Genomic DNA, 53,405 nt, shown 5'->3' on the forward strand with positions numbered 1-53,405 from the left:
TAGAATGCGCGCATGCCTGGCGCACAAAACGATCAAAAGAGTTTCGCCTCTTTTGATCGGAAAAATTAAAAATATGAAATCAGACTTTCTCGACTTCTTCCATGATGATTTTGTTAACAACTTGAGGATTGGCTTTCCCTTTAGAAGCTTTCATAATCTGACCAACGAGGAAGCCAAGCGCCCGGTCTTTCCCATTTTTGTAGTCAATCATGGATTGTTTATTTGCTTCTAAGATCGGATCCATGATTTCATGAAGTTTGCCTTCATCTGAAATTTGAACAAGTCCTTTAGCTTCAACGATTTTCTGTGGATCGCCGCCTTTTTCGATAAGTTCTTTAAAGACTTTCTTGGCGATTTTACTTGAAATCGTTCCCTTTTGAATGAGTTGAACCATTTTAGCAAGGGATTCTGGAGTTAAAGCCACATCTTCAATGTCTTTACTTTGTGAATTGAGGTAAGCTGAAACTTCACCCATGAGCCAGTTCGAAACAAGTTTTGCGTCTGCATCATGTTTGATGGTGTCTTCAAAAAAGTCGGACATGGATTTAGATTGCGTGAGAACCATGGCATCATATTCAGGAAGACCAAGCTCGTTAATATAACGTGCTCTTCTTGCATCAGGAAGTTCAGGAATTTCGGCTTTAACTTCTTCAAGCCAAGCATCGTCAATATGAAGATCAACGAGGTCAGGTTCTGGGAAGTAGCGATAATCATCTGATCCTTCTTTAACCCGCATCAAGGTTGTTGTTTTTGTCGCTTCATTATAACGACGCGTTTCTTGTTCGATTTTGCCGCCTGATAATAAAACTTGAGCTTGACGTTCTTGTTCATGTTCAAGTCCTTTTTGAACATACGTAAAGGAGTTCAAGTTTTTAAGCTCTGTTTTCGTACCAAATTCCTCTTGACCGTACGGACGAAGGGAAATATTCGCATCACAACGAAGAGAGCCTTCCTCCATTTTACAGTCTGATACGCCTGTATATTGCATGATTGCTTTTAATTTTTCTAAATAAGCATATGCTTCTTCCGGTGTACGGATATCTGGCTCAGATACGATTTCAATTAGCGGTGTTCCGACACGGTTAAAGTCAACGAGTGATCCGTGTGCTGCGTGAGAAAGTTTACCCGCATCTTCTTCTAAGTGAAGACGTGTGATACCGATTTTCTTTTTCTTTCCGCCTACTTCTATCTCAATGTAACCATGTTGTCCGATTGGTTTATCAAATTGAGAGATTTGATAAGCTTTTGGATTGTCAGGGTAGAAGTAGTTTTTACGGTCAAATTTTGTTTCTCTTGTAATTTCACAATTCAAGGCAAGCGCCGCACGCAAGGCATAGTCCACGGCTTGACGGTTTAAAACAGGGAGGACACCTGGATGACCGAGACAGATGGGGCATGTGTGTGTGTTTGGAGCCGCTCCAAATTCATTTGCGCAGCCACAGAATATTTTGGTATTTGTTTTTAATTCAACGTGAACTTCAAGACCAATAATTGTTTCAAAGTTACTCATTACGCGTTCACCCCTTTAAGTGCAGGCTTCAATCCAAGGTTCGCCGCTTGTTCATAAGCATGCGCTGTCCGATAAATCGTACCTTCATCAAATGGTTTACCAATGATTTGTAATCCAACAGGAAGACCATCAGAAAGGCCACATGGCAAGCTGATCGCAGGAACACCGGCAAGGTTGACTGGAATCGTTAAAATGTCATTGGCATACATCGTTAATGGATCATCGACTTTTTCACCAATTTTGAAAGCCGTTGTTGGTGTGGTTGGGCCTACGATCACGTCATATTCTTCAAAAACTTTTTCAAAGTCTTGTTTAATCAATGTACGAACTTGTTGTGCTTTTTTATAATACGCATCATAATAACCTGAGCTTAAAGCAAATGTACCAAGCATAATCCGGCGTTTGACTTCGTCCCCAAAGCCTTCGTTACGGGATTTTTTATACATTTCAATAAGATCATTTGATTCAGCACGGACGCCATAACGAACGCCATCAAAACGAGCGAGGTTCGCTGATGCTTCAGATGATGCAATGATGTAGTAAGCTGGTACTGCATATTTTGTATGTGGAAGGGAAACTTCTTCACATACAGCTCCTAAACTTTCAAGTTGCTTAATGGCTTCTTGAATTTTTGCTTTAACATCGCTATTAACACCTTCTGCAAAATATTCTTTTGGAACAGCGACTTTTAGCCCTTTAATATCACCTGTTAATTGAGAAGCATAGTGCGGTACATCGACATCAGCAGACGTCGAATCATAAGCATCATGACCTGAGATCGCTTCGAGTAAATAGGCGTTATCTTCAACTGAACGTGTAAGTGGGCCAATTTGGTCTAAAGAAGAAGCAAAGGCAACAAGACCAAAACGTGACACGCGGCCATACGTTGGTTTCATCCCAACTACACCGCAGAAGGAGGCTGGTTGACGAATCGAACCACCAGTATCAGAACCAAGTGAGAAAAGAACTTCTCCAGCAGCGACTGACGCTGCAGAACCACCACTTGATCCACCAGGAACACGATCGAGATCCCATGGATTACACGTTTTTTGATAGCTTGAGTTTTCTGTTGAAGAACCCATCGCAAACTCATCCATGTTTAATTTACCAATCATAATACCTTTTTCTGAATAAATTTTTTCAAGAGCCGTCGCATTATGAAGAGGGATAAAATTATCTAGAAATTGACTCGAACAGGTCGTTTTAAGTCCTTTTGTGACGATATTATCTTTAATTCCAATCGGCATACCAAATAATAACGATGAATCTGCATCCACAGCTTCATCTATTGCCTTTGCAGCTTCGCGGGCTGCATCTTCATTTAATGTAAGAAACGCTTTGACTTGACCGTCAACTTCTTGGATCCGTTTAAAGGATTCATCTATGAGTTCAGAACTCTTAATTTCTTTGTTATGTAGCTTTTTCTTAAGTTCAACTAAACCTTGATCAAATAATGCCATAAAATTTCAACCTCCTTTATTCCATGATTTGCGGAACGAGTACTTGTCCTTCTTCTTGTTCTGGTGCATTTTTCAATGCTTCTTCGCGTGGAAGAGAGGCACGTTTAACGTCATCACGTAAAACGTTTACTAAATCTAATACGTGAGTGGTTGGTTCAATTCCTTCTGTATCTAAACCATTTAATTCTTCAGCAAAGCCAATAATATCTCCTAATTGCGTTGTGAGGGTCGCAATTTCTTCATCTTCGAATGATAGTCTTGCTAAGTGCGCGACGTGTTTAACTTGTTCTTCTGTAATTCGACTCAAATTCTGTCACCTCCGTATCGGTCTATGCAATGCTTCTATCATATCAAATTGTGCTATCCATAGGCAATAGTCTTGATGTTGTGGTCTAGAGTCTAAACAGACAAATTTTATCTTTTAAAAGTGTCTATTAAAAAATGTCACCAGTCCATAATAAATTAAAATTATACCAATGAAATAATCTAAAGAACGCATCAGACGGACATTCATCACCTTTTTGATAAGATGACCAAATAAGCTTGTAAAAACTAAAAAAACAAAAGTGGCAAATATTGCCCCCAAGGCATATAGAACGAGATCTCCTCTAGTTAATAGATTATGCCCAGCTAATAAACTTCCAAACATACTTGACCAAAATATAATAGTCAATGGATTAATTAACGTTAATTTCAAGCCGTATAAAAAACTTGAAGATACGTGTGGTTTTGTTTCAATATTTTTATGCCGAGCTTTTTTGATATAAGAATAACCAAAATAGAGAAGAGTAAGGAGACACAAAAAGAGAATGATGGTACGAATGGTCTCTATTTTTAAGATGGATGTTATCACTGTAAAAGATAAGCAAATATAGAGAGCATCGACAAGCATGACAGCACACGTCATCTTTATTCCTGCCAAAATACCTTTGCTAATGGATAAATGTAAGACACCAAAAAAAACTGGTCCGATAGATAATTGCAGCATCATCCCCAGCGCAAAGCCTTGCATAAAAGATGACATACTTACGCCTCCTACTGATTAATCTCTTCTTTAATGCTTGATAAAGTTATAATGGTATTTGTTTTTTGAACACCATGAATACTTTTTAGTTCAGAAGAGATAAACTGTTCAAGATCTTGAGTATCCAAACAGACAACTTTCAAAAGATAATCGTATTCCCCAGCGAGGTGATGGCACTCTAGTACAGCCGGTAGCATAGCCATGGTTTCTCTAAATGGCTCAATATCTTTTGTTGTTTCAATATTTACAAAGATAAACGCAAGTAATTTGTAATTGAGTTTGTCTCGATCGATTCGTACCTCATATTTTGTGATAATTCCTGATTCCTCCATCTTGCGAATCCGTTCAGAAACTGCAGGAACGGAGAGATGAATGATTTTACTCATCTCTGTTAAAGGCATCCTGGCATTTTGTTTTAGTAAATAAAGAATCTTTTTATCTGTAGAATCCATTTTCATAACACCACCATTTAGAACTTAAATAATTAACTTAATTATAGATCGATATTTATTTTTTAAAATAATATATGATAAAGTTAATAAATTTTTAATCATATTACACCTTAAACTTAAAAATATTATATTAAATCATTTTCTTACAGATTAAACTTTAAATATTAACGTAAAAAATCTCCTTTCTGATATACACTCAGCAAGGAGATTTCATAATTAGTGGTGGTGGGGCTTACTGTTCCATTAAAGGAAACCACTTTATGGGATTCTAATCTAGAAGTTCATATGGACTACTTCAAAGGTTTGCTTGATCGAGTGTGTGATTAAGAACATCAAAATCCTTAACGACCTCATTCGTCTCAGCAGCTTTAAAGATCGCTTCAATCAGGACTAACACGCGATACACTTCTTCATTTTTCACGATAGGTTCTGATTTTCCACGAATAACAGCCACAAAATTATCGTAGAAACTTTCCATCTTCGTTTCTACCTTTTCTATCGGATAACGGATCGTCGCAGATTCCGATGGCGGGGCCATTGTTTTGGTTAAACCTTGACCAGCACGAATAGGTTTAGGCTCTGATTTTTCGGCTGATTGGTTTCGATTAACCCTCTCTCCACTTAAGTCCCAATCTTGTATTAAAGCTGTTCCTTCCGTCCCTTTTATATACCATCTAGGAAGTTTTACATAATTCGTCGTTCCAACTTCAATCACAGCAGTGACTCCATTTTCAAAGGTAATATAGCTAATAAAACCATCATCGACTTCGTCCCCAAGAGCAAAACTCAAGTTGGCTGTGACACTAGTGATCTTGCCTTTTACCATGAATAGCAATTGGTCGAGGAGATGAACGCCCCAATCGAGCACCATTCCGCCACCATGAGCCTGTAAATGACGCCAATCGCCAGGTATGCCATTCGCCCCTTGAACACGAGATTCTAGATGAAAAACTTCACCGACTTTATGATGATCATACATGTCTTTAATAATGACAAAATCTTCATCCCAACGACGATTTTGATGCACCATAAACACCCGATCATGATTTTTCGCAACATCGATAATATCTAGTAAATCACGGCTATTAATCGTTACTGGTTTTTCACAAACCACATGCTTTCCCGCTTCAAGCGCCTTTATCGCTATTTCCTTATGAACGTCATTTGGTGTCGCAATCAAAATCGCATCTACCGTTGAATCTTGTAATACCGCTTCCAAATTGGGATATGTTTTAAAACCAAGCTGAGAGGCCGCTTGCTGGCGTTCATCTGCAATATCATAGACTCCGGAGACTTTGATGTTTTGATTACCTTCTATTAACTGGACATGATAACTCCCCATGCCACCGAACCCAACGATAACTAGCGAAAGTATTTTGCTCATCTTATCACTCCTCGTTTTACATTAGAAATAGAATCATAACTTTATACTGTAATTGCTTGACCACAGATAGGATTGCGGGATTGCGGCAGTTCTAGCTGGGAGTGAGCTGTTTCGCATTGGAGTTGGGCGCCGCTTCACATCTGAGTTGCACCGCTTCACTTCGGTATTGCACCGCTTCACTTCGGTATTGCACCGCTTCACTTCCGAATTGCACCGCTTCACTTCAGTATTGCACCACTCCACTTCAGTATTGCACCACTTCACTTCCGAATTGCACCGCTCCACTTCAGTATTGCACCGCTTCACTTCGGTATTGCACCGCTTCACTTCGGTATTGCACCGCTTCACTTCGGTATTGCACCGCTTCACTTCGGTATTGCACCGCTTCACTTCCGAATTGCACCGCTTCACTTCCGAATTGCACCGCTTCACTTCCGAATTGCACCGCTTCACTTCAGTATTGCACCACTCCACTTCAGTATTGCACCACTTCACTTCCGAATTGCACCGCTTCACTTCCGAATTGCACCGCTTCACTTCCGAATTGCACCGCTTCACTTCCGAATTGCACCGCTTCACTTCCGAATTGCACCGCTTCACTTCCGAATTGCACCGCTTCACATCCGTATTGCACCGCTTCACACCGAAATTGCGCCACCCGAGGCCTCATTTGCCCCACTTCACACCGGGACTGCACAACTTCAACACAGATCGCACAACTGGGAGCAAACCACCTTACGCCCACCACATATCCACAGGGGTTTCTCGAATCAAAATGGATTGCAAATTGGTGACCGCGCGTCCTAGTCCTTCATCAATGGACATCAATGGATCTTCATGTTCGATACTGACAACGTAATCATAACCATAGGTGCGGAGAGCGCTGATGATATCCGACCAAACTGAAATACTGTGACCACACCCCACCGAACGGAAGGTCCATGCTCTTGTTTGAACTTCTCCATACGGCTGCATGTCTGTTAAGCCGTACATGTTAATGTTGTCTTGGTCGAGGTACGTATCTTTTGCATGAAAATGATGAATGGCTCCTGCTTTACCGAGTATTTTGATGGCACCAACAGGATCGATCCCTTGCCACCACAAATGACTTGGATCGAGGTTCACGCCGATCGCATCAGATGTTTCCTCGCGGAGTTTTAAAATGGTGTACGGTGTGTGGCAAAGGAAACCGCCATGCAGTTCAATACCAATTTTTATCTTGTTTTCTTCTGCTAACTTCCCGATTTCTTTCCAATATGGAATGAGTTTTGTCTTCCATTGCCACTCTTTAATATCACTATAGACGGTTGGCCAAGGAATAACTGGCCAGTTTGGCGCTTTCGCATCGTCACTGTCGCCAGCTGTACCTGAGAATGTATTAACAACAGGCACATTCATAAGTGCAGCAAGTTTGATCGTTTTTCGTAAAATATCATCCGCTTCCTTTGCTTCTGTTTGATCTGGGGAAATCGGATTGCTATGACAACTAAACGCACTGATCATGATGCCCTTTTCTTCAAACTTTTTCAGATAGGCTTTTCTTGCATCTTCGCTTTTTAATAAGTCATCTGTGGGGCAATGGTCATTTCCTGGATTACCGCCTGTGCCAATTTCAACTGCGTCTAATCCTGCAGCTGAGACTTTTTCCAACATGTCATCTAAACTTAAGTTTGCAAATAAAGGGGTAAATACGCCAAGTTTCATCGTCTCTCATTCTCCTTTTGGTTGTATTTTCTCTAAGGCTTCCGAATGACCGTATTTTGGATAACCATAGGTTGTCGGCTGACACCACTTTACGCCATTAATAATGACTTTTTGAATATCTTCGTGATAATAGGTTGGATACGTTTCATGTCCCGGTTGAAAGTAAAATATTTTCCCGTTCCCTCGTCGATACGTACAGCCGCTTCTAAATACATTTCCGCCTTCAAACCAGCTCATAAAAATAAGTTCATCTGGAATTGGAATGTCAAAATGCTCACCATACATTTCCTCTTTTTCGAGTTCGATATATTCACCAAGACCCTCTGCAATAGGGTGGCTCGGATTGACAACCCAGAGTCTTTCCTTTTCTTCGGCTTCGCGCCATTTTAAATCACAACTTGTGCCCATCAGCTTCATGAAAATTTTCGACATATGACCTGAATGCAAAGCAACCAGTCCCATGCCTTCTAAGACTTTTTTATGAACGCGTTCCACAATCTCATCTGACACTTCTTTATGTGCAATATGTCCCCACCAAACTAGGACATCGGTATTCGCTAATACTTCTTCTGTTAAGCCATGTTCAGGTTCGTCTAATGTCGCCGTACGAACATGAAACGAAGACGCTTCTAAAAAGCTGGCAATTTGACCATGAATGCCTTCTGGATAAACTTTTCTAACTGCTTCATCACTTTTTTCATGTCGATATTCATTCCAAACGGTCACATTTACCATAGGTTAAATCCCTCCAATGAGCTTCCTCAAATTGTTTAAGCCGACTTCAACACTTTCCAATGGTGGCTTATTAAATGCTTCTTGTTCAATGATGAGCCACTCGACACCTTGGTCTTCGGCTTGTTTTACAAAACTCGTTATATCGAGAATTCCTTCACCAATTTCTGTACTTTCCACAGGATTTTTTTTCATATCCTTCAGATGAATAAAAGGGGTGCGGTTCTTGTATTGACTCATGTACGAAACCACATCTTCTCCTGCGTATTGAATCCAATACGTGTCAAGTTCGGCCTTCAGATGAGGTACCGTTTCTAGTAAATAATCAAGGATATACGTATCTTCAAGTTTATGAAACTCAAGATGATGGTTATGGTAAACGAGCGTCATCCCTGATTCTTCAATTTTTTTACAAGCTATTTTTAACTTTGATGCAAAGGACGTCCATTCATTCTTGGTATCATATGACGCATAAGGACAAACAATGTAGTTGTTTCCTAGTTCCTTTTCAAACGAAATAACATTATCTAGATCATTTACTATTTTCTCTGCTGATATATGGGAAGCGACAACTTTTAATCCCAAATCTGTGCATTTTTCTTTGATTTTTTGAGCGGGTTGGTCATAATAACCCGCAAATTCAATGCCTTCATATCCCATTTCCGAAATCTTTTCTAGAGTTCCAAAAAAGTCTTTTTCGCACACATCTTTAACACTCCAAAGCTGTAAGGCAATCGGCTTCATCCAAAAACCCCCTCTTCAAACTTCTATTTATCAAAAAACACGGGTTGATTCGTTTCAGCCGATTGATAAATTGCTTCTAAGATTTGCGTCACGACGAGGGCTTGTTCAGGTTTAACAACAGGATCAGTATCGTTCAAAATACTTTCAATCCATTGCTTCGCTTCGGTATAAGCTGGATCATCGCCTGCACCGTCGTAAAAATCAACGCCGCCTGTCTCAAGTTCAATTTTTTTCTCAAAAAGCAAGCCATGATCTTCGCCATTAATGCGCAGGCCATCATCCATATCAGCGCCACCCTTCGTTCCACTTAAGCTTGTTTTGGCCTCCCCTACATCTAACGAGTTAAGGGCCCAGCTTGATTCAAGAACAATTGTTGCGCCATTTTCCATCGTAATGAAACCGAAAGCTGAATCCTCAACCGTAAACTGGTTTGGATCCCAAGGACCCCAAGCATTGGCCGCATTCTCCGTTTTTGATAGTTTATGATACGTATTTCCCACGACATATTTAGGTTGATAGTTATTCATCATCCATAGCGTTAAATCTAGCGCATGCGTACCTATATCAATGAGTGGTCCGCCGCCCTGGGCTTCCTCATCTAGAAAGACACCCCATGTTGGGACAGCTCTCCGGCGAATGGCCTTTGCTTTGGCATAATAGATTTCTCCAAGGGCATTTTCTTCACAAATTGCGTGCAAATACTCAGAGTCTTTTCGAAACCGATTTTGATAACCGATCGTTAATTTTTTCCCTGTACGTTTAGCTGCATCAATCATTTCTTGCGCTTCTTTCGATGTTTTTGCCATCGGTTTTTCACACATTACATGTTTTCCTGCTTCAAGAGCTGCAATGGTAATTTCAGCATGCGAAATATTTGGCGTGCAGACATGGACCACATCAATTTCTCTATTATCAAGTAAATCCTTATAATCAGTGTATACGCTTACATTTTCTGTTCCAAATGTCTTACTCGCCTTTATCGCCCGCTCCTCGATCACATCACAAAAGGCGATCATGTCAACTTCATCTAATTTTGCAAGGCTTGGCATATGTTTCCCGTTTGCAATACCACCGCAGCCTATAATACCGATCTTCAAAGTCATATGAAAACCTCCATTTATTTAGTTGATACCTACACTATACAGAACAAATCGCTTGTTTTCTTCCTCTATTCTTGTTCAATTATTCCCGGATATTGTCTTTCTATATTTTAAAGGGGACACACCCATGACCTCTTTAAATAAATGGTGGAACGTCTTAACACTCGTAAACCCTGCCATCTCGGCAATTTCTGTCACCGTGTAATTTTCATTTAATAGGATCCATTTTGCTTTATTTAATCGATACTCATTTAAAAATTTGATAAATGTTGTTCCTGTATTTTTCTTGAAGAATTTTGTAAAGTAATATGTACTGAAGCCACTATATTTGGCAATATCCTGTAAGGTAATCCCTTCTTTATAATGATTTTCTACATAGGAAAAAATCTGATCCAATTTCTCTAATGTTTCTTGTGTCTTCGTGGGTTGACTATCTGAAGTATCTTCTGGTTCCTTCTCTGGTATTTCTCTAAAAATCAAAGCCATCATTTCATATAATTTTGCTTTGATTACAAAAGGATATCCTTCTTGTTTTTGTGTATTCTCTTCGTGAATGTCCTCAATTATTTTTACCATTTTATCCTTTGTTGTTTTATTCCATTCCGTACTTGAATTTTTCATTTGGGTAAAAGCATCACGTAAATTTTTCTCTATCACGTTCATAGTGGAAACCTCTTGAAAAAAAGTTAAATCAAACTGAATGACCAATCTCTCACTATCGGAAGATGCTAGAATGTAATGAATATCGCCTCCATTTATAAAGAGAATTTCTCCTTTTTGAATATGAATCGACTCATCATTTACGCCAATATTAATAGACCCTTTGATCACATAGATGATTTCAACTTCTTTGTGCCAATGAGGTGAAACCAACTGATGACCTTGATTAATAAAGCTGCGGAAAGGAAACTGTTTATTGAGAACAGGTATTTCTAAATATAAACCCATTTTCTCACCTCTTATTTAAGCGAAGCAGTCTAACTTTATCCCGCCTTAACGGCAAGTAAAGACCCCCACCTCAAGATTCTGAGTATTCGAAGAAGATAGGTGGGGGATCAACTGGCCCGTAAAGGTCCGATTGGTTCAGCTAACCATCAGTGGGGGATGAAGAAACCCCCCACTGATGGAAGCTTCACTTTATCTGTATGAGTGCGGTTTCAAAATATACGTGACTGTTTAATAAGAATATTCTTCAGTAATGAAGTGGACTCCTGCTTTGTTGACAACAAAAAAAAGCAACCCAATGTTCAACATAAACATTAGGTTGCTACAATTCAATATTATTGTTCAAATACATGGACAAATGGCTCATCCATATCTGGAGTAGATACAATAACCGCCTCTTGAGTATTTGGCGTTATTATACTAATTTGCACAGGGATATTTTTTGAGAATGGAAATCGATCTTTTACAAGGGATGTTACATAACTTGCAAATCCCATCACTTCTGTTTTGTCATAAAATTTGATCGAGATTTGAAAATTAAGATCAGCTAAATCCCCATTTTCATATCTTCCTTTGGCTATAACACCAATGAAGTTTGGAAAATATTTCGAGACATCTGTTTTAAAGTTGTTAAATAATTCATTATCAGATTTATACTTACTTTTGGACTCGTCAGAAGGGAACAAGACATTATCTTCCTTCACGTTATCCCATTTACCAATGGAGCCACTATTATTAGACACATACGTTTTTGAATAAAAATAACCTGGTACGAGTGAGCTATCCGGTGCCTCGGCATATAGCGTGATAAAAATCGGCACATTTCCGAGTCCATTTTTTTGGCGAACTTGCTGTAAGACTTTTTGGGCGATCGTCTTACCTTGTTGTTTAACTTGACTCACATTTAATGTTTTTTTCACATCATATTGTTTGCCAGCTTTATCCGTAACTTTATCTGTGTAAACCTGGTTTAAGGAGATGGCAAGAGAAATCCCACCAAGCTCATATTTATTTTTTCCTGTACTTTTTAAATAATCTTGCTCAAGGATATAGCTAAGAATTTTTGGGCTATTCATCGCTTGATCTCTGACTGTTTTACCTTTCCCCAGAGGTGGGTTTAACCCATTTGGGGTCTTCTTGCTTTTCCGATAGAGCATATTGTCAATATCCTGTTGACTTAAATATTGCCCACTCTGAAATACATAATCATCGGGGCTAAAGACCGACTTTGACATATCCATTAAGCCGGTTTCAAGTTGGTCGATATCGACGCGATTATTCACACCATAACCAATGTAGCCACGTGTCGAATCTGACGAATTTCCAGTCGGTTTGAGACTTTGATAATCCTTTTTATTCATCTTAGGTATCAAGGTCGCCGTTTGTTTATCCCCTTTTGAAGACTTAATCACGTTTTGTTTTTCCGTACCGGATGACCACGGCATGTCACATCCAGATAAAACTAAGGTTAGGCTGAGCGAGAGCAGGCTTACAACCCCCAACCATTTTTTCATAAAAAACACTCCTCTTATGTCTCTAAAGCACCTATAAATTGTTGCTCATCCCAGACCTCAATGCCAAGTTCTTGGGCTTTTTTTAATTTTGATCCCGCATCAGATCCACTGACAACGAGATCCGTGCTCTTGCTTACACTGCCTGTTACTTTACCGCCCCGTTTTTCTATTTCTGCTTTTGCTTCAGGACGAGACATCTGTTCTAGTTTACCTGTTAAAACCACTGTTTTTCCATTAAACAAAGAATCTATATCTCCAGCTTTTGCTGGATCTGGTCCTAAATAGACCATGTTAACCTCATATTGCTTTAACTCATCGATTAGCCGTATCATGTCTTCATTATGAAAATAGGTGATGATGGCATCTGCCATCTTGTCACCAATTTCTTCAACAGCTAATATTTCCTCTTTCGTTGCTTTAATGAGAGCATCCATTGTTTTGAATGATTGAGCTAAGAGTTTGGCTGCTTTTGCACCGATAAATCGGATGCCAAGACCAAATAATAAACGTTCAAGCGAATTTTGTTTCGAAGATTCAATCGCTTGTAATAAATTCTGAACAGACTTCTCTCCCATACGCTCGAGTTGAATTAAATCGTCATATTTCAATCGATAAATATCTGCCACATCTTTAATTAAATGGTGATGAAATAATTGAGTTACGACCTTCTCACCTAAACCATCGATATTCATGGCATTACGTGAGACAAAGTGAATTAAGCCGGCTCGTATTTGCGCTGGACATTTTGGATTAATGCATCGAAGGGCGACTTCCCCCTCAATTCGAACGAGTTCACTTGAACATGCTGGACACTCTGTTGGCATCGCGAAGCTTTTTTCTTCACCCGTTCGTTTTTCTGTTAAAACATTGACGATTTCGGGAATGATATCTCCCGCTTTTTTCACAACGACAGCATCCCCAATTCGTAAATCTTTCTCACGAATTAAATCTTCGTTATGAAGAGACGCTCTTTTGACCGTCGTTCCAGCAACAACTACAGGAGTGAGTAAAGCAGTTGGTGTGATGACACCCGTACGACCAACGCTGAGTTCAATTCCTTCAAGTTTGGATACGACTTCTTCAGCTGGAAATTTATAAGCAATTGCCCAGCGCGGACTTTTGGCTGTAAAACCCAGTGTCTCTTGGTCTCTTAACCGATCCACTTTAATGACAATCCCATCAATCTCATATGGAAGATCTGGTCTATGCTCAGTCCAGTACTGAATATAGTCAAAGACTTCCTGAAGCGTTTGACAATGCCGCCACTCTGGGTTGGTACGCAGGCCTAGAGCTTGGACACGTTCCAGAGCCTCACTATGTGATTCAATCGTTTCACCTTGAAGTTCACCTAAAGAATACATAAAAACAGCCAGTTTTCGTTCAGCAGCAATTTGGGGATTCAATTGACGCAAGGATCCCGCTGCCGCATTCCTAGGGTTCGCAAACAGTTCCTCGCCATCCTCTTTTCGTTTTTTATTCAACGATTCAAAGGATGATTTAGGCATGTAAGCTTCTCCGCGTACTTCCATGTTCACGTCTTCTCTTAATTTAAGTGGAATGGATTTAATCGTTTTTAAATTGGATGTGATATCTTCACCTGTATAGCCATCGCCTCGCGTGGAACCTAAGGTTAGTTTTCCGTTCTCATAAGTTAGCGATATGGCAAGTCCATCAATCTTTAATTCACATACATAGGCGACATCATCGTGCCCTAATCCCTGACGCACCCTGCGATCAAATTCTCTGAGATCTTGTTCATTAAATGCATTAGCCAAACTTAACATTGGAATGCGATGATCCACTTTATGGAACATTTTCAGCGGAGCTGCCCCGACACGTTGGGTCGGTGAGTCCGGTGTGATCAGGTTTGGATTTTCCTCTTCGAGACGGATCAGTTCTTGCATTAATCGATCATATTCACTATCAGGGACACTTGGTTTATCTAAAACATAGTATTCATAACTATACTCGTCTAATTGTTTCCTTAATTGTTCAACGTGTTTCACGATCTCTTGATCCATAGATTCCACTCCTTTCTCAACAAGATATAGGAACGCTATTCAAAGACTTACGGTCATTTTAGTTCCAAAAAAATATCAACTTGGACTCTGATTAAACCAAATTGTACAGAACCCAAATTTCAAAATTGCAATTAGAAGTTTGACGGTTACCTACGTAGAGTGAAACTTCAATCAGTGGGGGTCAAGACCCGCCGTTAATGCGGGATAAACCACATATCATCAAACTTTTTCAATTGGAGCAAAAGCACTTAAAAGACGTTTCAATCCCACTGGCTTTGGAAAAGCAATATCGAGTTCCTTACTTTCGTCACTGCCTTTAATACTCACAACCGTTCCTTTTCCCCACTTTTTATGGAGAACTTGATCTCCAACTTTCCAAGTTGTTGATGAATTTTGGTTGTTTTGCTTTAAAAATGGACGTTTCTGTACAAATGAGGCTGGACGTTCACGCCGGCTGATTGATTGAAAACGGCCCATCTCTTGCTCTGGCGAGAGATCCTCGCATAAATCATCCGGAATCTCTTGTAAAAAGCGTGACTTAGGATTCATGGTCGTGCGTCCAAAGAGCGTTCTGGACTTTGCACATGTTAAAAATAGCATTTTTTCAGCACGTGTAATCCCAACATAGGCGAGACGGCGTTCTTCTTCCATCTCTTCTTCGTCTTCCAATGAACGCATGTGAGGGAAAATGCCTTCTTCCATCCCGATTAAAAAGACAACCGGAAATTCAAGTCCTTTAGCCGCATGCAATGTCATTAACGTCACGGCATTATCGCTTTGGTTTTGCTCATCATCTTCCTCTTTATCAATATCCGAATCAAGAGCCAGCTCAGTTAAAAACCCGATCAATGATTTATCTTCATTATTCTTTTCATATTCCGTTGATACGGATAAAAATTCATCGATGTTTTCGAGACGACTCTGTGCCTCTATCGTTCGTTCATCTTTTAACGCCTGACGGTAGCCTGTTTTTTCAAGAACTTCTTCTATTAATTCTGTTACGGAAAGAAACTCTTGCATTTTAGTCCAGTTCATCATCTGTTCACCGAAAGTTGATAGGGCAGTAGCTGCTCGTTTTGAAACGGTGGTTTGTTCAACTTCTTGTATAGCTCCCATGAGAGAAAGATCTTGGCTTATCGCATAGTCTGCCAATCGATCCATTGAAGCTAGTCCAATGCCTCGTTTTGGTTCATTGACAATTCGAGCAAGGCTGATATCGTCATCCGGATTAGCTATTAAACGTAAGTAGGCTAATAGATCTTTAATTTCTTTTCGATCATAGAACTTCGTGCCACCTACCATACGATAAGGAATATTGGATTTGACAAGTGTTTCCTCAATCACCCTCGATTGGGCGTTGGTCCGATAGAGTACCGCCATATCAGCGTATCGATAACCCGAACGTGCTAATTCACTCATTTTTCCTGTAATATAATAACCTTCTTCGTGTTCTGTACCACCTTGATAGACGGTGATCATGTCTCCGTCTACATTTTCAGTCCAAAGTTTTTTTGGTTTACGACGCGGATTATTTTGGATCACTTCATTTGCAGCAGCGAGAATCTTTTTCGTCGACCGATAGTTTTGTTCAAGAAGGATAACCTCAGCATTCGGATAATCTTCTTCGAAAGATAAAATATTTTGGATATCTGCACCACGCCATTTATAGATGGATTGGTCAGAGTCCCCAACAACGCATAGATTTTTAAACCGATCACTAAGCATGTTCACAAGTAAGTATTGGGCTCGGTTTGTATCTTGATACTCATCAACATGAATATATTGAAATTTACGTTGATAATATTCGAGTGTTTCTGGTACTTCTTGAAAGAGATGAATCGTTGTCATAATGAGGTCATCAAAATCTAAGGAATGGTTTTTTCGAAGTCTTTTTTCATAGCCTTGATAAACATCACGAACAACTTCTTCATAAGGGCCAACCGCCACTTTACTGAAGTCCTTAGCCGTCTTTAACTCATTTTTTGCAGAACTGATCGTGCCGAGAATACTTCGAGGCGTAAATTTTTTACTATCTATATTCTTGTCTTTCAATATATTTTTAATCACAGATAATTGATCGGTTGTATCGAGGATTGAAAAATTTCGACTGATCCCGATTCGATCAATATCTCGTCTCAAAATCCGGACACACATGGAGTGAAAAGTTGACACCCATATATCATTCGCAAGCGGGCCTACAAGACTTGTAATCCGATTTTTCATTTCTTTGGCCGCTTTATTTGTAAATGTAATGGCAAGGACATTCCAAGGTGCGATATCTTTCTCCAGAATTAAATGAGCGATGCGATGAGTCAGAACTCGCGTTTTACCACTGCCTGCTCCCGCCATTAATAATAATGGTCCTTCAGAATGTTTCACTGCTTTTAATTGCTGAGGGTTCAACCCATCCAATAGGTGTTCAGAAAACCCTTGCATAATACCACCATCCTATTTTTAATTCGATCTATATAAAAGTCATGATCATCACTGATTCTTCTTTACAGCTGTCACCGTTTCTAATGCTTGTTTTACATCTTCATAAATGACATTACCAACCACAATGGTGTCGGCATAGTTTGCTGCTTGCGTGGCTTGTTCCGCCGTCGTTATGCCGCCTCCATAAAATAATTGAGCGTGATTTAACTTTCGTTTAGCCTGTTTAAGTGTGTCCATATCTCCAAAGTGACCACTATATTCAACGTAAAAAACAGGGAGGCGTAAGAATTTGTCTGCTAACTGGGCATAAGCTGCCACATCTTCGGTTGTAAGTTTAGTTTTGGCATTTGTAAGCTTGGCCACTTTGGCTTCCGGGTTTAACACGCAATAACCTTCAGCGACGACGATGTCCCAATCGATGATATCTCCATATTCCTTCATGGCTTCATGCTGCTTACCCACCAGCCATGTCACATCCTGTGCATTCAATACAGATGGGATAAAATAATAATCAAATCCGGGTGTGATGGCTTCCAGTGTTGACACCTCAAGGGCGCAATCTAAAGCAAACTGCCGGATTCGTGATAAAAGATATAATGTATTATCGAGCGTCACTCCATCTGTTCCACCAACAATAATCGCATCGGTACCCGATTCACATAGTTGTTCTAGAACATGATCTTCTATAGGTTTATTTGGATCCAATTTAAAAACATGTCGCCATGATTGATATGTGCTCACTCATATGCTCCTTCCTACAACACAACAATTTAGACAAAAGATTCGTATCGTTTCTTGATCTATTTTACCGAATGTAAATGGCTATTCGCCATTTTTCGCAATCCAATATTCATTCAGTTAACGTCATTAATCTCGCCCTTATACTTCTCCTAGTTTATCATAAAATGAGAGGATCCACAGCTAGAATCAGCAAAAAAGTCGAACGTTTGTTCACATTTTTCGGATCTGTTTTTCGTTATGTGGAAACTAAAAAAGCTTAGTAGATTTTTCAGCACTACTAAGCTTAACATCTATTTAAGTAAATGTTTAGATCTATTCACTTTTTTCTTCATATAATCTTTCAAGTGTCATTTGGTAACCATCGTTTCCGTAATTAATACATCTTTTTACGCGAGATATCGTTGCTGTACTTGCGCCTGTATTTTCTTCGATTTGATGATAGGTATGCCCGGCTTTTAACATACGAGCCACTTCAAGACGTTGCATTAGAGATTGGATTTCTCCCATGGTGCATAGATCATCAAAAAAACGATAGCATTCTTCTCTATTTTCTAATGTTAAGATAGCGTCAAATAATTGATCCAACATTTCTCCTCGGAGTTTGTCTATTTGCAACGCAATCCCTCCTTTATAATTTCGATAGATTTACGTATAAAAAGTAAGTCGCACAGCTGAAAATTCATGACTATGTACTTGTACTCTTAGAATTTGTCTTTGATTGAAAGCCTGAACCATTTTGGCTCACGCGGGATAAATAGTAAAAAAAATGATTAATCTTGAGCTATCTCACGTGAAGGAACAATGACCTGACGCTTTAGTACATGATAAAGACCTAGAGAAGTCACACGAATGTATGGTAAATGAATCGAACTGATAAATAACAGACTAAAGTATGGATCGACAAACGTATAGCCTCTTTCCTTTAATAAGTTGACCATGACTTGGTCTTCATCTGCTAATGCTTCCATCGTATGTTCTGACATCATCCCGAGATAAGGAAGTGGAATTTCATACAGAATAGACCCTTTTTCCGAAAGAACTAATCCACCGCCTATTTCCTTCATTCTCTCAAAAGCGATAAGCATATCCTTTTTGCTTTTTCCGATTAAAACAATATCGCCAGCACAGGAAAAACTCGATGCAAAGCCATATAGGTCAGTTGCGAAACCTTTCACGATGGTACTCGTCATCCACTTTCCTTTTCGATCGATGAGTGACAGATACAATAAACCTTTAGGTAAATCTGTATCAGTCGGTATATGATCTAATTCTAGCGGTTTTGCAATCACTGCATTGACCATGTCCATCCCAATCGGAGAAGTCACTTCTAAATCTTTTTCTGTTAATGTTAGGTTTATATTTAAAGGCCTTAATGATTCTGACCATGTTTGATCTGAAAAAAAGTCATAGATCATATCAGATTCCCTCTTAATCCAAAAGCCTTTAGATAAGACAGAAATAGGATAGGGATTTTCCTTAGATTGCAAGATGTTAATGTTAGCTAATCGGCCTGGGGCAATGTGACCTAAACAATCGTCCATATTGTAATAAGACGCAATATTGCTTGATGCCATCATATAGGCATCAGCTGTATTGACACCTTTTTGAATTGCTATATCGACTAGCTTATCCATAACACCTTGTTTTAAAAAGTGAGGCGTGGCACCATCCGTTGTCATAAACAATCGATCAAAATGTTCAATCCCTTTTTTTAAAAGGTCTTCTAAAATATCGGGAAGATCAGGACGGATTGAGGAATATCTTAAAGACGTCGTAAGTCCTGTCCGAAGTCTGGTCAGGGCTTCGTCTCCAGTCATCGCTTCGTGATCACACGTCACACCAAGAAGTCGCATTTGTGTTAGGGTTCTTTCTGAAGCTCCAGGCAAATGTCCTTCAATCTTCAATCCTTGATCTTTCGTTTCTTGCATCCACTTTAATATCTCATCATTACCATGAAGCAGAACATCTGGCCAATCTGTTAGTTCTCCTCCTTGAACGACCAAAGGATGTGACAACCATTTCGTTACCCTTTCTTGATTGAAAGGATTGTCTTCGATCGCCGTTTGTGGATCGTATCTACACCACCAAAAAAATTGAATGGGAGTCTGATCTAGCGCATCCATCATCTTAAATGATGACTCATCATCTAGTAGAAAATAAAAAATAGCATTGTCACATATGAGCGTGGTTGTCCCATGTTTGGCTGAGTGCTCTGCCATCGACATCGGATTATAGAGCTGAGTCGGATGGACATGAGGTTCAATATAACCCGGAACCAAATACCGATTTGAACAATCTATAACCTTTATATTTTCTACATTGTTTGGAAGCTTGTCTCCAACATAAATAATGCGGTCTTGATCAATCCACACATTCCCTGTTTCCCATTTTTTTATATACGTATTTAGATATACTCCGTTTGCTAGTACTAATGATGGGGAGACTTCTCCTCTTATGATGTCTGTTTGCAATCTCATTGTCTCCATTGACCATTGGTGACTTAGCATCTTCATTCTCCTTATCAAATAGTGCCCTTATATTAATTAATAACTTCACACTTTCGTTCGCTTGTCTCTTTTACTATCATACATTAAATGGTTAAATGGTTAAAGTTTTTAAAACTGATTGTAGGACTGTAGGGGGAATATTTAATGAAAGTCGTTAACTTAGATCAAACTCTATCCTTTATTAAGTGGTGAATCGTGATACCCTGTATCTAGCTCTGAGCTAATAGAGGTACTTCTTGAAGTTAGTTGAGGCACCTCCTCAGTTAATTGCGGCACCAACCTCCTGAGTTATTGAGGCACTTCCTAAGTTATTGAGGCACTTCCTCAGCTAATTGAGCCACTTCCTAAGCTAATTGAGCCACTTCCTAAGTTAATTGAGCCACTTCCTAAGTTAATTGAGCCACTTCCTAAGCTAATTGAGCCACTTCCTAAGTTAATTGAGCCACTTCCTAAGTTAATTGAGCCACTTCCTAAGTTATTTGAGGCACCTCCTAAGCTAATTGCGGCACCTCCTCAGTTAATTGAGGCACTTCCTAAGTTTATAAATTATTTATTCACTTTTCACAATATAATTGATATATTGAAAATATGTTTTTCTAACGTTTGTAGATTTCAATGTTTTGAGGTGAATGTTTTGCAAGCGATCCTATTAGGTATCTTCGCGGCTTTTTTCTTTGCCGCCGCTTTTATTTTTAATCGGTCAATGGAACTTTCAGGAGGAAGTTGGATTTGGAGTGGTTCCTTGCGTTATTTTTTTATGGTCCCTTTTTTACTTCTTCTTGTTTTGATGAGACGAAATGTTCGTCAACTCTTGCTTGTTATGAAGGAAAATATAGGGGGGTGGGTTCTTTGGAGTTCGGTTGGTTTTGGTTTGTTTTACGCTCCTCTATGTTTGGCCTCTAGCTTTGCACCAGGTTGGTTAATCGCTGGAACTTGGCAAATCACGATTATCTCAGGCTCCTTACTAGCGCCCTTATTTTTCGAAATGATTCAGGGTCCTAATGGTCTGGTAAAAATCAGAGGTAAAATCCCTATAAAAGGGCTTTTCATGTCTTTGATCATTTTAATAGGAATTGCTCTAATTCAAGTTGAGCAAGCCAATCAATTTTCACTTAAAGATGTTTTATTTGGCATTATTCCCGTCGTTGTAGCTTCATTTGCCTATCCACTTGGGAACAGAAAAATGATGGAAGTAAGCGGTGGTCGTTTAGATACTTATCAGAGGGTGCTAGGAATGACGCTGGCAAGTCTTCCATTTTGGCTGATTCTTTCTATATTCGGTCTTAGCACATCGGGAATGCCCAGCTTAAATCAAGTGGGGCAATCAATCATTGTCGCCATCAGCTCTGGAGTGATTGCCACCATTCTTTTCTTCAATGCGACAGACCGAGTACGAGGAAATATGCAAAAACTTGCAGCTGTGGAAGCGACTCAATCAATGGAAGTACTGTTTACCGTATTTGGAGAACTTGTTCTTTTATCTACTCCTCTTCCATCATTAATATCTTGGATTGGTATGTTTGTCATAATGATTGGAATGGTGTTGCATAGCTATTTCTCCCATACAACAGGATTAACCGCAAAACAGAAAGCATTATCTAAACAAAAAAACACACAGATTAGTTAAATGGTCTGTGTGTTTTTTAATCTTTAATTTAGATGAGAGCTTTCAATGCCCGGTGCCCGATATCCTTACGATAAAAGGTTGCATCACTTTCAATTTTTTTCATGCTTGCATTCACTTGGGCTTGAGCTTCTTGCAGTGTATCGGCGAGTTTGGCAACAAGAAGAACACGTCCCCCGTTTGTTACCCATTCATCGTTTACTTTTTTCGTTCCGGCATGGAAGACTAAGGCTTCCCCGTTCAACTCGGCGAGATGAGGAATTACATTCCCCTTTTCATAGGCTTTTGGATAACCGCTTGATGCAAGCACTGTCCCTAGAGCCACTTGATTAGTCCATGTCAATTCTGGTGTTTGACCCGCTAAAACATCTTCAATAGCTTGGACAAAATCAGATTCTAATCGGGGTAAAATAACTTGTGTTTCAGGATCTCCAAAACGGCAGTTGAATTCAATCACTTTTGGACCATTAGCTGTTAACATCAAGCCAGCATAGAGGATTCCTGTGAATGAACAGTTTTCTTTGACCATAGCTTTGGCTGTTGGAATCAAAATGGTTTGAATCGCTTCTTCAACGACTGAATCTGGAATTTGTGGAACCGGTGAATAAGCCCCCATACCCCCAGTATTTAAGCCTTTGTCTCCTTCGAATGCTCGTTTGTGATCTTGAGCGATAGCAAGTGGTACAACCGTTTCTCCGTTAACGAGTGCCATTAAAGAAAATTCCTCGCCTTCAAGAAAATCTTCAATAACGACTTGGCTGCCTGCTTCACCAAAAGCGGCATCTTGCATAATTTCTTTCAGACCTGCCTCGGCTTCTTCCTCTGTCATAGCCACGATAACGCCTTTTCCAGCTGCAAGACCATCGGCTTTCAAAACAATGGGTGCCCCTTTTTCAGCGATGTAATCTTTAGCTTTATCGTAGTCTGTAAAGGTTTGAAACTCGCTTGTTGGAATTTGATAGTTAGTCATTAATGTTTTAGCAAAATGCTTACTACCTTCAATCTGAGCAGCAGCTTCGGTTGGCCCAAAAATTTTGAGACCTTCTTTTTTGAAATGATCCACAATGCCGTGTACAAGTGGAACTTCGGGACCCACCATTGTTAAATCAATCTCAGCTTCTTTCGCAAATTGACTAAGTCCGTCAAAATCTAAAACATCAATGGCTACGCATTCAGCCACATTTTTTATCCCATCACTACCTGGAGCCGCATATACTTTATCCACTTTTGGACTTTGTGCAAATTTCCAGGCAAGAACATGCTCTCTTCCGCCATTACCTACAACTAAAACCTTCATAATAACCTCCTACACATTCGATGGTTATAAAACCTCACCCAAACGGTTGCGGTGAGGTTTTTATGTTCGTATCGTGTTTTTCCTTAATTAATGTTTAAAGTGACGAATTCCCGTCGTAACCATGGCGATGCCATATTTATCCGCCATATCGATTGAATCTTGGTCGCGAATCGAGCCGCCTGGTTGGATGATGGCTGTTACACCCGCTTTGGCTGCTTCTTCAACCGTATCATTCATTGGGAAAAAGGCATCAGATGAAAGAACCGATCCTTTAGCTTTCTCTCCCGCTTGCTCAATCGCGATTTTAGCTGCCCCAACACGATTCATTTGTCCTGCACCAATGCCAACCGTTTGATCATCTTTAACAAGAACAATCGCATTCGATTTGACATGTTTAACGACTTTCCAAGCAAATTTAAGTTGTTTCAATTCTTCTTCTGTTGGCTCGCGTTTGGTCACAACTTTAAGTTCAACACCTTCAAGACCTTTTGTATCGAGGTCTTGAACGAGAAGTCCACCTCGTACCGAAGTATATTGAGGAACCGTTTTTTGATCATCTGTAAATTCAATTGTTAACAAACGAAGGTTCTTTTTCTTCTCTAGTATATCGAGAGCTTCCTGAGTAAAGCTTGGTGCAATGACTATTTCAAGGAAGATTTTATGCAATTTTTCAGCAAGCTCAGCGTCTACTTCACGGTTAAGCGCGATGATGCCGCCAAAAATAGAGACCGGATCTGCATCAAAGGCTTTATCAAAAGCGGCGTTGATGGTTTCACCAATACCAATCCCACATGGATTCATATGCTTAACAGCAACAGCTGCTGGATCCTTAAATTCTTTCACAATACCAAGTGCGGCGTCAGCATCTTTAATATTATTGTATGAGAGCTCTTTCCCGTGTAATTGCTTAGCTTCAGAAATGGTAGAATGATTTTTTAATGGTTCGCTATAGAAGGCTGCACTTTGGTGAGGATTTTCACCGTAACGAAGAGCTTGTTTCTTTTCATAAGTGACCGTTAATTTTTCAGGATATTCTTCGCCCACTTGTTTCGTAAAGTAATCGGCAATTAGTGCATCGTAAGCCGCGGTATGACGGAAAACTTTTGCGGCAAGTTTTTGCTTTAGTTCAAATGGCACTTCACCTTCATCATTCATAGCTTCGAGAACAGTATCGTAGTCAGATGGATCGCAGACAACCGCAACGTCTCGATGGTTTTTCGCTGCTGATCGGAGCATGCTAGGCCCGCCAATATCAATATTTTCAACCGCATCAGCATAGGCTACATCTGGACGAGAAATGGTTTCTTTGAATGGATAGAGGTTCACCACAACAAAATCAATCGGATGAATGTTATGTTCTTTAATCGTTTTGACATGCTCTGGATTTTCTCTAACAGCAAGTAAGCCACCATGAATCATGGGATGAAGTGTTTTCACACGACCATCAAGAATTTCTGGAAAACCTGTGACTTCGTCCACTGTTTTGACTGGAATACCATTGTCGTCAAACAATCTTTTTGTTCCGCCAGTTGAAATGATTTCAATGTTCTTTTCAACGAGTTTTTTTACAAATGGAATTAATCCTGTTTTGTCAGATACGCTGATTAGAGCTCTTTTTGCCGTCATTTACAAATCTTCCTTCCTTTTGTCTCTAATAATCTCGCTATGGTTTTTGGGTAGAGTTCATGTTCTGTTTCGTGCATTCGTTCGGTTAGTGTTTCAATCGTATCGTCTTCACGGATATCGACCGCTGCTTGAGCAATGATGGGACCTGAATCGACCCCTTCATCTACATAGTGAACGGTGATTCCAGTAATTTTGACACCTTTTTCAAAGGCTTGTTCAATCGCATGTAAGCCAGGGAATGAGGGTAGCAAGGACGGGTGGATATTGATGATTCGTCCTTGGTATGCCTCTAAAAGCGTGTTACCAATAATCCTCATATAGCCTGCTAGAATTATATAATCAATATCATGACGTTGACATAAGGAGACAATAGCTTCTTCAAATGCTTGTTTAGTTCCATAATCCTTAAAGGTAAAGGTATGAGCTTCAATGTTCGCTTTGGCTGCACGTTCTAAGACATAGGCATTTTTCTGATCACAGATGAGTAAGGGGATCTCCGCATCAAGTTGCCCCTTGTTAACGGCATCAACAATCGCTTGAAAGTTACTTCCATTTCCTGATGCAAACAGGGCAAGCTTAGGCATGTGTTAAACCTTCCAATCTTAATCCAGGTTCATTTGTCACTTCACCAATAACATAAGGGGTTTCACCTAATGATTTCAAATGATCAAGAGCCTCTTCTTTTCGATCAGCTGGTACAGCAAAAACCATTCCAATTCCCATGTTAAACGTGTTATAGACATCTTCATCATTTAATTGACCTTTATCAATTAACCAATCAAAGATCGGAAGTTTCGGCCAAGCTTGAGTGTTGATCACAGCTCCAATACCTTCTGGGAACATACGTGGGACATTTTCATATAATCCACCACCAGTAATATGCGCGATCCCTTTTACTTGAGTCGCGTTAATCAAACTTAAAGCTGTTTTAACATAGATTTTTGTTGGTGTTAAAATGACATCAGCCACCGTTTGATTCGTTCCTTCAAAAACATCTGAGAAAGAAACACCTGCATCTTTAATAATTTTACGAACAAGTGAATAACCATTACTATGAATACCCGAAGAAGGAAGTCCGATTAAAACATCCCCTGGTTTTATCGTTTCACCTGTTAAACGTTTTGATTTTTCCACAACACCGACAGAAAAACCAGCAAGGTCATAATCTGATTCCCCATACATACCCGGCATTTCAGCTGTTTCACCGCCGATTAAGGCACAGCCTGCTTGTTCACACCCGTCAGCAACACCTTTAACAATGGCCTCAATCTTCTCAGGGTTAAGTCCGCCGCAAGCAATGTAATCAAGAAAATAGAGAGGTTCTGCACCTTGGGTGACAATGTCATTGACGCACATGGCGACGGCGTCTATACCGATGGTGTCGTGGCGATTCGTTTCAATCGCCACCATCAATTTTGTACCAACTCCATCGGTTCCTGAAACAAGGACAGGTTCTTTAACGTTGACAGCGGATAAATCAATCGCACCGCCAAATCCGCCGAGTCCCCCAAGAACCTCTGGTCTGAATGTACGTTTCACATGTTGTTTGATGCGGTCAACGGCTTCATAGCCTGCTGTTATATCTACACCCGCTTGTTTATATGCGTTTGACATGGTCATCCTCCCTTAGACACCAGTAAATCTTTTTCATGAGGCAGAGCTGTTTCAGGTGAAATGTGCGTTGGGTATTCCCCTGTAAAGCAAGCCATACATTGTCCACAGTTTTTCATCGCTGGGTTACGTCCAATCGCTTCCTGCATGCCTGATGTACTTAAGAATACAAGAGAATCAGCCCCAATTTCCTCACAAATCTCATCAACGCTATATTTAGACGCGATCAACTCTGATGAAGAGGATGTATCAATCCCATAAAAACATGGATGTTTAATCGGTGGGGAACTAATACGGACATGGACTTCTTTTGCCCCAGCATCCCGAAGCATTTGAACAATTCGTCTGCTTGTTGTTCCACGAACGATTGAATCATCGATCATAACGACACGTTTTCCTTCAACAATCCCTCGTACAGGAGAAAGTTTCATTTTGACCCCTTGCTCACGTAATTCTTGTGAAGGTTGAATAAATGTTCGACCAACATAACGGTTTTTAATCATGCCTAACTCATAAGGGATCCCTGTTGCTTCAGCATAGCCAATCGCAGCTGAGATACTAGAGTCCGGAACACCCGTTACGACATCTGCTTCAACGGGCGCTTCTTTTGCCAATTGGATACCGAGATTTTTTCGAGCGGCATGGACATTAATTCCTTCAATGTCACTATCCGGTCTTGAAAAGTAAATGTATTCCATACTACAAATGGCAGGTTCAACTTCTGTTGTAAACATATCACTATGCAGACCCTCGTCATTGATGACGATAACTTCACCTGGTTTTACGTTACGGATAAAGGTTGCGCCAATGAGGTCAAACGCACAGGTTTCTGAAGCCACCACCCATGCATCTCCCAAACGACCGAGAGATAAAGGCCGTAACCCGTTTGGATCAAGAGCCGCAATGAGTTCATTTTCGGTTAAAAGAACGAAAGCAAAAGCTCCACTCACCACGTTTAATGCCGCCTTTAGATTATCTTTAAACGTATGTGAAATACCTCGTTTAATCAAGTGGGCAAGAACTTCCGTATCTGACGTTGATTGAAAGATACTTCCTTTAGATTCTAAATCACGCTTAATCTCTTCCGCATTAGTTAAATTACCATTGTGGGCAAGAGACAAAGTATCCGTTTGGGAACGAAAAACTAATGGTTGAACATTTGCAAGACTATTTCCGCCAGAGGTTGAATAACGCACGTGTCCAATAGCGCCATAACCGACAAGTTCATCTAAATCTTTTGGTGCAAAGACATCATTGACGAGACCAAGACCTTTATGATCGCGTACTTTTTTCCCATCTGTGACAGCAATACCCGCACCTTCTTGACCACGGTGTTGAAGGCTATGCAAACCATAGTAGGTTAGTTTTGCCGCATGACTATGTCCCCAAATACCAAAGACGCCACATTCTTCGTTTAATTCTCTGTCTTCATAAAACATGTCAGTGCCCCTTTCCAGGCTTTTTCGAGTTCAACTGGATTCACCGTCACGACATCATTTTTACTTGAAAATTGTATACTTTGTTTATCCGTTACATGTCCTAAGAAAATAGCATCGTTAACGATTGCTTCGAAAGCTTCTCGGTTTTCCTCAGTTACAGATACGAGGAAACGAGATTGTGTTTCACTGAATAGTTCAATAGCAAGATCATTAGCGAGTTCAACTTCAGCCCCAAGACCCGTACCAAATACGGATTCAGCTAGAGCCACACCTAGACCACCATCGGATAAATCGTGAGCAGATTGAACATATCCTGATTGGATAGCTTCTAACAATTGAGCTTGACGTTGCTCTTCAATAGCTAAATCAAGTGCAGGTGCCTTTCCAAAAGCGTTTCCTTCTTGTAATAGTTGAATGGCACTTCCACCAAACGATCCATCAGCTTTACCAATCACATAAATCGCATCGCCAGCTTGTTTAAATTCAGAAGTCGTCACATGATCAATGTCTTTAATTAAACCTACCATACCGACAACTGGCGTTGGATCAATCGCATGTTTATTTGTTTCATTATATAAAGAGACATTTCCACTGATAACAGGGGTATTAAGCGATAGACAAGCATCTGACATGCCTTTTGCTGCTTGTTCAATTTCCCAGAATACTTCAGGTTTTTCAGGGTTACCAAAGTTTAAGCAATCTGTAATCGCAAGCGGTAGTCCACCCGAGCAGACAATATTACGCGCTGCTTCACTTACGGCAATTTGTCCACCAACTAAAGGATCAAGAGCAAGATATTTTGCGTTACAATCGGTTGTCATCGCAAGCGCCTTACGTGTACCACGGATACGAACGACCGCAGCATCTGAACCTGGTGCAACCACTGTATTCGTTTGAACCATGTGGTCATATTGACGATAAACCCATTCTTTGCTTGCAATGGTTGGTAAGCTCACAAGTTTAGTGAGTGTTTCTTGAATATTGTCTACTTGTGGTTTCCAAGGAGCCATCGTTTGATTTTCACGATATTTCGCAGGTTCCTCTGATGGCATATGGTAAACTGGAGCATCTTCTGCCAAGGCATCGACAGGTACTTCAGCCACTATTTCACCTTTGTGCTCTAGACGAAGAACTTTTTCTTCAATGACTTCACCGACTGTCACTGCGTGTAAGCCCCATTTTTCAAAAATCGCCGTAATTTCATCTTCACGGCCTTTTTTAACAACGATTAACATCCGTTCTTGAGATTCAGAAAGCATCATTTCATATGGTGTCATGTTCGTTTCACGCTGAGGAATATCATCAAGGTTCATATGAATCCCCATGCCTGCTTTACTTGCCATCTCACTTGATGATGAAACAAGACCAGCAGCCCCCATATCTTGAATACCGACAAGGGCATCATGCTTAATTAATTCAAGACAAGCTTCAAGTAAAAGTTTTTCCATGAAAGGGTCGCCCACTTGGACCGCTGAACGCTCTGCATCTTCTGTTAACTCTTCAGAAGCAAACGTTGCGCCATGGATTCCATCGCGACCGGTTGTTGCTCCTACATACATGACTGTGTTTCCAAGTCCACGGGCTTGGCCCACTTGGATATCTTCATGGTTGATGAGTCCCACGCACATGGCATTAACTAAAGGATTTTCATTGTAACAAGGATCAAAGGCAATTTCACCGCCAACGGTTGGAATCCCAATACAGTTCCCATAGCCTGCGATACCCGCTACGATTTGTTCAAATAAATATTTAACACGAGGAATCGAAGGGTCACCGAATCTTAAAGAATTGAGCATCGCAATCGGTCTTGCTCCCATTGAGAATACATCACGAATGATTCCACCTACGCCTGTTGCTGCACCTTGATAGGGTTCAACCGCTGAAGGGTGGTTGTGACTTTCAATTTTAAAAGCGACAGCTTGACCATCACCGATATCGACAATTCCTGCACCTTCACCAGGTCCTTGAAGCACTTGTTTCCCTTTGGTTGGGAAGGTTTTTAAAACAGGTTTCGATGTTTTATAACTGCAATGTTCAGACCACATGACTGAGAAAAGACCTGTTTCGGTATAATTTGGTCTTCTACCGAGGATGTTTTTCACATTTTCATATTCTTTTTCTGAAAGTCCCATTTTACGATAGACTTTATCTTGTTCTATCTGTTCTGGTGACGGTTCAAGATGTGTAAGCGGCATGGTAGTCCCTCCAGTGTTTTAAAATGGATTGAAAAAGTTTAAGTCCATCATCATTGCCAAGCACAAGATCTGCAGCTCGTTCAGGGTGAGGCATCATTCCGAGAACATTGCCTTCTTTGTTAACAATCCCTGCAATATCTGCAAGAGAGCCGTTCGGATTCTGGCTGTCATACGTAAAGACGATTTGATTGTTCGCTTTTAATTCAGCAAGAGTTTCCTCATTACAGTAATAGTTCCCTTCACCATGAGCAATCGGAATTTGAATAATTTCATCTTGCTTGTATTCAGAAGTAAATTGGGTGTTAGGATTGACTACTTTTAAAGGCACCGTTTCACAAATAAATTTCAAATCACGATTTCGAAGCATCGCACCCGGAAGAAGTCCTGCTTCTAATAAAATTTGAAAACCATTGCAAACTCCTAAAACCGGTTTGCCCTCTTTTGCTGCTTGTATAACAGCTGGCATGATGTTAGCAAATCTCGCAATGGCACCTGAACGAAGATAATCCCCGTAAGAGAAACCACCTGGGATTAAAACCGCATCAAAACCGTCGAGTGATGTTTCTGTGTGCCAGACGTATTCAACTTCTTCGCCGAGTCCTTCTTTAATGGCATAAAACATATCTTGATCGCAGTTTGAACCTGGGAAAACAATCACCGCAGCTTTCACGATTGGACCTCCTCAAGCACCTCATAACGGTAATTTTCGATAACGGTATTGGCTAGCATTTTGTCACAAAGTTCTTCAATTTGTTGATGAAGATTAGCTGAATCTTCTATTTCCAATTCAATATATTTACCGATACGAACGTCATTGACATTTTTATAGTCCATATTGTGAAGAGATTCCTTAACCGCCTGTCCTTGGGGATCGAGTACACTTTCTTTTAATGTGATAAATACTTTCACCTTTTTCATTTTTGAAGAGCCTCCAGTCTATTGAGTAATTTTTCATAAGTTTGAGGTAAGTCAGCAAGTCCACGACGAAAGACGTCTTTATCTAATTTTTCTTGAGTTGTTTTGTCCCATAACCGGCAAGTATCTGGTGAAATTTCATCTGCTAAAACAACTTTTCCAGTTGTGGTTAACGTACCAAATTCAAGTTTAAAATCGACGAGAGTAATATCGATGTCATCAAAGAGTTGAATGAGAACTTGATTGACACTAAGCGCCTGCCTGCGAATATCTTCCAATTGTTCAGGTGTCGCAATGGAAAGCATGCTAATGTGATCATCGTTGATCATTGGATCGCCAAGTTCATCATTTTTGTAATACCACTCAATAATCGGTTCCTTGATTTTAACGCCTTCTTCAATGCCAAGACGTTTCGATAAGCTACCTGCTACAACATTCCGAACGACAACTTCTAGTGGAATGATTTTGACGGCTTTAACAAGTTGGTCTGTTTCAGTCAAACGTTTGACAAAGTGACTTTCAATGCCATGGTCTTTTAACTCTTCAAAAAGTTTTGAGCAGATTAAATTGTTTAAACGACCTTTTCCTGGCAAAGTCGCTTTTTTCTTTCCATTAAATGCTGTCGCTTCGTCTTTATATTGAACATGGAGTAATTCTGGATTTTCTGTATCATAGATTTTCTTGGCTTTACCTTCATATAATAGCTGACTCATAACCTTCAACCCCTTAAATCTCAATATGGAGAAATTTTTATTTAAAAAAGTTCATAGCTTAGTAAACTTAGACTGCTGAATTCATTCTTTTAAATATTGTGAATTTTCCTCGATAAGATGATGGTATCCCCATGTTAATCCATGGGGATATCTTTTCGTGCTTACGCATTCAGACCTAAACGATCAAAAATGAAATCAACATTTTTCAAGTGATACGTAGGATCGAAACAAGCATCAATTTCTTCTTGATTTAATTTTGACGTAATTCTCTCATCTTGTTCAACGAGTGTTTTGAATTGAGTTTCCGTTTCCCAAGCCTTCATGGCATTTGGTTGAACGATATCGTATGCCGCCTCACGAGAAAGACCTTTTTCAATCAAAGCGAGTAGCACACGTTGAGAGAAGATGAGTCCAAATGTACGTTTCATATTGCGTTTCATGTTCTCAGGAAATACCGTTAACTTGTCTAAAATATTTTTAAAACGATTAAGCATGTAGTTTAGTGCAATCGTTGCATCCGGTAAAATAACACGTTCAGCTGAAGAGTGTGAAATATCTCTTTCATGCCAAAGGGAGACATTTTCATAAGAAGTGACCATGTAGCCACGAATGACTCTGGCAAGTCCTGTCATGTTCTCTGAACCGATCGGATTACGTTTATGCGGCATTGCTGAAGAGCCTTTTTGGCCTTTTGCAAAAAATTCTTCAACCTCACGTGTTTCAGATTTTTGAAGACCACGAATTTCTGTTGCAAATTTTTCAATCGATGTAGCAATAAGAGCTAGTGTAGATAAATAGTGAGCATGACGGTCACGTTGAAGCGTTTGTGTTGAAATAGGTGATGCTTCAAGTCCCAATTGTTCACACACGTATTTTTCTACAAAAGGATCAATGTTGGCATAAGTCCCAACAGCGCCTGAGATTTTACCAACACGAATCCCTTCAGCTGCTTGTTTGAAGCGTTCTAAATTACGTTTCATTTCTTCATACCATAAGGCCATTTTCAAGCCAAATGTTGTTGGTTCTGCATGTACACCATGCGTGCGTCCCATCATAATCGTTGTTTTGTGCTCAATGGCTTTTTGCTTAATGACTTCAATAAAAGCTTCAATGTCTTTAAGTAATATTTCATTGGCTTGTTTTAACAAATAAGATTGTGCAGTATCAACAACATCTGTAGACGTTAAACCATAATGCACCCATTTCTTTTCCTCACCAAGTGTCTCTGAAACAGCTCTCGTAAAAGCCACGACATCATGGCGTGTTTCTTTTTCAATTTCATGAATGCGATCAATCGAGAAAGAAGCTTTCTCACGTAACTTTTCAACGTCTTCCTTTGGAATTTCTCCAAGTTCTGCCCAAGCTGCACAGGCCATGATCTCTACTTCTAGCCATGCGCGGTATTTGTTTTCTTCTGTCCATATAGCGCCCATTTCGGGTCTCGTATAACGTTCAATCATTTTGACATACTCCGTTCTTTTTCAATTTGCCAGATATTTAATGACTCCGCTTTTTCGATGGCTTCTTCCACCGAATCGGCTAATAGGTTTAAATGCCCCATTTTACGACCCGTTTTTGCCTCGTCTTTTCCATAAAGGTGAAGATGAGCATCGGTATATTTGCCGATGTTTTCTTTAATAGCTTCCATATGCTGCCCTAAAATGTTCACCATAATGACGGGTTTGAGTAACGTCGTCTTTCCTAATGGCCAGCCACAAATGGCTCGTATATGTTGTTCAAATTGCGACGTTTCACATGCGTTAATCGTAAAGTGACCAGAGTTATGAGGACGGGGAGCCAACTCATTGACATAGATGTCATGATCTTTGGTTAAGAACATTTCAACAGCCAGCGTTCCAATAATGTCCAGCTCTTTGGCAATCTTTGTTGCGAGTTTCATAGCTCTATCACTTACGCTTTGCGTCATGCGTGCCGGAACCACTGTATAATGTAAAATGTTATTTTTATGAATATTTTCAGCTACTGGGAAAACAGCCGTTTCTCCAGTTGTACTTCTTGTTACAATCACTGAAATCTCTTTTTCAAATGGCACCCATTGTTCTAAAATATAGGGGATTGTTCCATCGACCCAATCGTTTGCTTTCATGAGATCTTCTTCTGTTTTAATCACAAGTTGACCTTTTCCGTCATAACCACCTTGAGTCGTTTTTAAAACAGATGGTGTTCCTAGTTCCTTAATAGCTTTTTTCAAATCATCTTTCGTTGTTACGGCATAAAAAGGGGCAACAGGTATGCCTAATTGATGAATCGCTGTTTTTTCATTTAAACGATCTTTCGTTGTCTCTAGCACAACGTGACCTTGAGGAAGATAGGCGATCTTTTCTAATAATCCGACTGTCCCTAAGTCGACATTTTCAAATTCATACGTAATGACATCTGTACAATTGGCTAATTGTTTCGCCCCTGCCGGATCATCATAGTTAGAGAAAATAGCGACATCTGAGACTTGGGCACAAGGATTATCTTTAGTAGGATCAAGTACAGCTGTCCGAAAACCCATTTGTTTTGCAGCTATCGCCATCATCCGGCCTAATTGACCTCCACCTAATATGCCAATGCTTTCACCTGGCAAAATCGTTTTCCTCAATCTAAATCACTTTCCTTCACTTTATCTTCTAATGAGTTCCGATAGTTTGATAATTTTTCAGCGATCTCTTGATCATTCATCGATAACATTTGTAGTGCGAGAAGACCTGCATTTGTTGCTCCTGCTTTGCCAATGGCGACTGTTGCAACAGGTATTCCCCCAGGCATTTGAACGATCGATAATAGAGAATCCATCCCGTTAAGTGCTTTAGATTGCACTGGAACCCCAATCACAGGTAACGTGGTTTTAGCAGCGACCATTCCTGGAAGATGGGCCGCCCCGCCTGCACCTGCAATAATGACTTTAAGACCTCTTTCTCTTGCTGTCTTAGCATAGTCAAACATTAAATCGGGGGTCCGATGAGCTGAAACGACTTTCTTTTCAAAAGGAACTTCAAACTGAGTCAATATATCGCATGCATGCTTCATTGTCTCCCAATCAGAAGAGCTTCCCATAATAACACCGATGCTTGGTTTCTCCATGTTGCCTCCTCCTCGTGTGGACATAAAAAAGGCCAGAACAGCTGTTTCCTCTATTTAAATGAGAAAGCAAACCGTTCTGGCAGTAAATGCTGGATCAGCATGAACATTCAGGCCGCTTCAACTTTCCCTCATAGTCCAACCATTTATGGTAGTCGGGTAGAAACAGATGGGCCATATCCCCAAAAATATATGAAGGTTATTGATATTCGTTTTTTCGACACTCTCATCATAACAACATTGCAGGAGGACTGTCAACACCAGAATCGAACATTTTACAAACTATATATATTTATTGTTCGTCTTTTTGGATTAATCTCCCTTCAAACGTGATCATTTGTCCGATCACTTCAGGACCATCTTCCCCTTCCTTAAATACAGGTTGTTCCATTCGTCTTACTGGAGCGTACCCTTCTTTTTTCATTTGGTCTAAACATGCATCAATGCCTTTATCTTGATCGACCGTGAATTGTTTTTTTAGTGGATTCTTTTGTGGTAATGTTTTCTTGCGCTTAGCCATAACATCTTCCTTTATATAGTGAGAAATCAAAATCACATGCCTTTACTAAAATAACGAGATGTATTGTGAGTCCATTTTAACATAAGAAACAGATATTTTTTAAAAAATTTAGCTTTATTCCATCAGTATAATCTTTTTGAATTATCGTGGCACCTTTTAATGATATAGCCCATATCTTAAGAGTGGAGGTGTTGCTCAATGGAGAACAAATTTCAAGACATTAAAAAATCAGTACGAGGATTTATCAATAAAGACATTTTTCAAGATTTACAAGATCTTTTTACAAAAGATTGGCCGTTGATGAATCTATATACGGCTGGCGAGGATCTATTTTGTCTGATTGCATTACCAGGGGTTCATCGTGATCAATTTCATATTTACGTGAATTATCAAAGTATCCTTATCAAAGGGGAAATGTCTCTCCCAATGCAAGGTGATAGTAAACTTTTTCGTAAAGAATTCAGCATGGGTCCGTTTGAACGTAGTCTCACGCTTCCAAAACCGGTTCACCAAACACCAAAGCATGTTTCTTATGCTAATGGTTTATTAATCCTACAATTACAACAAATAAAAGATAAAGAAGTGAGTGAAATAACGATTAGCTCTGAAGAAACAACAAATAAAGATTAACGCTTATCTATAATGGAAACTTAAAGCTACAAAACCAAGAACAAAAATAACCATTCCAATAATAAAAGTTAAGAGATAATAGGAATACCAAGGCATAGAGTCAACTAACTTACCTTCTATTTGGTAAGCAATGGATTCTGAATTGTCCTTAAACTTATTTTCTTCAGCACGGTGCAATAATTTACGCGTAGCTTCTTTAATCTTTGGTACGACAACATAACCAGAAGCCATAACAACAATTCCTATAACCCAAAACAAAATGGCTATAATAAAAGAAATCATAATGACGACACTCCTCTATTTGGGTTTAATATGAGGGGAAAGACCCCAATGGGATTAGAACACGGATCATTTCCAAAATGTTTTACTTTATCATTATGACCTTCTTTGTGTGATTTATGTATAATAGGAAAACAATATATACTTAAATTAAAACCTTCATCCAGCATAGGATGAAGGTTTCTCTTTTTATGACTTATACATTCCCATTTAACGAGAGGAAATAGAAATAAATAATAAAGATAAAGAATAAGACATACATGATCGGATGAACCGCTTTAGCGCGACCTTTCACAATCATCGTGATTGGATACAAGAAGAATCCAAGCGCGACTCCTGTAGAGATACTATAGGTTAATGGCATCGCTATAACAGTGAAAAAGGCCGGAATTGCAATCTCCATCTTCTTCCAATCAATACTACCTAGTGCACCAGCCATCATAATACCAACAATAATAAGGGCAGGTGCTGTAACGACTTCTGTAACTACAGCCAAAAGCGGCGAGAATAGTAATCCGAAAATAAACAAGATACCCGTAACGACTGCTGTTAGACCAGAACGTCCACCCACCGCAATACCTGCTGATGATTCAATATAGGCACTTGTTGGAGAAGTCCCAAGAATAGCCCCTACTAACATCGAACTCGAATCTGCAAGAAGTGCTTGCCCAGCTCGTGGCAATTGATTATCTCTTAAGAATCCTGCTTGCTCGGCAACACCAACAATCGTGCCCGCCGTATCAAAAAAGGTGACTAACAAAAATGTTAAGACAACAATGGCGAGTTGAACGGTATTGATGTCAGAAAGGTGAAAAATGGCTTGGCCAAAAGTTGGCGCAAGACTTGGTGCAGTAGAAACCACTTGAGTAGGGACTGGAATGAGTCCTGTAATCAATCCAACGATAGACGTTAAGATCATTCCAATAAAAATAGCCCCTTTAATATTCCGAACGATTAAAATAATCGTCACTAATAAACCAAAAATAGCAAGTAATGTTGATCCTTTTGTAAGTGAACCAAGGGCAACCGTCGTAGCCTTGTTAGCAACAATAAGGCCTGCTCCTTTTAAACCAATAAAGGCAATAAAAAGACCAATTCCAGCCGCTGTTGCAAGTTTAAGGTCTTGCGGAATCGCATTGATAATCATCTCGCGAATTTTAAACAACGTAATGATTAAGAAAATAATAGAAGCTAGGAGAACACCTGCTAGTGCTGTTTGCCAAGGAATTTTCATCCCAATAACAACTGAAAAAGCAAAAAAGGCATTTACGCCAAGTCCTGGTGCAATAGCAATAGGGTACTTTGCAAGAAGCCCCATGACAATACAACCAAATGCTGAAGATATTGCCGTAGCTGTGAAGACAGCCCCTTTATCCATTCCCGCTGCTCCAAGGACCGTTGGGTTAACAAATAAAATGTAAGCCATCGCAAGGAAAGTCGTCAAACCTGCGACGATTTCACGGCCAAAAGTCGTGTGAAGTTCATCAAACTTGAAAAACTTAGAAATTCCGTTCAAAATAAATCCCCCTCAATATACGAGAATTCTTCTAACATGACGAATAACTTTAAGAATATGTAGGTTCCCCAGAATAAATCCATCCTATTCTAATAAAGAGTAGGACTTGTTCACCGATAAGGTATAATAATATGTATTGCAAAGTAAGTAGTAAAATCGTTTACGGTGATTTTGTAGAAACTCCTAGGCCCTATTCCTAAGATTATACACATGCGTTGAAGATTAAAATGAGGTCACCACGTTTGATGACTCATATAGTATAGCAATCGGACCGTTAAGCGTCAATTTTAAAAGCGAACAATACTTATTAAAAAACGCGTATCGTTCGGATCATTTGAGTGTCAACATAACAGGTAATATAAATTTGAAAAATATTAATTTGATATGGTAGGTCAAAGTTTAAAGGGTATTTATGATCTTATGTACTCGATGATTGGGCATCTCTTCAACTATTGGTACCATTTCTTTTGGATAGAAATCTAAATTTACAAACTCATTAAAGCCCATTATTGAGCGACTTAGAAATTTAATTGAGCCACATCGAAACGTATTTGAGCCACCTCAAGCTTAATTGAGCTACTTCGTTACGTAATTGAGCTACTTCAGGCGTAATTGAGCTACTTTGAAACGTTATTGAGCAACCTCAAACATAATTGAGCTACTTCGAAACGTTATTGAGCAACCTCAACCGTAATTGAGCTACTTCAAGCATAATTGAGCTGCTTCGAAACGTTATTGAGCGACTTCGAACCGTAATTGAGCTACTTCAACCGTAATTGAGCTACTTCGTAACGTTATTGAGCTACTTCGTAACGTTATTGAGCTACCTCATGCGTAATTGAGCCGCTTCGAACCGTAATTGAGCTACTTCGTAACGTAATTGAGCCGCTTCGAACCATAATTGAGCGACTTCGTAACGTTATTGAGCCGTTTCGAACCGTAATTGAGTTACTTCGTAACGTAATTGAGCCGCTTCGAACCATAATTGAGCGACTTCGCAACGTTATTGAGCCGCTTCGAACCGTGATTGAGCTACTTCGTAACGTAATTGAGCCACTTCGAACCGTAATTGAGCGACTTCGAAACGTTATTGAGCTACTTCAACATTAATTGAGCCGCTTCGAACCGTAATTGAGCTACTTCCGTGATGAATAGGATTCCGCCACATTTGATTTACCCCGTGACGGATGGTACAGCTTCCCATCATCGATGCCTATATAAAAAAGCTAGAGCAGTTGACCAAATCAACGCTCTAGCTTTTATTAATAATATCATTTATTCCCACTCTAAGTTTGCAGGTGTCGTCAAAATGCCTTTATATCAGCATTTCCAACACCTTTTCTATACCTTGGCGGGGATTCTGGCGGAACTCATTTTTTTAATTGCTTGATTGCCATTAAATTGAATCGCTGACTTTGGAGCGGTTTGAATATGGATATTTCCAGCCATCTCTTCAGCGATTAATTCGTCAATGCCAGACCATAAATGAGAGTAATGCTTCAACGTAATTTCGGGACTTGAATGTCCCATTCGTTTGGATAAAATTAAAACAGAAACATTAAATTCATTGATGAGATACGAGGCATGGGAATGACGCAACCCTTTCGCTTGAATACGGTGAACATTGGCTAATTTAGCATAGCGTCCAATAATTCGAGAAAGAGTGGATTTAATCATGGGCATGCCGTCATAGCTAAAGACAAAATCTTGAATATTCAACTCGGATTGTCGTTCTTTCCAATCTTTGAGTACCCGAATCGTATCATCATCCAGCGAAATGATTCGCTTTCCATCAGCGGTTTTCGTGTAATTTTTGCGTTCCCAGTCCATCTTATTTCTCATAAATAAGATATGATGAACACGAAGTCGCTTATTTTTAAAGTCGATATCGTCCCACCATAAGGCTGTCCCTTCACTCACTCGGATCCCTGTCATAAAGTAAACCCACAGCATAACAAAACACAAATGTTCATATAAATCATCTAAACAAATCGTTGAAATAACTCTTTCAAACTCTGTTTTTGTCCAATAAGGAACGATTGCTTTTCCCTTTGGGATGGGTTTGACTTTTTTAGAAATATTGTACTCAAGATACTCCATTTCTACAGCCATATCCAAGCTCTTGCGAAACATACCAAAAACCAAACTCGCATACGCTTGAGAATATCCAGCCCCATCTTCAGAAAGTAACCACGTCCGATATCTTTGGACATCTTCTATAGAAAGCTTTCGAAGTTGGATGGCTGAGAAGCGATCTCTCATACGCTCTAAAGTACGTTTACGAACATAGAATGTACTTTCTTCTACATCTGTCTTGTAAGCAGGAATATAGACGTTATCCATAAACTGACCATAAGTCATATGATAATTCGCATAACCCTGCGTAGACAAATACTCATTCTTAACACGTACCAATTCCTTGTAGGCTTGCAAAGCAGAAGTGAACTTTTTCCCTTGGCGATTGGTTCTTGATTTTTTTCTTAATCGTTTTCCAGTCAGTCGATCTTTTCCTAATTCCGTTTCATAATAGTATTGTCCAGTATCATCAACATAAACACCAGAATACTTTGTTTTAGCCACGAGTGTTTTTCTCCAATTCTAGTCCACATCCTAGAATCGATTCAACAGTCTCTTTTGGCACACGCCCTAAGCGCTTATTATTGTAAAATGGATATCCTTGTTGTACCATAATTTGTTTTGCCTGTCTAATGATATTAACAGCCGTGTATTTAGAGTATCCTTTTTTAATTAAATCATCTTTGGTTATTAATTCATTCATAAGGCAAGCCATTCCCCCTTTAACCTCAAAAGATAATTCAATAAGTTTGAATCTCAGAATTACCGTCTTTATGGTTATTAATTGATTAGCAAATCGAACAGCTTTGGCAAAGCTCACGGGGGTCTCACCCCTGCATGGTTCTCATGCAGCCGCATCCATTGCCTGCGACGCTTTTAACGCTCGGACTAGGCTATGCGGGAGTATCATTATCCCGATAAAGAAGTCATGGCAGCAATCCTGCCTTGGATTGTTTGTGGGGTCACTGACAGGAGTCGCTCGCTATTTTACTAGGTCTTGGCGTGTCAGTCCGCTGGCTTTTTCTTTATCGGAACGTATTCGATTGCTATATACGACGCCTGATTAGACGTTTTCTTTTTCAAAGAACGTAGGCCTTTGTCAGCCTATCAAAGCATACGAAGTAATCAATATGCTTTAATAGAATGACAAATTCTAAATTATCGCTTATAATAAATCTTGTTATTCGTGTTTATAGGATACTAGATTTCAAAGTCTAAGATCATTTGCAGTAGAGCAGTGGTCAGCTGTTCCTGCATCTCTTTGTCTACGAAGAAATAACCGTTGCTGTATTCGTCTGTGAGCGTTTTTGTAGCAAGTGTGACAATATAGCCCTCGTAATGTTTTAATATATATTGAATGGCTATGGCATCACCACTGTTTGCTGCTTCAATGATAGAAAAGGGGATCAATTTTTTCTTCTCTCTCATGGCTCGTCCTCCAATAGCGTTTTGATCATTTCTAATGCACTATGGCGGTTGCGATAGACTGTGCTTCGGTTTATACTTAATTCTTTAGCAATTTTTGCGTCTGACATTTCCAGAAAGTAGAACATCAGAATAATATCACGCTTGCGCTTTGACAAAGTATCCAGCGCTTCAGCAATTTGACAATCAGTAACTTGCACATCCATTGATAAGACTTTATAAAATCGACGGTCCAGACGGTAAGTATCAGAAGTGTGTAATTTATTTATATCGAAGTCTGAAACTTCCGAAAATAGACTTTCGTGCCTTCTTCGTCTACCAATAGAGCGACGGTAGTTACTTTTAGTACTTATCATCACCTTTCTTGCCATATAATCAAATTGAAACTGTATGGTTGTCTGAAAATCATCTTGAATCTGATAATTAACCTTTTCAGGATGTATTTTGTTGAAAGAAGATGGCCTCACAAGTATCACCCCCTTCCAAGTCAGCAAGAAAAAAGAAAAGTTTGATTCTTTTTCTCTTTCATACTGACTCTCACCAAAGGGAAGCTATTTGTTGCAGGAAACCCCCTATCTAAAGTATTGAAAAAAGCCCGAACGGATGTAATCATCCATACAGACTTTCGAGTGCATATACATAATCTTTATTATTCAGACAAGTTTTTAAAAGTAAAACAGTAACAGTGGGTATGCTAGTAATTTCATCAAATATAGTTTACCTGGTTCATTATTATAATCTAAACCTCTGGATAATTCGTTGATGGGACAGCACCGTCATAAAAAATTTGAGATTCAACCATCTGAATTTTTTCTGTTCTCCTTGTTTCAGCTACTGATAGGATATAATCATCATCTATCTCATACTGCTTAAATTTCCAAATACAGTTTAAATCCTCTCCCTCTGATGTAGAGGATATTTTAGGATACCGATTCTGATTAAATTCTACAGAGAAAGAGGATAAGTCTCTGCTTAAACCTTCCCCAATAGCTTTTAGAAAGCATTCCTTCATCGTCCAGATCTTAAAAAATCGTTTTTTCCGTTCCAAACTATTCTTTGAGAACTTAAGAAATCCGCATTCTTTCTGCGTGAAAAATTGCTGAGCCACATCCGACTCAATTTCTTGAATCTTTTCAATATCTATCCCAACAGGTTCATTATCTACCACACAAACTACCCAGCTACCAGAGTGTGAAAGATTAAAATGAATATTATCGGGGGTCATTAGTTGCGGTTTTCCATTTATTCCAGTACAAAATTTAATTTCTTGTTTAGAATAACCGCTAAATTGATTAACCGCATATCGTACTAAAAGTTCAGCAAAGACACTACTAATTTTGTCTTCTTGTTTTCTGTATTTTTTTATCCTAAAGAGTCGTTCTTTGCTAATCCTTGGCAATAACTTTTTGTATCGCAAAACCTCAATATTGAAATCAAGCTTTATCGCCCAAATCATTTTACAAGAGTTGAGCGGAGACCGACTGAGGAAAGAATGCCGAGCAGAGAAATTACGCCTGCTCCAGTCATTGCTGCGCTAAAGCCATTCGTAAATGCAGTTGTCGTCACAACATCTCCAAAAGCATAGAAAATGATGACAGAAACCGTGATTCCTACTGCACCACCAAGGAGCCGAAACATGTTATAAATCCCTGACGCTTTAGCAATCTCGGCTCTGCCGACAGATCCAAGTGCTGCTTTCTGCAATGCGGGCCCTGCCATTGAAATTCCAGCACCCGCAAGGATAAGCGGAATAACCATTAGCCAATATGGGTTACCTGATACCGAAGTCAGCACAATCCATAAATAGCCTATTCCTTGAAGAAGCAGACCAGTGATCGCTACCAGGCGTTCACCAAATTTATCGACCGCTTTTCCAGCTATTGGCGCGACAATGACCAATGTCCCTGTCCAAGGCAAAAGTTGAAGTCCGGCTATCAATGCGTTTGATTTATCTGCAACCTGTAAATATTGGGGTAAAAAGAACACTACGCCATACATGGAGGCGTAAAGCAGAAAAGTAGAGATGACTCCACCACTGAAAGTCCATGATTTAAAAAAGGAAAGTGGGATCATTGGTTTTTTTTCATACCTCTGTCTCAAAACAAAAATGATTCCCAAAACGATGCTGAGCACGCCAACAATTAGTGTTGAAGTCTGAACCATTTTAGAAGTACTTTCTGATAACGCCCAGATAATTCCCGCCGAAGAAAGGACAATGAGTATAGAATCAATGATGTTTAAATGATTGCCCTCTAGCTGAGTTTCTGGTAATTTACGTTGCGACAGATAAATACCAACAAGACCTATGGGAACATTGATCCAGAAAATCCATTGCCAGGCAAGCAGAGCAACAATCAGGCCACCCAGTGCAGGCCCTACAATGAGAGCAAGTCCGCCTATCCCACTCCAAATACCCAGAGCCTTTCCGCGTTCGGAAGGAGGAATGGATGCCGTTAATATGGCCATCGACATAGGGGTCATTACAGAGGCACCGATTCCCTCTATGACCCGGGAAGCGATCAAAAGATCGATATTACTTGATAATGCACAAAAGACTGAACCCAAAACAAAGATAAAGAGACCGATATTATACAGCCTTCTGTGTCCGATGCGATCTCCAATCGAAACACCAATCAATAAAACAGCTGCAATTGTAATGTTATAGGCATTGAGCGCCCATTGTAGCTCGCCAACCGAAATTCCAAAGTCATTTCGAATCGCTGTTGACGCGGTTGTTACAATCATCGAATCCATCATCGCCATGAAGAAGCCAAGCGATGTGAGCACGAGTACCCAAGTTGGATTTGTTTGTTTATTTACCATTGGATACCGCCCTCCTGTCAACTCCACTGAGATGCTCAATAATTTTCTGCAGAAATATCTCTGGAGACGTTACTGGGACAACATGCATTGCGCCTGGAATGATCTGTATTATTGAATTGGGAATTATTTTTGCAGCTTCCTTTGCGACAAGCCTATACGCAGGACGAGCATACTCACCATAACTTATAGTAACAGGGCACAAGATTCTTTTTAAGTCCTCCGAAGAAGCTGGTAAATTTGGGGCACTCCGTTCAGTAAACATCAACGGAACTGTGCTTGCATTATCAAAGAATCTCTGTTTTAGTTCCTCATCGAAATCTTCAAATACTCCTTCCCGATTGCAGGCTCCATTAACAATATATTTAACAGCTTCTTTTGTATTCCCAGCTTTTACTGCTCCTATAGCGGGGCCAGCCATTTCTACACGATCACGCTGGATTTGCTGCAATATTTTTTTATCTAAAACAAAAGATGAAATGCCAGGTTCATAAGCAAACACGGATTTAACCAGATCCGGCCTTCTTGCAGCAACCAGCAAAACAAGTGACGCTCCATATGACCATCCAACGAGGTGAACAGGCGGAGTACAAACTTTTTCTAAGAAATCAACAATATCTTCTATATGATTATCAACACTAAAATTACTTTCTCTGAACTCCAGCGAGTCTTCCCAAAAACCCTCGAGCGTAGGAAAAAAAAGATGACCCGAATCGTACCAATGCTCTCTTACCTGTGACCAAATCCGTCGATCGGAAATATAGCCATGAACAAACACGATCTCTTCGCCCTGCCCGACCTCGTCATAGCATAGGGCACGATTGTTACTCATCATTTCTCAGCTCCTTGTTTGCTAACCATTTTCGATAACTCGGATCGAAATATCTCCTGAAATTTATCAACAAATTCAGGATTGAGGATTGTATGGTGCTCTCCTGGAACTTCTATGTACCGCACAGGGGAGCGAGAATATTTATCCCACTTCTTTAACATTGTTTCAAAGTAATCCGCTTTACTTCCCCATATCGGTTGAGCATAAAAGACGGTAATGTCATTTACGCTTCCCTTAGGTTTGTAAGAACCTCCAATTTGAGAAAGACCATAAGCCAGATCGTTCCAGTGTTTAAATGTCGTCAAATCTTGTCCAAGCTCTCGAATTCTCGAGGTCGGTGCCAATGAAAAAAGATAGTCTACTGGATTTATATCCTCAGATTCTCTTAGATAATTACCAAGAGTATCAAGTTGACTTTTATCAATAAAGCCGAGAAAGAAAGACAACATAAGAGCACTTTCTACCCTATCAACCTTACCTCGTGGATGTTCAATTACTGGCGGAGCATCAATTACTAAAACATGTACCTTCTCTCCCATCGCTTCCAAAGTTTGTGCAACTGGTAGTGAAACTGGACCACCATAGGAATATCCTGCAATGTAGTACGGTCCATGTGGTTGATATTGCTTAATAGCAGCAGCATAGGTCGATACAAGTTCATCAAAAGATTCAAAAAATTTCTCGTTTGGATTGAATCCACGTGCTCTTAAAGCATAAATAGGTCTTTCATCCATGAAAAAATTAGCCAGATTTACAAAAACCAGAACCTCTCCGACTCCTGGGTGAATCATAAAAATGGGTGCTCCAACTCCTTTTTTCTGAAGCGGCACGATTGGATTGTATTCTTTATTATTAGCTGTTTTAGAAGAAGCAAGATGAGCTATGCCTCTAGGTGTAGGGTCTCGAAGCAAGTCTACTAAAGAAAAATTCCGTTTGGTGTCAAATTGTCCTTTAAGACTAGTAAGTAAACGTAATATCTCTAGCGATGTACCACCTAGTGAAAAGAAATTACTAGTCGCACCTATTTCTCCTGTTGAAATCCCTGTTATCTTAGAAAATAAATTGATTATTTTCTCTTCGTATCCATTCTCAGCAGGCACAATTGGTGGAGTATATTCTTTTTCTAAACTAGCAAAATCTGCTATTAAGCTATCAAACTCTCCTGATTCGTATTTCTTTCGCAGCTTAGAACGCTGAATTTTACCAAGACTTGTCTTAATAAGTATATCTTTGGATACAGGAAGCACTAAAAGAGGACGGAATCCCCAGCGTAATATTGTGATATTTCTAATCGCAATGTTAATATTCCTAAGTTGTTGAGGTGTATTATAATCACTCAGTGGAGTATAGAAAACAACAAGTGACTCGGTATCCGATCCAACTGGCCGCGTTGAGAATGCAGCAATAAAAGAAGGCGCTATACCTTCAAGACTTCCAATTACTGTTTCCAGTTCGTAAAGAAAGTAATTGTTACCATTAACAATAATGCTATCTTTACTTCTCCCTACTAAGCGTAAAGATCCTGAGTCAGGCTCAATAATGCCAAGATCTCCTGTTTTAAACCATCCATCTTCAGTAAATGCTTCCTTTGTAGCTTTTTCATTGGAATAATATTTATTGAAGATCATAGCACCGTGCAGCTGAAGTTCCCCTTCTTGGCCTGGGTTCATGACCTCCCCGTTTTCCCCAAGAATTCGAATTTTCAAACCAGGAATAGGTTTCCCGAGAGTTGCGAACTCACTCTTGCCGATTTCATTCTCAAAATTAGTTGAATAGATTGATCCAGCACAGGTTTCAGTCATACCAAATGCTGGCCAAATGACTGAACGTTTCATACCTAGATCTGCAAATGCATTTAAGAAGCGGTCTCCCGTTTCACATACGTTAGCCTCACCTCCAGAAATAATACGTTTGAGGCAAGAAAAATCCATTTGCTGAATTTTTTCTGGCAAACCATTTGTACCATCTATCAGTGAAGTGATTTGTCCCAGTAGGAAGTTAGGTGTAAATGTATGTGAAACTCGATATTTGCTAATTATTTTCAAAAAAAGAGTGGATCTGAAACAATATCAACCGCTGGAACTTGAATCTGCGTTGAGCCCGTGAACAATGGCAAGAAGTGGCACTCTGTTAATGCCGCAACATGATCAAAAGCAATCCAATTCATGGTAATATCGGTATCCTCTATTCCTGTAGCAAGTCGCTTTCCTTCTAATGAATTAAGGATATTTTCATGAGTCAGAGTAATTGCTTTCGGAGCACCTGTTGAACCAGAGCTCAGCATTAAAAAGGCAATATCCGGAACATTATCGCTATCGACTTTTGCAGGTGCAGATACAGGGTTATGTAAATCTTCTACCTTTAGGATTTTGTTATCTACATCAAATAATTTAAGGTTACGCGATGAAATGATAAAAGTGGGATTATTAAGCAATTTTGATATATGGTTTAGATTGCCTCTCCATACTTCCATATCTGCAACTCGTGGAATTATTGGGCAAGGTATTATTCCTCCCAAAACACAGGCCCAAATTAAAGGAATGAAATCAGAGTGTTCCTCTAGAGCTAAGACGACAATATCTCCAGTTTTAATTCCGCTTTGATGCAAATTGTTAAGTATCAACCTAGATTCGTTATAGGTATCAAGATAAGTGGTGATTTTTTCCCCTCTAGAATCTACATAAATAATTGATTTGTCTGGAAAATTCTCAACAGAGTAAGAAATCATTTCGGAAAGATTTGCTGGATACCGATGAAAGCCCTCTTGTATTCCACGTTTAGCGGTAATATTATCGCTTATCATAATTATCCCCATCTCCTTTATCAGTTCAAAAGTACAAATTGTTTTAAACTATAATATATTATACCGCTAATGCATTAATGGTTCAATAGTACAAATACATTTGAACTTTAATGTAGTATACCACCTATATATTTACTTTTCAAGAACGTTATCTAGTTTAATATTTCTCAAATCAACTTTCACAGTTCAAAAATAAGGACGTGACCCTGGAATGGTCAGACGGAACCACGTTTCTCCCCGTTAACTTTTCCCTGCTCAGTTTAGAAAAAACAGTGATAAATAGGATTCATGCTGGTATCGACAAGAAGTGTTCCGGATACAAACGTCGGATCAAAGCCTTGCAGATAGCTCCAGATCAAATTCCTGCCATGGTGGAACGGATGTCAAGGGGGTTCATGCCCCCTATGTCCTGATGGACAGTTGGTTCACACAGCAGCTGCTGGTCAAAGCGCTGACCGGTCAGGGACTAGATGTCATTAGCATAGTGAAAGCGACAAATCAGCGTTATCAGGTTGACCGAAACAGTTTGGATTAAAACCTCTGTTCCGGCTCGCTGAACCAGTCACCAGTCAAAAAGGCATTCTGTGTTCAATCCGCACCACCCTGCCAATTGGATTCCGTCCAAAGTGGTTTTCGCACAAAACCGTTACCAGCAGGACCGCTGGATTGTCATTTTTAGTACCGACTGCACGATGACGGAATATAAATTATCCGAATCTAAAGAAGAGACGGGACATTGAGTTCTTCTTTAAAACGACCAATTTTTTCTAAAACTACAAAAATAATTTTAGGGACGGTCGTATGACCCCATGATCAGCCATACAGCAATCGTATTTACTCGGTTCATTCTTTTCTGGACTGGCGAAACCGCTGCAGTTCGGACGAACGGACACTAGGCGGCATGTTCTAAGAACCTTGCGACGAAATAAGGACCCTGGATTGGGGCGTTGCCCTGACCCATCTACTTGACCTTTTCCATTTAGATTTAGCCGAAACCAAAAATACAATCAAGAAGTGTATCGTCTGTCAACTCCAGCAATAGATTGACAGACTACCCAACTATATCAGGGTTTACCTACCAGGATTAAGCTGCGAAAGTTGCGTTCTCAATAAACAAAAAATTTCTAAATTCAAAGAGAATCTAGAAATTTTGTCACATATTTATCAAAGATATCATAATTAAGAGAAACATATTTCTCTCTGGACTGCTTTCGTGTAAGAATTAATCCTGCTTCTCGAAGAATTTTAAAATGATAAGAACCTGCAGATTTACTCATTTTAACTATCTCTCCGATTTCACCACAACTTACCCCTCGATTTACCTTTTTTAAATATCGAATAATCTCCAATCTGATTGGATCCGATAGAGCCTTAAAAACTTTTACTCTTAATTCATCTTCTTGTTTTTCTGTTAGTTTAATAATCATAATACTATTGTATCAACTTCAGAGAATTTTATCAACCGAAATTACTATTGAATAAAATAGATACACCTCTGAATTGGCTATAATAATATAATGAGCTCACTGATGAAAACCACCGTACAGCTCATTCTATCTACAAGCTTAGTATAAAAATTTTTTATTCTATACCTGATTTTATAATTGTATTCTACTAAAATCTAATCGAAATTCAAACGGCTTTTATTGAATATAGCTCACTGGATTAACTGCCCCTTTATGTGGTGGTGGAGTCCAAGGGCCTATATACAATTCAAAATGCAGATGAGACCCAAATGATTCGCCTGTATTACCCATTCCGCCAATCACTTGTCCCTGAGTCACTCGTTCACCTGTAGATACATTATAAGCGTTTAGGTGAGCATAGACCGTCGTATACAATTTTCCATCAATTTGATGGGAAACCATTACCGTATTTCCATAACTTGAAGATTGATACGCTCTGAAAACTACTCCGTCAGCTGCAGCCTTAACTGGTGTTCCCTCACTGTTAGCTATATCAATTCCTGGATGAAAGCTGTTATCAAATGACCGATTACCAAACCCAGATGAGATATAACCCTGAGTAGGATTAATAAAATCTGATTTGTTTAACGATAACTTTTTTAATGATAAAGTCGATGCTCTATTTTCTGCTGAACTCGTTTGAGCCTTTACAATGTCCTTTTCTTCCTTCTTATCCATTGACTTTTCTTTAATTTTGGATGCTTCTTTTCTTAATAACGCTAACTCATTTTTTTGATCTTTCTGTTTCTGAAGTAGATCATTTTCTAATTTTTTTAGATCTGCCAATCCATTTTTCAGATTTATCAGTTCTTGTTTTAGTATCTTTTGTTTTGATACTTGATCCTTCTTATCTTTCTCTTGAGCAGTCAGTATTTTGTTATCTGTTTCAGTAATCAATTTCAAGGCGAATAATCGATCCAGAAAATTTCCAAAACTATCTGCACCAAGAAGAACATCAAGATAACTGATTGCCCCTCCATTTATGTAAATGGAACGTATCCGTTCTTTTAATAATTTATCCCTAATACTGATCTGTTTGGTAAGCCGATCAATCTGATCTTTCATCGATTCGGATATTGCTTCACTTTCAACCAGTTTAGATTGTTTATCTGCTACACTTCTTTTTATCTTCTCAATCTGCTTTTCGGATGATTTAATTCTATTTATCGCTACATCTTGTTGTCTATCATTCTTCGACAACTGTTGCTCAGAAGATAAGCTTTGTTTCGTATTGAATTGACGTTCTGAAGTGGCGTGTGCGTAGCTCTCCGTATAACTCGTTATCAACAAAAACGCTGTACCCAAGATCATTGTTGTGCGTAAATATTTTCTTTTCACTACTATCTTTCCCCTTTAGCTTCTTTTCTTTTCTTTGGAGTTTTAAGGTGAAAGACCCCCGCTAGAGCCATTAATCATATCGTAACAGTTCAATATGACAAATTTCGACATGTTTCGATCTCAATATTATTTCGTTTAATTAATTAATCGCGATTTATTTTTTTATCTGAAACCTCCTCAATTTCTCTATAATGTGGTTTAGTTATTAAAATAATGATAATCAATAAATGTGTGGATTTTGTGTGGAAACTATGTAGAAACAAATTATGTTGTAAGATTTAGAACATGTTGATGAACATCACTAAATACGATGATTGATAGAAATAAATTGAGGAATAAATATGAAGGAAAGAGCTGTTCATGAATATTCGGAAATGGCAAAAAGTCATGGAAACAGATCAGGTGCTCACCCTGTCGGTGGGTGCTTCTCAGTTGATTTCCGTGATTTGTGAGAAAACCAATTTAATGAAACGATCAATCATCTGCCGGATTGGGATGAGATCCGTTCGAAAGCCTCTCTCGGCGTTCGGTCGAGCGTTGGATCACCTGCACGAGGCCGGCCCCTGGCGTGTGTATTCCACCCCTGTCTCTTTCCGCCTATCAGAAACCGGGTCTCCCGGTGTCCGGTGTCCGCAGCGATACCACATCCTATTTGTTTTAGGGCAGCTACACTTCGCCAGATGGGGCGGACGGGACACCTGCCATTACGTATGGCTACAGTAAACAGCATCATCCTGATTTGAAGCAGATCGTCATCGGGGTTATACTTTTTTAAATTATGAGAAAAAGCCGATTTCCCATTTTTAAGGAAAAATGGGAAATCGGCTTTAATTTGTTTCTTTATTATTAACATTGTTATCCTGCACAACAAGAAAGTGTAGATATATCTTTGTCAAATGTGAGTGCTGCTAACCTTAAGCCTTCGGCCATAGTGAGATAAGGCGTGAGGGTATCTTGAAGATCTTCCACAGTCATCCCAAACTTTACGGCTAATGTCGCAGCATAGATCACGTCTCCCGCATTTTCAGCAACAATATGGACGCCCAAGACCTTGAGTGTCTTTGCTTCTGCCACTAATTTAAAGACACCAGTCGTCTCTCGATTAACGATTGCTCTGGGCACGGTACTTAAAGGCAGAACAGACGTTTTTACCTTAAGGCCTTTTTTTATTGCCTGCTCTTCCGTTAATCCAACCATGGCAGTTGATGGAGTTGTAAACATAACGCTCGGTACAAAGTCTAAGTCGGTTTTTTGACCAAGTCCTCCGACGGCATTGTCTGCAGCAAGACCGCCTTGATAAGCAGCGACATAGACGAATTGCGGGCCGAGCGTGACATCCCCAGCTGCATAAATACGTGGATTGGTCGTTCTGGAAAATTCATCAATGAGGACTTCACCCCGGGTACCGACCTTAACGTTTGCTGAATACAGATTTAAGTTTGCTGTGTTCGGTTTGCGTCCTGTTGCGACAAGCAACTGCTCTGCTTCAATAACTTGTTCCTTACCCTCAGTCTTTATATGGACTTTCTTTATCTGCCCGTCTTGTTCGATACGCTTGAATTTTATTCCGGTAATAAAATGAATACCTTGTTGTGTTAAAGCTCGTGTTATGGTTTCCGATATTTCCGGATCATATTTTTTTAATAATTGATTGCTCTGCTGCATCAATGTTACTTCCGTACCTAAATGATGAAAAAGCTGACCTAATTCAAAACCTACATAACCGGAACCGATGACCGCAAGACGTTTCGAGATCTTTTTCAGTTCAAGTAAAGTTGTGCTGGTTAAGAAATCCACATGATTTAATCCGGGAATATCGGGTATGAGCGGTGAAGCACCGGTGGCGATTAAAAAACGCTTTCCCGTCAGTTGTCTGCCATTCACTTCGATCGTTTTTTCATTGACAAACTTTGCCTCTCCTTTAATAAGTTCAAAACCATAAGTTCCAATTAAATTTTCATACTTTTGGATCCGTAATGTTTCAACCAATTCATTTTTTTGCTCAACCAGTTGCGCTAAATCAGCTTCAGCTGCTGAAGTGTGCAATCCCTTGAATGGATGATTTTTTGCCTGGTTATTAATTTCCCCGGCTCTGAGCAAGGTCTTAGAAGGAACACAGCCGATATTAACACAGGTACCGCCAACTATACCTCGTTCAATCATTGCCACTCTGGCGCCATACTCTCTGGCTTTAATGGCTGAAGCAAAAGCCGCACCGCCAGAGCCAATAATAATGTAATCGTAGTCGTCTTCTTTATCAGAATCTCCTTCTGATTGGATCTGCATAAAATTTACAGGTTGATAGTGTGCTTCAACTATTGCCCGTTCCACAGTCTCCTTTTTAATACTAACCGGGAGCCCAAAAAGAGCTTCCCCACGTTGATAATTAACCTTAATGTTTCTTGCACCAATATGTTCCAGAGTACTTGCCACATGGTCTTCACACCCGGCACAAGTCATCCCCTGAACAGTCATTCGATACGTTATCATATGATTTCCTCCTCGTATTCTCACATTAAGGATTCAATAATGGGGCACTCATAAATCTCTTTATTCTCAGGACATCTTTTTTTCAGATCGACAAGCATCTTTTCAAGTTTGTTTAATTCCTCGATTTTATGCTGTATCTCACCAATCTTGTTAACGGTAAAATCATATATATCTCTGCACTTCACTTCATTGCGGTCAACAACGCCTAACAACTTGTCAATTTCATTCAATGTAAATCCTAATCTCTTCAACTTTTTAATAAAATTCACTCGGTCCACTGTTTGAGCCTTATAGATACGGTATCCTTTCGCTGTACGAGAGGGAATTGGAATTAGCCCCAGCCGTTCATAGTACCGGATCGTTTCTTTGTTGACGTAAGTTCGGCTGGCCAGCTGTCCGATTCGTAACCCCATTTGTTTCACCTCATAT

Annotated in this window: 52 protein-coding genes and 2 riboswitches; of the genes, 4 read left to right on the forward strand and 48 right to left on the reverse strand. The window is 39.6% G+C overall.

Going from position 1 to position 53,405, the window contains the following annotated elements; translation table 11 throughout:
* Positions 1–79 precede the first annotated feature (79 nt).
* From gatB to GMB86_RS13535, 19 genes are all read right to left on the reverse strand, one after another.
* On the reverse strand, positions 80–1,510 hold the full coding sequence (gatB, locus tag GMB86_RS13445; protein WP_141191025.1) for an Asp-tRNA(Asn)/Glu-tRNA(Gln) amidotransferase subunit GatB: 1,431 nt from the start codon (positions 1,508–1,510) through the stop codon (positions 80–82).
* The gene (gene gatA / locus GMB86_RS13450; protein WP_155220780.1) at positions 1,510–2,970 is read right to left on the reverse strand and encodes an Asp-tRNA(Asn)/Glu-tRNA(Gln) amidotransferase subunit GatA; all 1,461 of its coding nucleotides are present in this window, start codon (positions 2,968–2,970) and stop codon (positions 1,510–1,512) included. The genes gatB and gatA overlap by 1 nt, the downstream gene beginning before the upstream one ends.
* 16 nt (positions 2,971–2,986) lie before the next feature.
* Positions 2,987–3,277 (reverse strand): Asp-tRNA(Asn)/Glu-tRNA(Gln) amidotransferase subunit GatC, encoded by a 291-nt coding sequence (gatC, locus tag GMB86_RS13455; RefSeq protein WP_155220782.1) that lies wholly within the window; start codon positions 3,275–3,277, stop codon positions 2,987–2,989.
* A gap of 114 nt (positions 3,278–3,391) precedes the next feature.
* Positions 3,392–3,994 (reverse strand): LysE family translocator, encoded by a 603-nt coding sequence (locus GMB86_RS13460; RefSeq protein ID WP_155220784.1) that lies wholly within the window; start codon positions 3,992–3,994, stop codon positions 3,392–3,394.
* A gap of 11 nt (positions 3,995–4,005) precedes the next feature.
* A complete protein-coding gene (locus tag GMB86_RS13465; RefSeq protein WP_155220785.1) occupies positions 4,006–4,446 on the reverse strand; it encodes an Lrp/AsnC family transcriptional regulator in 441 nt (146 codons plus the stop codon).
* Positions 4,447–4,741: 295 nt separating this feature from the next.
* Positions 4,742–5,830 (reverse strand): Gfo/Idh/MocA family protein, encoded by a 1,089-nt coding sequence (locus GMB86_RS13470; RefSeq protein ID WP_155220787.1) that lies wholly within the window; start codon positions 5,828–5,830, stop codon positions 4,742–4,744.
* Positions 5,831–6,116: 286 nt separating this feature from the next.
* Positions 6,117–6,275: a hypothetical protein gene (locus tag GMB86_RS13475; RefSeq protein ID WP_155220788.1), complete on the reverse strand. Its 159-nt coding sequence runs from the start codon at positions 6,273–6,275 to the stop codon at positions 6,117–6,119.
* Positions 6,276–6,305: 30 nt separating this feature from the next.
* Entirely contained in the window at positions 6,306–6,488 is a 183-nt protein-coding gene (locus GMB86_RS13480; protein WP_155220789.1) for a hypothetical protein, read from the reverse strand.
* Positions 6,489–6,565: 77 nt separating this feature from the next.
* On the reverse strand, positions 6,566–7,534 hold the full coding sequence (locus tag GMB86_RS13485) for a sugar phosphate isomerase/epimerase family protein (protein ID WP_155220790.1): 969 nt from the start codon (positions 7,532–7,534) through the stop codon (positions 6,566–6,568).
* 6 nt (positions 7,535–7,540) lie between these two features.
* Positions 7,541–8,269 (reverse strand): ThuA domain-containing protein, encoded by a 729-nt coding sequence (locus GMB86_RS13490; protein ID WP_155220791.1) that lies wholly within the window; start codon positions 8,267–8,269, stop codon positions 7,541–7,543.
* Positions 8,270–8,272: 3 nt separating this feature from the next.
* A complete protein-coding gene (locus GMB86_RS13495) occupies positions 8,273–9,010 on the reverse strand; it encodes a sugar phosphate isomerase/epimerase family protein (protein ID WP_155220793.1) in 738 nt (245 codons plus the stop codon).
* 23 nt (positions 9,011–9,033) lie between these two features.
* Positions 9,034–10,113, reverse strand: a complete 1,080-nt coding sequence (locus GMB86_RS13500) for a Gfo/Idh/MocA family protein (protein ID WP_155220795.1) — start codon at positions 10,111–10,113, stop codon at positions 9,034–9,036.
* A 75-nt stretch (positions 10,114–10,188) separates the two neighbouring features.
* The gene (locus tag GMB86_RS13505; protein WP_155220798.1) at positions 10,189–11,058 is read right to left on the reverse strand and encodes an AraC family transcriptional regulator; all 870 of its coding nucleotides are present in this window, start codon (positions 11,056–11,058) and stop codon (positions 10,189–10,191) included.
* Positions 11,059–11,390: 332 nt separating this feature from the next.
* Complete coding sequence (locus tag GMB86_RS13510; protein WP_155220800.1) at positions 11,391–12,569, reverse strand: CamS family sex pheromone protein; 1,179 nt, start codon at positions 12,567–12,569, stop codon at positions 11,391–11,393.
* A 14-nt stretch (positions 12,570–12,583) separates the two neighbouring features.
* Positions 12,584–14,590 (reverse strand): NAD-dependent DNA ligase LigA, encoded by a 2,007-nt coding sequence (gene ligA / locus GMB86_RS13515; protein WP_155220801.1) that lies wholly within the window; start codon positions 14,588–14,590, stop codon positions 12,584–12,586.
* Between the two features lie 219 nt (positions 14,591–14,809).
* Complete coding sequence (pcrA, locus tag GMB86_RS13520; RefSeq protein WP_155220804.1) at positions 14,810–17,026, reverse strand: DNA helicase PcrA; 2,217 nt, start codon at positions 17,024–17,026, stop codon at positions 14,810–14,812.
* A gap of 48 nt (positions 17,027–17,074) precedes the next feature.
* Entirely contained in the window at positions 17,075–17,767 is a 693-nt protein-coding gene (gene pcrB / locus GMB86_RS13525; RefSeq protein WP_329602937.1) for a heptaprenylglyceryl phosphate synthase, read from the reverse strand.
* Between the two features lie 312 nt (positions 17,768–18,079).
* On the reverse strand, positions 18,080–18,382 hold the full coding sequence (locus tag GMB86_RS13530) for a YerC/YecD family TrpR-related protein (protein WP_155220805.1): 303 nt from the start codon (positions 18,380–18,382) through the stop codon (positions 18,080–18,082).
* 155 nt (positions 18,383–18,537) lie between these two features.
* Positions 18,538–20,280, reverse strand: coding sequence for an adenine deaminase C-terminal domain-containing protein (locus GMB86_RS13535; RefSeq protein WP_155220807.1), 1,743 nt, complete (start codon positions 20,278–20,280; stop codon positions 18,538–18,540).
* A gap of 628 nt (positions 20,281–20,908) precedes the next feature.
* Here GMB86_RS13535 and GMB86_RS13540 point away from each other — a divergent pair.
* Positions 20,909–21,901: a DMT family transporter gene (locus tag GMB86_RS13540; protein ID WP_230459123.1), complete on the forward strand. Its 993-nt coding sequence runs from the start codon at positions 20,909–20,911 to the stop codon at positions 21,899–21,901.
* 28 nt (positions 21,902–21,929) lie between these two features.
* On the opposite strand, the gene purD is transcribed toward GMB86_RS13540, so the two are convergent.
* From purD to GMB86_RS13605, 13 genes are all read right to left on the reverse strand, one after another.
* Positions 21,930–23,195, reverse strand: a complete 1,266-nt coding sequence (gene purD, locus GMB86_RS13545; protein WP_155220809.1) for a phosphoribosylamine--glycine ligase — start codon at positions 23,193–23,195, stop codon at positions 21,930–21,932.
* 87 nt (positions 23,196–23,282) lie between these two features.
* Entirely contained in the window at positions 23,283–24,821 is a 1,539-nt protein-coding gene (gene purH / locus GMB86_RS13550) for a bifunctional phosphoribosylaminoimidazolecarboxamide formyltransferase/IMP cyclohydrolase (protein ID WP_155220812.1), read from the reverse strand.
* The gene (purN, locus tag GMB86_RS13555; protein WP_155220814.1) at positions 24,818–25,405 is read right to left on the reverse strand and encodes a phosphoribosylglycinamide formyltransferase; all 588 of its coding nucleotides are present in this window, start codon (positions 25,403–25,405) and stop codon (positions 24,818–24,820) included. Before purN ends, purH begins: the two co-directional genes overlap by 4 nt.
* Complete coding sequence (gene purM / locus GMB86_RS13560; protein ID WP_155220816.1) at positions 25,398–26,435, reverse strand: phosphoribosylformylglycinamidine cyclo-ligase; 1,038 nt, start codon at positions 26,433–26,435, stop codon at positions 25,398–25,400. The genes purN and purM overlap by 8 nt, the downstream gene beginning before the upstream one ends.
* A gap of 2 nt (positions 26,436–26,437) precedes the next feature.
* On the reverse strand, positions 26,438–27,871 hold the full coding sequence (purF, locus tag GMB86_RS13565; RefSeq protein WP_155220818.1) for an amidophosphoribosyltransferase: 1,434 nt from the start codon (positions 27,869–27,871) through the stop codon (positions 26,438–26,440).
* Positions 27,847–30,066 (reverse strand): phosphoribosylformylglycinamidine synthase subunit PurL, encoded by a 2,220-nt coding sequence (gene purL / locus GMB86_RS13570; protein ID WP_155220819.1) that lies wholly within the window; start codon positions 30,064–30,066, stop codon positions 27,847–27,849. The genes purF and purL overlap by 25 nt, the downstream gene beginning before the upstream one ends.
* Positions 30,047–30,736: a phosphoribosylformylglycinamidine synthase subunit PurQ gene (gene purQ, locus GMB86_RS13575; protein ID WP_141191116.1), complete on the reverse strand. Its 690-nt coding sequence runs from the start codon at positions 30,734–30,736 to the stop codon at positions 30,047–30,049. Before purQ ends, purL begins: the two co-directional genes overlap by 20 nt.
* Positions 30,733–30,984, reverse strand: a complete 252-nt coding sequence (purS, locus tag GMB86_RS13580) for a phosphoribosylformylglycinamidine synthase subunit PurS (RefSeq protein WP_141191115.1) — start codon at positions 30,982–30,984, stop codon at positions 30,733–30,735. The genes purQ and purS overlap by 4 nt, the downstream gene beginning before the upstream one ends.
* The gene (gene purC, locus GMB86_RS13585) at positions 30,981–31,694 is read right to left on the reverse strand and encodes a phosphoribosylaminoimidazolesuccinocarboxamide synthase (protein ID WP_141191114.1); all 714 of its coding nucleotides are present in this window, start codon (positions 31,692–31,694) and stop codon (positions 30,981–30,983) included. Before purC ends, purS begins: the two co-directional genes overlap by 4 nt.
* 161 nt (positions 31,695–31,855) lie before the next feature.
* Positions 31,856–33,154 carry an adenylosuccinate lyase gene (gene purB, locus GMB86_RS13590; protein WP_141191113.1) on the reverse strand — a complete coding sequence of 433 codons (1,299 nt, stop codon included), beginning with the start codon at positions 33,152–33,154 and terminating at the stop codon, positions 31,856–31,858.
* A complete protein-coding gene (gene purK / locus GMB86_RS13595) occupies positions 33,151–34,302 on the reverse strand; it encodes a 5-(carboxyamino)imidazole ribonucleotide synthase (protein ID WP_155220821.1) in 1,152 nt (383 codons plus the stop codon). The genes purB and purK overlap by 4 nt, the downstream gene beginning before the upstream one ends.
* Complete coding sequence (gene purE / locus GMB86_RS13600) at positions 34,299–34,784, reverse strand: 5-(carboxyamino)imidazole ribonucleotide mutase (protein ID WP_155220824.1); 486 nt, start codon at positions 34,782–34,784, stop codon at positions 34,299–34,301. The genes purK and purE overlap by 4 nt, the downstream gene beginning before the upstream one ends.
* Positions 34,785–34,895: 111 nt before the next feature.
* Positions 34,896–34,997: riboswitch (purine riboswitch) on the reverse strand.
* A 76-nt stretch (positions 34,998–35,073) separates the two neighbouring features.
* Positions 35,074–35,301 (reverse strand): NETI motif-containing protein, encoded by a 228-nt coding sequence (locus tag GMB86_RS13605; protein ID WP_155220827.1) that lies wholly within the window; start codon positions 35,299–35,301, stop codon positions 35,074–35,076.
* Positions 35,302–35,499: 198 nt separating this feature from the next.
* On the opposite strand from GMB86_RS13605, the gene GMB86_RS13610 reads away from it, so the two are divergent.
* A complete protein-coding gene (locus GMB86_RS13610; RefSeq protein WP_155220829.1) occupies positions 35,500–35,931 on the forward strand; it encodes an Hsp20/alpha crystallin family protein in 432 nt (143 codons plus the stop codon).
* Positions 35,932–35,934: 3 nt separating this feature from the next.
* On the opposite strand, the gene GMB86_RS13615 is transcribed toward GMB86_RS13610, so the two are convergent.
* The 5 genes from GMB86_RS13615 to GMB86_RS13630 all read right to left on the reverse strand — a co-directional run bounded on the left by GMB86_RS13615 (position 35,935) and on the right by GMB86_RS13630 (position 40,505).
* On the reverse strand, positions 35,935–36,213 hold the full coding sequence (locus GMB86_RS13615; RefSeq protein ID WP_155220831.1) for a hypothetical protein: 279 nt from the start codon (positions 36,211–36,213) through the stop codon (positions 35,935–35,937).
* A 193-nt stretch (positions 36,214–36,406) separates the two neighbouring features.
* Positions 36,407–37,717: an NCS2 family permease gene (locus tag GMB86_RS13620; protein ID WP_329602940.1), complete on the reverse strand. Its 1,311-nt coding sequence runs from the start codon at positions 37,715–37,717 to the stop codon at positions 36,407–36,409.
* Between the two features lie 137 nt (positions 37,718–37,854).
* Positions 37,855–37,956: riboswitch (purine riboswitch) on the reverse strand.
* Between the two features lie 585 nt (positions 37,957–38,541).
* Positions 38,542–38,727, reverse strand: coding sequence for a hypothetical protein (locus tag GMB86_RS15595; protein ID WP_196220233.1), 186 nt, complete (start codon positions 38,725–38,727; stop codon positions 38,542–38,544).
* A 340-nt stretch (positions 38,728–39,067) separates the two neighbouring features.
* Entirely contained in the window at positions 39,068–40,306 is a 1,239-nt protein-coding gene (locus tag GMB86_RS13625) for a tyrosine-type recombinase/integrase (RefSeq protein ID WP_329602938.1), read from the reverse strand.
* On the reverse strand, positions 40,299–40,505 hold the full coding sequence (locus GMB86_RS13630; RefSeq protein ID WP_029548309.1) for a DUF3173 domain-containing protein: 207 nt from the start codon (positions 40,503–40,505) through the stop codon (positions 40,299–40,301). The genes GMB86_RS13625 and GMB86_RS13630 overlap by 8 nt, the downstream gene beginning before the upstream one ends.
* 103 nt (positions 40,506–40,608) lie before the next feature.
* On the opposite strand from GMB86_RS13630, the gene GMB86_RS13635 reads away from it, so the two are divergent.
* On the forward strand, positions 40,609–40,869 hold the full coding sequence (locus GMB86_RS13635) for a hypothetical protein (protein WP_230459124.1): 261 nt from the start codon (positions 40,609–40,611) through the stop codon (positions 40,867–40,869).
* A gap of 133 nt (positions 40,870–41,002) precedes the next feature.
* Here GMB86_RS13635 and GMB86_RS13640 read toward each other — a convergent pair whose 3' ends face one another.
* The 7 genes from GMB86_RS13640 to GMB86_RS16035 form a co-directional block, all read right to left on the reverse strand.
* Positions 41,003–41,230, reverse strand: coding sequence for a helix-turn-helix domain-containing protein (locus tag GMB86_RS13640; protein ID WP_093672815.1), 228 nt, complete (start codon positions 41,228–41,230; stop codon positions 41,003–41,005).
* Positions 41,227–41,694, reverse strand: a complete 468-nt coding sequence (locus tag GMB86_RS16110; protein WP_329602939.1) for a sigma-70 family RNA polymerase sigma factor — start codon at positions 41,692–41,694, stop codon at positions 41,227–41,229. The genes GMB86_RS13640 and GMB86_RS16110 overlap by 4 nt, the downstream gene beginning before the upstream one ends.
* A gap of 272 nt (positions 41,695–41,966) precedes the next feature.
* The gene (locus GMB86_RS13650; protein WP_230459125.1) at positions 41,967–42,626 is read right to left on the reverse strand and encodes a 4'-phosphopantetheinyl transferase family protein; all 660 of its coding nucleotides are present in this window, start codon (positions 42,624–42,626) and stop codon (positions 41,967–41,969) included.
* Between the two features lie 53 nt (positions 42,627–42,679).
* Complete coding sequence (locus tag GMB86_RS13655) at positions 42,680–44,050, reverse strand: MFS transporter (protein ID WP_093672811.1); 1,371 nt, start codon at positions 44,048–44,050, stop codon at positions 42,680–42,682.
* On the reverse strand, positions 44,040–44,879 hold the full coding sequence (locus GMB86_RS13660) for an alpha/beta fold hydrolase (RefSeq protein WP_010024632.1): 840 nt from the start codon (positions 44,877–44,879) through the stop codon (positions 44,040–44,042). Before GMB86_RS13660 ends, GMB86_RS13655 begins: the two co-directional genes overlap by 11 nt.
* On the reverse strand, positions 44,879–46,924 hold the full coding sequence (locus tag GMB86_RS16030) for a non-ribosomal peptide synthetase (RefSeq protein WP_268987318.1): 2,046 nt from the start codon (positions 46,922–46,924) through the stop codon (positions 44,879–44,881). The genes GMB86_RS13660 and GMB86_RS16030 overlap by 1 nt, the downstream gene beginning before the upstream one ends.
* On the reverse strand, positions 46,921–47,682 hold the full coding sequence (locus GMB86_RS16035) for an AMP-binding protein (RefSeq protein WP_196220236.1): 762 nt from the start codon (positions 47,680–47,682) through the stop codon (positions 46,921–46,923). The genes GMB86_RS16030 and GMB86_RS16035 overlap by 4 nt, the downstream gene beginning before the upstream one ends.
* 412 nt (positions 47,683–48,094) lie before the next feature.
* Here GMB86_RS16035 and GMB86_RS16040 point away from each other — a divergent pair, with 412 nt between their 5' ends.
* Positions 48,095–48,217 (forward strand): hypothetical protein, encoded by a 123-nt coding sequence (locus GMB86_RS16040; protein WP_268987319.1) that lies wholly within the window; start codon positions 48,095–48,097, stop codon positions 48,215–48,217.
* 595 nt (positions 48,218–48,812) lie between these two features.
* On the opposite strand, the gene GMB86_RS13675 is transcribed toward GMB86_RS16040, so the two are convergent.
* The 4 genes from GMB86_RS13675 to merR all read right to left on the reverse strand — a co-directional run bounded on the left by GMB86_RS13675 (position 48,813) and on the right by merR (position 53,389).
* Entirely contained in the window at positions 48,813–49,109 is a 297-nt protein-coding gene (locus tag GMB86_RS13675) for an ArsR/SmtB family transcription factor (RefSeq protein WP_155220841.1), read from the reverse strand.
* A gap of 216 nt (positions 49,110–49,325) precedes the next feature.
* Entirely contained in the window at positions 49,326–50,486 is a 1,161-nt protein-coding gene (locus tag GMB86_RS16115; RefSeq protein ID WP_010024625.1) for a murein hydrolase activator EnvC family protein, read from the reverse strand.
* 855 nt (positions 50,487–51,341) lie between these two features.
* Positions 51,342–52,976, reverse strand: a complete 1,635-nt coding sequence (gene merA, locus GMB86_RS13685) for a mercury(II) reductase (RefSeq protein WP_155220843.1) — start codon at positions 52,974–52,976, stop codon at positions 51,342–51,344.
* A gap of 20 nt (positions 52,977–52,996) precedes the next feature.
* Entirely contained in the window at positions 52,997–53,389 is a 393-nt protein-coding gene (gene merR, locus GMB86_RS13690) for an Hg(II)-responsive transcriptional regulator (RefSeq protein ID WP_010023125.1), read from the reverse strand.
* Positions 53,390–53,405 lie beyond the last annotated feature (16 nt).

The organism is Terrilactibacillus tamarindi (assembly GCF_009718825.1).
In the GTDB taxonomy this organism is placed as follows: domain Bacteria; phylum Bacillota; class Bacilli; order Bacillales; family Sporolactobacillaceae; genus Terrilactibacillus; species Terrilactibacillus tamarindi.

Excerpts from the sequence above, each read along its gene's own strand:
- gatB (WP_141191025.1), bottom strand. The coding sequence starts at position 1,510 with ATGAGTAACTTTGAAACAATTATTGGTCTTGAAGTTCACGTTGAATTA.
- gatA (WP_155220780.1), bottom strand. The coding sequence starts at position 2,970 with ATGGCATTATTTGATCAAGGTTTAGTTGAACTTAAGAAAAAGCTACAT.
- GMB86_RS13460 (WP_155220784.1), bottom strand. The coding sequence starts at position 3,994 with ATGTCATCTTTTATGCAAGGCTTTGCGCTGGGGATGATGCTGCAATTA.
- GMB86_RS13465 (WP_155220785.1), bottom strand. The coding sequence starts at position 4,446 with ATGGATTCTACAGATAAAAAGATTCTTTATTTACTAAAACAAAATGCC.
- GMB86_RS13470 (WP_155220787.1), bottom strand. The coding sequence starts at position 5,830 with ATGAGCAAAATACTTTCGCTAGTTATCGTTGGGTTCGGTGGCATGGGG.
- GMB86_RS13485 (WP_155220790.1), bottom strand. The coding sequence starts at position 7,534 with ATGAAACTTGGCGTATTTACCCCTTTATTTGCAAACTTAAGTTTAGAT.
- GMB86_RS13490 (WP_155220791.1), bottom strand. The coding sequence starts at position 8,269 with ATGGTAAATGTGACCGTTTGGAATGAATATCGACATGAAAAAAGTGAT.
- GMB86_RS13495 (WP_155220793.1), bottom strand. The coding sequence starts at position 9,010 with ATGAAGCCGATTGCCTTACAGCTTTGGAGTGTTAAAGATGTGTGCGAA.
- GMB86_RS13500 (WP_155220795.1), bottom strand. The coding sequence starts at position 10,113 with ATGACTTTGAAGATCGGTATTATAGGCTGCGGTGGTATTGCAAACGGG.
- GMB86_RS13505 (WP_155220798.1), bottom strand. The coding sequence starts at position 11,058 with ATGGGTTTATATTTAGAAATACCTGTTCTCAATAAACAGTTTCCTTTC.
- GMB86_RS13510 (WP_155220800.1), bottom strand. The coding sequence starts at position 12,569 with ATGAAAAAATGGTTGGGGGTTGTAAGCCTGCTCTCGCTCAGCCTAACC.
- ligA (WP_155220801.1), bottom strand. The coding sequence starts at position 14,590 with ATGGATCAAGAGATCGTGAAACACGTTGAACAATTAAGGAAACAATTA.
- pcrA (WP_155220804.1), bottom strand. The coding sequence starts at position 17,026 with ATGCAAGGGTTTTCTGAACACCTATTGGATGGGTTGAACCCTCAGCAA.
- GMB86_RS13535 (WP_155220807.1), bottom strand. The coding sequence starts at position 20,280 with ATGAAGATGCTAAGTCACCAATGGTCAATGGAGACAATGAGATTGCAA.
- purD (WP_155220809.1), bottom strand. The coding sequence starts at position 23,195 with ATGAAGGTTTTAGTTGTAGGTAATGGCGGAAGAGAGCATGTTCTTGCC.
- purH (WP_155220812.1), bottom strand. The coding sequence starts at position 24,821 with ATGACGGCAAAAAGAGCTCTAATCAGCGTATCTGACAAAACAGGATTA.
- purN (WP_155220814.1), bottom strand. The coding sequence starts at position 25,405 with ATGCCTAAGCTTGCCCTGTTTGCATCAGGAAATGGAAGTAACTTTCAA.
- purM (WP_155220816.1), bottom strand. The coding sequence starts at position 26,435 with ATGTCAAACGCATATAAACAAGCGGGTGTAGATATAACAGCAGGCTAT.
- purF (WP_155220818.1), bottom strand. The coding sequence starts at position 27,871 with ATGTTTTATGAAGACAGAGAATTAAACGAAGAATGTGGCGTCTTTGGT.
- purL (WP_155220819.1), bottom strand. The coding sequence starts at position 30,066 with ATGCCGCTTACACATCTTGAACCGTCACCAGAACAGATAGAACAAGAT.
- purS (WP_141191115.1), bottom strand. The coding sequence starts at position 30,984 with ATGAAAAAGGTGAAAGTATTTATCACATTAAAAGAAAGTGTACTCGAT.
- purC (WP_141191114.1), bottom strand. The coding sequence starts at position 31,694 with ATGAGTCAGCTATTATATGAAGGTAAAGCCAAGAAAATCTATGATACA.
- purB (WP_141191113.1), bottom strand. The coding sequence starts at position 33,154 with ATGATTGAACGTTATACGAGACCCGAAATGGGCGCTATATGGACAGAA.
- purE (WP_155220824.1), bottom strand. The coding sequence starts at position 34,784 with ATGGAGAAACCAAGCATCGGTGTTATTATGGGAAGCTCTTCTGATTGG.
- GMB86_RS13605 (WP_155220827.1), bottom strand. The coding sequence starts at position 35,301 with ATGGCTAAGCGCAAGAAAACATTACCACAAAAGAATCCACTAAAAAAA.
- GMB86_RS13610 (WP_155220829.1), top strand. The coding sequence starts at position 35,500 with ATGGAGAACAAATTTCAAGACATTAAAAAATCAGTACGAGGATTTATC.
- GMB86_RS13615 (WP_155220831.1), bottom strand. The coding sequence starts at position 36,213 with ATGATTTCTTTTATTATAGCCATTTTGTTTTGGGTTATAGGAATTGTT.
- GMB86_RS13630 (WP_029548309.1), bottom strand. The coding sequence starts at position 40,505 with ATGAATGAATTAATAACCAAAGATGATTTAATTAAAAAAGGATACTCT.
- GMB86_RS13640 (WP_093672815.1), bottom strand. The coding sequence starts at position 41,230 with ATGAGAGAGAAGAAAAAATTGATCCCCTTTTCTATCATTGAAGCAGCA.
- GMB86_RS13655 (WP_093672811.1), bottom strand. The coding sequence starts at position 44,050 with ATGGTAAATAAACAAACAAATCCAACTTGGGTACTCGTGCTCACATCG.
- GMB86_RS13660 (WP_010024632.1), bottom strand. The coding sequence starts at position 44,879 with ATGAGTAACAATCGTGCCCTATGCTATGACGAGGTCGGGCAGGGCGAA.
- GMB86_RS16035 (WP_196220236.1), bottom strand. The coding sequence starts at position 47,682 with ATGATAAGCGATAATATTACCGCTAAACGTGGAATACAAGAGGGCTTT.
- GMB86_RS16040 (WP_268987319.1), top strand. The coding sequence starts at position 48,095 with ATGGACAGTTGGTTCACACAGCAGCTGCTGGTCAAAGCGCTGACCGGT.
- GMB86_RS13675 (WP_155220841.1), bottom strand. The coding sequence starts at position 49,109 with ATGATTATTAAACTAACAGAAAAACAAGAAGATGAATTAAGAGTAAAA.
- merA (WP_155220843.1), bottom strand. The coding sequence starts at position 52,976 with ATGATAACGTATCGAATGACTGTTCAGGGGATGACTTGTGCCGGGTGT.
- merR (WP_010023125.1), bottom strand. The coding sequence starts at position 53,389 with ATGGGGTTACGAATCGGACAGCTGGCCAGCCGAACTTACGTCAACAAA.